A 49,664-nucleotide genomic window follows, 5' to 3' on the forward strand; every position below is an offset into this window, starting at 1 on the left:
CAATGGTCGAGCAGCGCGCGCGCGGGGCAGCGTTGTCCTGCCACACCACCGTGGGGTCCTCACATCGATATGGTTCCGGGTCGCGGCATAGCGAGCCCTGGAACTCCCATTCGCCGGAGATACCCACCATCTCGTACTGCACCTTATAGCGGATGGCGTTCGGACGCACGGAGGTGTCGATCTCCGCACCGGTGAGCGCCGTCAGGGTCGGCGCGACGGGAGCGGCCGAGAATTTTGCGATATCGTCGCCGTACCGGAACGGGGTCACGCTGTAGTAGGTCTCGCCCAGCGGATCGACGTTGGGCGCGCCGCCCAGTCCGCCAATCGTCGGGCTTTCGATGCCCACCGCGTGGAGCACCTTGTTGACCCCGCGCAGGACGGTGGAGGCGGCGACCTTCAGACCCTCGACCTTGTCGGTGGTGCCCGCGAGCAGCTTGAGGCTACCCAGGAACTTCTCGGCATTCGGGGCCTGGAACACCTTGCCGTTGACCATGATGAAGTTCTGGGTCGTGCCCTCGGCGTCGGGAAGGCGCTCGCCCTCCACGTCCAGGACCTTGATGGCCAGGCCCCGGGGCAGCGAGATCGCGTCGGGCAGGATGTCGCCGGCGTTCGTGGACATGCGCATGTAGACCCGATGCTCGCTAGGCGTCGCGAACAGGCCCTGGGCGAGCTCGGGCGGCAGGTCGGCCTCGACCGTGAAGGTGCCCTCCAGAATGCCGTGCGCCTTGGCGTGCACCGAGCGCACCGCGTGCCCGGAGTTGTCGGCCACCGTGGTCAGGATCTTGTCGAAGGTCTCGTTCAGACCCTCAATGGTCTTGCCTTCGTCGGCGGCGATCTTCTCGACGTCGGGGGAATAGCGAACGGGCGCTGCCGGCATGCACGATCTCCAGAACTCACTTGCGCACAACCGATTAAGCCGGGACCCGTTCCGGTCATCTCCCTGATCGACCACTCTTACTGACCTCACGTGATCGGGAACTGATCGCGTCGGCTTGGAGGTGGACGTCAGCGTTCCCGGTCCGGTTTGAAACTTTCCCCTCCATGCCTCCGTACAGGTCGGCGTACGCCCGACCTGGGCGCGGCGCGAGGCCCTGCCTCGACGTCCGATTTGTTGCGCCCAAACGCTCTCGGGCCACTATTTTTATTCAATAAATCAGGAACTTGGTGGTCGCGCCTTCTCTTCTCTCACTGTGCGAAAGGGGATTCCTTCCCCGTACAGGAGACGTCGAATGAAGATCACCACCCTTGCACTCGCCGCTTCGGTCCTCGGCAGCCTCGCGCTCGGGGCCGGCGCCGCCTCCGCCGCGCCGATGGGCCCGAACGGTCTCCAGGCCGGCTCCTCCGCGGTCACCCAGGTCCGCATGGACCGCAGCGAGCGGATGATGATGAAGAAGCGCATGATGCGGAAGCAGATGATGAAGCGCCGCATGATGAAGAAGCGGATGATGATGAATCGCGGCATGTGATTTCGAGGCGCCGTGCGCTTCCGGAGGCCCCGATCCCGGGGCCTCCGCCCTGGCCGTCCTGAGTGCGGGAAAGACCGTTTGGCTCGAACCTACCTCACCCGATCAGCCCCCGAGACCGGCGAGGTCGAGCGTCGCCGCTGGATGTTTCGCCACCCCCTCGTCATCCGTGTCACCCACTGGGTGAACGCGGTCTGCCTGCTGGTCCTGCTGATGAGCGGCCTGCAGATCTTTAACGCCCACCCGGCGCTGTACTGGGGCAAGGTCTCGACCTTCGATGCGCCGCTGCTGGCGATGTCCTCGACCGAGGACGACCCGCCCAAAGGCGTCACAACGGTCCTGGGGCGAGCTTTCGACACCACCGGTGTCCTGGGCTCCTCGGTGGGCTCCGACGGCGAGGCGGCCGACCGCGGCTTTCCGGCCTGGGCGACCTTGCCGAGCGACCAGGACCTCACCGGCGGCCGTTCCTGGCACTTCTTCTTCGCGTGGGCCTTCGTCCTGAACGGCCTCGCCTACCTCCTCTACGGCCTGGCCAGCGGGCAGCTTCGGTTCCGCGTGATCCCGTCCCGCGACCAGATCCGGCATTTCGGCGTGTCCATCCGGGAGCACCTGACGCTGCGCTTCCCGCAAGGCGACGAGGCCAAGCGGTACAACGTCATCCAGAAGCTGACCTACGCGGTCGTCCTGTTCGTGCTGCTGCCGGTGCAGGTGCTGGCCGGGCTCGCGATGTCGCCGGCGATGGACGCGGCCTTCCCCTTCCTGCTGACGCTGTTCGACGGACGCCAGTCGGCCCGCACGGTCCACTTCGTCGTGGCGGCCCTGCTCGTCCTGTTCGTGGTCGTGCACGTCGCCCTGGTCCTGCTCTCGGGATTCCGGAACAACATGCGCGGCATGCTCACCGGCTGGTTCGTGATCGAGCGCAAGGTCGAGCCGGCACCCGCCACCGGGGAGACCCGGGCATGAGCCGCCTTCCCAGCCGACGCGCCCTCCTGACAGGAGCATCCGCCGCGGCCGCGGCGGCCATGCTCGGCGGCTGCGACCGCCTCGGCAACGCGGATTGGTTCCGCCGCACCCTCAAGACCGGCGAGGACGCAAACATGTTCGTCCAGCGCCTGCTCCTGGGCGAGGCGACGCTGGCCCCGGAATACGCAGAGGCCGACATCTCGCCGTGGTTCAAGCCCAACGGGACCGAGGACCCGCCGGACAGGGACTACAAGGCCCTGGCGAAGGGCAGGTTCGCCAAGTACCACCTTGAGGTCGGCGGCCTCGTCGAGGCGCCCTTCAAGCTTTCCCTGGCGGACCTCCGCAAGCTTCCCGCCCGCACCCAGATCACCCGGCACGATTGCGTCGAGGGGTGGAGCGCCATCGGCAAGTGGACCGGGGTGCCCCTCTCCGAACTGCTCCATCGCGCCAAGCTCAAGCCGCAGGCGCGCTACGTGGTGTTCCACTGCGCCGACACCATGGACCAGGGCAGTCCGCTCGAAGGCGGGGGAGACGACGAGGGGGCCGACGAAGTCCCCGCCGGCAACGCCAACCCGAGCATGACGAAGCAGTCGGGCGGCGGCGAGAGCAGGAACGACTCCGGTGGCCAACAGGCGACGGAGGACGATGCGGCCAGCGGCGGAACGCCGGTTCGGTTCTACGAGAGCATCGACCTGGTCGACGCGTTCCACCCGCAGACCATCCTCGCCTACGACATGAACGGGCAGGTGCTTCCCGTTTCGAACGGCGCTCCCTTGCGCCTGCGGGTCGAGCGCAACCTCGGCTACAAGCAGGCGAAGTACGTGATGCGCATCGAGGTGGTCGAGAGCTTCGCCCACATCGGCGACGGCAAGGGTGGCTACTGGGAGGACCAGGGCTACGCCTGGTACGCCGGCATCTGAGTTGGCGCGGACGTGACGTCCACGTCACTGCGAGCATCGAAGGCACATCCGCTCCCGATACCGCGGAGTGTGGTCGGACCCGCGCCGCGCCGCTGGCTATCGGACCGGCGACGCCGCCTGGGAGCGTCCGATAGGAGCGGCAGGCGGACCTGACCGAGACGCCCGGCCCGACGAAATCCGCGGCGGACCACTGTTCGGACTGCAGCGCAAATATTGAAGGACAATGCCGTCATGTCCCTACATTTCGAACGCGTCGGCACGGGCCGGCCGCTGCTTATGGTCCATGGGCTCGGGTCCAATCTCCGCACCTGGGACCCACTCCTGCCGGCATTGCGCGACTCGCGCGAACTGATCTTGGTTGACCTGCCGGGACATGGCAGGTCGGCCCCGCTCGTAGGTCGGCAGACCATGGAAGCCCATGCGGACGCCCTCGCCGGCTTCGTGCAGGCGCAAGGCTTGACGACGGCGGACCTCGTCGGCAGTTCGGTGGGAGGCCGGCTGGTGCTGGAGCTGGCGCGGCGGGGCATCGGTCGGCACTGCGTGGCGCTTGATCCCGGCGGCTTCTGGCGTGGGTGGGAAACGCGCTGGCTCCACTGGACGCTCGCGGCATCGATACGCCTGGTGCGGTTGCTGCGGCCCTTCCACCCCCTCCTGTCGCGCCACGCCGCCACCCGTACGCTGCTGCTCGCCCAACTGTCCGCCCGCCCCTGGGCGCTGCCACCGCAGCTCGTCGTAGGGGAGCTGCGGAGCCTGGCGGCCACACCGGTGTTCGATGCGATGCTGCGTGAGCTGGCACGCGGGCCGTTGCAGCAGGGTTCGACAACGACCCCCGGCCTCGTCACCATTGGCTGGGGTCGCCAGGACCACCTGCTGCTGCCGCGCCAAGCCGCACGCGCCCAGTCGGCATTCCCGTCTGCCCGTCTGCACTGGTTCGAGCGCTGCGGCCACTTCCCGCATTTGGATCAACCTGCCGAGACGGCGCGCGTGATCCTCGAAACGGTTGGGAAGGACGCGCCTTGAACTGGCTTGTCGCACACCCGAGCCCGCGGCCCCCTCGATATTCGGAACGGCATCCCGTTCCCGACTCGATACGCCGAATCCCAAGTCCGCTGCGTTCTCTCCTGCCGCGGTCCGCCTCAGTTCCCCGGTCACCGTGAGGAAGATCATGACCTACCTTCGATACGCCCCCGACATCGAGAAGCCTGCTGCGGACGAGCAGGAGACGATTGACGGCATCATCGCCGGCATGACGCAGCAATCCGAGACGGTGGAGAAGCGCGAGCACCATGCCGTGCGTGCCAGCCATGCCAAAAGCTCGGCCTGCGTGACGGGCGAGTTGGCAATTTCCGCCGGTCTGCCGCCCGAACTGGCGCAGGGGCTGTTCGCCACGCCCGGAACGCATCCCGTCGCGGTCCGCTTCGCCCAAGGGCCGGGCGAGACCCTGGGCGACCGGGTGTCGACCCACCGCGGCATGTCGATCAAGGTTTTCGACGTCCCCGGGGAGAAGCTCCCCGGCCATTCCGTCGACACCCAGGATTTCGTGCTCGCCACCGGGACGACCTTCCCGTCCGGCACGGCGGCGGGCTTCCTGCGCGATGGCACGGTCATCGGTAAGTCGACCGGCCTGCCGGAGGGCGTGAAAAGCGCGGTGTCGTCGACCATGCGCAACCTCAACAAGGCGCTCCATGCCTTCGGTACCGAGAGCGCCTTCGCCGACTTCTTCGGGCACCCCTACAGCCACCCGCTGGCCGACAGCTACTTCAGCCAGGCGCCGGTCCGCTTCGGCGATTACGTGGCCAAGCTCGGGGCCGTGCCGACGGGCGAAGCGCAGCGCGCGCTGTCGGAGTGGCGGCTCGACCCGAACCAGGACGAGGACGGCTTCCGGCACGCCACGGTCGCCTTCCTCAGGGACAACGAGGTGGTGTTCGAGCTGAAGGCCCAGCTCTGGGCCGATGCCGAGCGGCAGCCCATCGAGGATGCCTCGGTCGACTGGCCGGTCTCGGTCAGCCCGTACCGCACGGTGGCGACGCTCCGCCTGCCGCGCCAGGACGCCTACTCGCCCGAGCGGGTGCGCTACTTCGACGAGGTGATGACCTTCCGCCCGGCGCACAGCCTCGCCGCGCACCGCCCGCTCGGTTCGGTGATGCGGGCGCGCCTCCAGGTCTACCAGGCGCTGAGCGACTTCCGCCACCGCGAGAACGGCGTGGCGGCCGAGGACACCGCCGGCATCGACCGCATCCCGACGTGAGGAACGGCGCGAACGGCGCCTCCGTTGAACGACGACATCCAAAAGGACGATGACATGAGCTTGCAGGGCAAGAAAATCGCGATCCTGATCGCACCGCGCGGCACCGAGGAGCCTGAGTTCGCCGAGCCGCACGAGGCGGTGAAGCAGGCCGGCGCGACCGTGACTGTCATCGGCCTGGAGGCCGGCGAGGCCGAGACGGTCAACAACGACCTCGATCCCGCCGGCCGGTACAAGGTGGACAGGACCATCGATGGGGCGTCGGCCGCGGACTACGACGGGCTCGTCATCCCCGGCGGCTGCGTCGGCGCCGACAAGCTCCGGGCGAGCAAGGACGTCGTGGCGTTCGTCCGGGACTTCTTCGCCGCGGGCAAGCCGGTCGGGGTCATCTGCCACGGGCCGTGGACCCTGATCGAGGCCGACGTCGTGAAGGGCCGGACGCTGACCTCCTACCCCACGGTCCGGCGGGACATCGAGAACGCCGGGGGCACCTGGGTCGACGAGGAGGTCGTCTGCGACAAGGGTCTCGTCACCAGCCGCACGCCCAAGGACCTGCCGGCGTTCTGCGCCAAGATCGTCGAGGAGTTCGCGGAGGGCCGCCATCCCGACCAGGCCAGGAGCGCGTAAGGGATCGGGTAGCTATCGGTTCTTGAGCCTCCGGGGCGGTCCATGGGCCGCCCCGGGCCAAGCCTTGACGACGTCCCGTGGCCGGGACGCCCTCGCGGAAGCCTCCGTCAGCCCTCGATGGCGCCGATTTGCCTGAGGATGCCGAGCTCGTCGGACGAGCCCCACCGCTCGACCATCTTGCCGTCGACGAAGCGGCCGATCTGCATGCCGCGGACCTTGATGGCCTTCCCGGTCGGCTTGTGGCCGTTGAAGTCGCCCTGGTGCGTGCCGGTGAGCGTGTAGGCGAAGGCGACGCTGTCCCCGTCGGCGACGAGCTTCTTCACCTCGACCTGCATGTCGGGAAAGGCGGTGCGGAGCTGTGTGAAGAAGGCCTTGTACCCCTCGGGACCCATGTGCTGGCCCGGCGCCGGATCGTGGTCTTGGCAATCCGGGGCTACGACCTCGGGGAAGGCATCGAACCGACCGCCGTTGACGAGTTCGCCGAACTTCTCGGTCGCCTGGATGCTGGACTCTTGGGACATCGTGTTCCTTGGGGCTCGGGGCTGAAAAGGCGCGCCCGGCGCCTCGACGCACGGGAAACGCCCACCATGGTCGGACGTTGCGGACGCCACGCACGACGGGGTCGGGATGACCGACACGCATGACGTCGGACCGTGACGCGGTGCTTGGTCTACCGCTGGCGGGGACGCCGTCCACAAGGGCAGAGATAGCCGGTGTGCCAAGTCGCCCGTCCCTTGCGGTCACAATCTGAAGCTCGGTACCTATCAACGCGGTGCGTTAAGGCTCGGAATCGGAACGCCGCCTTGGGTGGAACACAGCCGGTTCGCTTCAAGGCAGCACTGCTGGGAAGCGGACCTCGTCCTGGGTGAGGCGTTCGCGCGCCACGACGCGCCGCCGCTAGGAGGGCACGTCCGCGTTCGTCCTGGGCTCCGCCGCTGAGACGCCGTTCACCTCGAACCGATAGCGCTGCGTGGCTCGGTAGGCTCGAACACGCGCCCGCATGATCGAACCAAGTGGACGGTGAGCCGCTAGGGCATGACCGGGATGGTAGGCCAAGTGGTCGTCGTAGGCCGCCCGCGCCGGTGTCCATGGTCGCTGTGGCGGCAGGGTCAGGCGTGCCACCGGGCGATAAGGGCTTGCCTCCTCTGACCAGACCGCCGAGGCGTCTTCCACCGGCATGGACGCGAGGTCGGTGCACAACTGCACCTTGACATCGTAGACCACCTCCTGCCGCGTCAGAAACGTAGTCGCCGCCTCGCGGAAGGCATCGTCGCCGGTTCCGAGGGGTTCGTCAGCCAGTGCGACCAACGTCTCGGCGGCGGGGAACACTCCGAGCTTCGCGATATGGTCGCCGTAGCGCACGGGGGCTTGCGTGTAGAATGCCTCGGTGAAGGGATGAGCCGGGGGGCGGCCGAAGAACTTCAGGTTCGGGGCTTCCGTACCCACGGTTTCCAGTGCCGCCTCGATCCCGCGTGCCGCACGCGAGAGCGCGAGTATGGCCGCTTCCGGGAGGCGGGGAGACTGCGCGCCGGTCAGCCGGAACGTTCGCGCGAAGGCCCGCGCGTCCGGGGCGGTGAAGGCCGGATCCAGGCCAAGCACCCAATCCTGCGTCGCCTGCTCGTCGTCGTCCGGCAGCCGCTCGCCCGTGACACCCAAGACCTTGATCGAGAGGCCGCGCTGACCCGAAGCCTTGTCGGTGATCGGTTCGGGCGCTCCAGGCGCGTAGCGCACCACGGCATCGTAGACGTGCGGGGCCGCGAACAGTCCCTGGGCGAGTTCCGGAGCGAGGTCGGGCAGCACGGCGAACGACCCGGTCATAAGCCCCGTGAGCTTGGCGTGCGTGCCGTTGAAGGCATGCCCGTGCTTGGCTTGAACGCGCTTGGCCAGGTCGACCATCAGTGTTTCGAGGTCCGCCATCAGTTCGGTCTCATCGGCCAACGGCGTCTCGGCCTCGGGGGCGTAGCGCACGTAGCTCATGGGGTCCCTCCGGCTTTAACTTGGCGGTCGAGTTCGCAGGCGAAGGCGGTCAGCGCTTCGGTGGCCTGCACCACCTGGGCGGGGGTCAGGCGGGCGAGCGTGTGTTTGATGGACGTGAGTTCGCGCGTGTGGATGGCGGCAAGCGCCGTCTTCCCCTGATCGGTCAGGGCCACGAGCGGGGCGCGTTTGTGCGCAGGGTTGTGTGTACCGGCGGCGAGGCCCGACTCCGTAAGGCGGTCCACCGAGCGCTGTACGGACTGCCGCGTCAGACCCATCATGCGGGCAATCGCGGCGACCGTAGATTTTCCCTCAGCCCGTTCGAGGGCGTCGAGCACCTGCCAGAGAGATGCCGTCAGACCGAGGTCGGCAACCAGACGATCTCCGTTGGCGATAACCGCGCCGTTGGCACGAAAGACCGCAACGACAAGGTCGCGGACCCGAGACTGATCGATGGGAGACGCATCCCGCATCCTCGACATATGCCATGTTTGACAGCCGACTGTCTAAATACGGCGCGCACACATCCATCACCGTCGTTGAAGGAAGGTACGCTCCGAGGACGTTCATATGATCGATGGTTGAACATCCGTTTCCGGGCATCGGACGGGCCGTCCGCAACGGCAAGGTTGGGTCGGAAGCAGACCCTCACGGCGGGTACCAGGCGTCAAATTTCGACCACTAGGTGACGTTCACCCGCACCCGATGCCAGCAGGCGCATAGGTAGCCCTTGTGGTTCCAGGTGTCGTCCGGCAGGGCCGGCTGCGTCTGGCCAGCTTCGTCCCAGGCGCGCACAGAGAGCTCATGCTCGCCCGCAGGCAGGTCGAGGCTGGTGCTCCAGAACGTCCAGGCGAACGGAGCGTCGGCCTCGTGTTCGAGCTCGGCCTGCACCCAGGACCGCCCGCCGTTCCCGGAGACGTCGACGCGCACGACGGCCCGGTCGCCGCTCACCGCGTAGCCGCGGACCCTGTTGCTCCCCGACATGAGGACGGCCCCGGACCCGGGCTCGCAGATCGCCGCGTTCAACGGCATCGTATCGATGGTGTGGCCCTTGGCCGGATCGGCGGTCTCGGCGGTCACGTCGGCTGGGTACAGCTTGTAATCGCCGGCCTGGATCGGGTTGTCCGAGGGGTGGTCCTGGACGGTCAGTCGCCGGAGCCATTTGGGGCTGCGCACGCCGGCGAAGCCCGGCACCACCGCGCGGACGGGAAACCCATGCTCCGGAAGCAAGGCTTCGCCGTTCATGGCGTAGGCCAGCAGGGTCTCGGGCGCCATCGCCTTCGCGAGCGGGATAGAGGCGCCGTAGGGATGCCCGTCCATCGTGTCGTGGCTCTCGAAGGCGACATGGAGACCTTCGTCTTCCGCGACTCCCGCCGCGCGCAGGACGTCGCCAAGCCGCACCCCGGTCCAATCGGCGGTGCCGATGGCTCCCGCGTCCCACGGGTCCCCCGAGACCGGGGCGACCGCCCGCATGTCGGCGCGGCGATTGCCGGCGCACTGCATCGTGGCCGTGACCGTGGCTTCCGGAAAGCGGGTCCGCAGTTCGGACAGCGACAACTCAAGCGCGGGGCCGGTTCCGCCATCGACGCTGAGGCGCCAGGTTGCCTCGTCGAGGTCCGGCAGGTCGCCGTGCGAGCGGACATAGAAGTCCTCCGCCGGCGTCCGGAAGGAGGCCCGCAACCGGTCGAGGGGCGGTTCGGCGTTGTAGGGCCGATCGCCGTGGACGATCAGGCGTGCCTTGCGCTCGGTCAGGCTCGACATCGGGGCTCCCGATCCAGTGGGTTACGGGAGTGAACGCGTCGGCGACGGCAAGGCTCAACCGGCGATGCAGGGACCAGGGCAGCGGCGGCACGGCATCGTCGCTCGGTTTGGTCGAGCCTGCGCCAAGCGTCGCAAACACCCGCCAGAACCGACCTTTTTCGGGCCGTTTCTCGTGCCCTGCCGGAAAAAAGCCGAGTCCCGTCCAGGGGATCGATGGTTTGGACGGACCGTTATGAGCGGTCTGGTCTATCCCTTCGTGTTTGTCTTTTGCCTCGCTCACGATTTAACGAAGATAGTGGTGCTTGCGCCATATTCGCGTGCCCGGAATGAGTATTTCCACGAGTAAGTTGGGCGCATTGCTCTTGTTGCGATTTCGTCCTTTTTCTTCAGAACATAAATGCAAAAGGGCCCAGCTCGTTTGCACGAGCTGGGCCCTTTTATTCCGCGCGCAAGCACGGTGCTGCCTTAATGATCGCCTTGAGGGCGAGCAGTGGATAATCCGCGCTTACACACGGTGGACCGATCTCGAGAGATGGCCTTGCAGCGGTTTTATATTACCTCAAATCGTCAGATCGTCAAATTGCTGTTAAATCTATGCTTAATATAACGATAATGATGCACAATCGCGGTGTCACTACCAACTAGTGCAGTGACGCGGACGGAGGATTCACGCATACGGTGAGACGTGCGAGTCTGGGCGATGGCTCAGACGGTATGCGTACTCCTCAATGCGACTGACGCGGCACGGCTGGTTAGATCGCCAGCGACCGCTCCCGTCCGCTCAAGCACATCCAGCGCGCCCGCATCGTCCTGTTCTCAGCCGAGCGCCTGAGTGTCCAGGACGTCGCTCGGCGGGCGGGCGTCAGCCGCCCGGCCGTGTGGCGCTGGCAGCGGCGCTACGCCGAGGCGGGTGTCGAAGGTCTGCTGCGCGACAAGACGCGTCCGCCCGGCACGCCGCCCCATTCGACCGAGACAGTGGCCGAGGTGCTGGCGCTGACCTGCTCGGAACCACCGGGCGAGGTCACGCACTGGACCGGCCGGGCCGTGGCCCGCGCGGTCGGGATCTTGTTGCGGGCCGTGCAGCGGATCTGGGATGCTCACCGCCTCCAGCCGCATCGGCTGCGCACGTTCAAGCGCTCGCGCGACCCCGCCTTCGCCGCCAAGGTCGAGGATGTGGTCGGCCTCTACATGGCCCCACCCGCCCACGCGGTGGTGCTGTCTATCGACGATCCTTCGACAAGCTCAGGATGAGGAGAGCCAGATCCAGGCCCTGGAGCGCACCCGCCCCCACCAGCCTCTCGGACCCGGCCATCCCGCCGCCCAAACCCACGACTATACCCGTCACGGCACCACGACGCTGTTTGCCGCCCTCGACGTCCTGGCCGGCACCGTGCTCGGCCGCTGCATGCAGCGCCACCGGAACGGCGAGTTCATCCGCTTCCTCAACGCCGTCGAGGCCACCGTCCCGCCCGGCAAGGCGATCCACGCGATCCTCGACAACGTCGCCACCCACAAGCATCCGAAGGTGCGCGCCAGGCTCGCCCGGCATCCGCGCTGGACGTTCCACTTCACCCCGACCTCGGCCTCGTGGCTCAACGCGGTCGAGGGCTTCTTCTCGGCGCTGACCCGTCGTCGTTTGCGGCGAGGCTCCTTCACCGGCGTCGTCGACCTGCAGGCGGCGATCAAACGCTACATCGTTGAGCACAACCGGCGCGCCAGACCCTTCGTCTGGACCAAGCCGGCTACCGACATCCTCGCAGCCGTCAGCCGGTCGCCTGAACCATCCGTCTGAGTCAGTGCACTAGGACGTTTTCGGTTGGTGCTGTATCGGATGGCTGGGGCTCACGCAGGGCTGTTGGGCTGTTTCATCGAGCGCTCCAGATAAGGAGCATGGCATGGGCCGACCCTACAGCCAGGATCTGCTTGAGTGGATAGTGGACGTGGCAGGCGTGACTTCACGCCGGCAAGCGGCCAAGCGCTTCGGGGTGGAGGCTGCGACAGCGGTCCGCTGGATGACGGCACTGGCCACGACCGGCATAGTGGCGGCCCGGCCCCAAGAGCGCGCATGCCGCTCCAAGCTCGATCCGCACGAGGCGTTTCTGCGCGGCCTGATTGCCGCGCGGGACGACATCACCCTGGGGGAGATGCGGGTCCGCCTGCGGGAGGAACACGCGCTCACGGTCGGGCTGGGGACCCAGTGGACTTTCCTCGACGCACGCGACCTGACGTACAAAAAGACAGCCCACGCGACCGAGCAAGATCCCCCGGATGTGAAGGCCGCCCGCGAGGCGTGGTTTGAGGGCCAGCCCGACCTTGATCCGAGCCGTCTCGTGTTCTTCGACGAGACCTGGAAGGCCACCAACATGGCCCGCACCCGCGGGCGCTCACTGCGCGGGGAGCAGGGTCGCACAGTCGGTGGTCAGGGCATGGGCATGGCCACGGGCATGCCCATGACCGGCCTCACGGGGACGTGCGCGATGGGCTGCCACAATCCAGGGTGACCCCCTTGGGTCTACCGCAATCTGCAGTACATTGAGGTTGTCGCCCGGGACGATCCGGGACCGAAGATGGAGAATGACGATGACCACCACCACCGGCCAGAAGATCGACCGCTCCGCCCTCCTGCGCAGGGCTTGGCAGATAGCCCGCGAGGCCGCCACGGCTGCTTGCGCCGCGGTCCGCACGGCCCTGGGCGACGCCCTCCAGCGAGCCTGGGTCGAGGCCCGGATGGTCCCGCAGATGTCCCAGCAGCAGCAGGCTAACGGCGCGACGGTCGAGCCGGTCGCCGCCGAGCCCGTCCGCATCGAGTTTGGGCGGGGCGTCGTCATCCGGGACGCCGAGGGTATCGTGTTCAGGGGACAGGTGACGGGCGGTGGCGCGAACGGGCCAGGCACGGTCAACGAGGTCACCGGTTTCGCGACGACGGAGCGCCTCCGGTGGTCGCAGGACAACCGGTCCGGCTCGGGGCGCTCGGGTTCGGTTGAGTGGCGCCTGGAGGCCGACCGCCTCTACGGACTGGCGCGGGTCGCCTACAACTCCCAGCGCACGTCCGACTACTACGTCTCGACCTTTGACGGCGACGTGGTCGAACTCACCCTGGCCGAGTACCGCGCGGAACTGCGCCGTCTCTACCCCCTCGGCGCCCAGGTGGCCGACGAGCTCCAGGCCCGGCGGGCGGCGGCCGAGGCGGCCCGCATCGTGGCGGAGCGTGCCGAGGTGGAGCGCAGGAAGGCCGAGGCCGAGGCGCTGAAGGCCGCGAACGCCGCGGAGGCCGAGCGCCTCGAACGCGAGGGCCAGACCGCGGTCGAGGGCCTGCCTGCCCTCACGGGCTCCATGAAGCAGATCTCGTACGCAATGAAGATCCGGGCGGCGGTGCAGGTCCACCAGCCCAAGCTGACCGCCCTGAAGACCGCGACGACGGCCAAGTATTGGATCGAGGCCCACCGTGCGGCCCTGTACCGGTGAAGGTGGGGATGGGATGACCTGGACAGTTCGAGTGCGTGCCCACGGGGACGGGAAGATCGTCGAGAACGCGACGTTCAAGACACCGGAGGCGGCGATGGCCGCTTACCGGCTTCTCCTCGATCGCGAGGACCTCGTGGGGCAGCCGATGGCGGCGGTGTTCAAGCCGCCCCGAGATGTAATTGAGGCCGGGAACAGGGCGACCTGGTTCAGCCGGTACGACCGGGACCTCGGGCAGGGCCGCATTGCCGGCGACGACCCGAGGCTGGACCCGTTGGCGAGGGGCTACGACGCCGACTCCGCCCTGAACTCGCCGGGGCTGCGGCGTGCGTGGCCGGTGGACTGGGAGGCGGACGAGCGCCCTCTGGCCGAGTGCTTGAAGGCGTGGGCGAAGGTGCGGGGCGGCCGGGACACCGCGGCGGCCGCGCTGCGGGTCTCGCGCAAGACCTTCGACGGCTGGTGCGACGGTCGCGGCGCGGGTCAGGAGGCGATGGTCAGGCGCCTGATGACTCTCACGGATGCGAATACTTAAGATCAGGCGATGTATTTGTTATTAACACTATTGTACTCTGGATGAACTGGGTTCATATTCAGTCCAACAGCGGGGAGGCCAAGATGTTCGCCACCAAAACCACCCGCACCTCGAAGACTCCGAAGACCAAATCCGAGTTCTTCAAGGGGGCCTGTGAGAAGGCCCGGGCCGCCGCCGCCAGGAAGGGCACCTCCTCCAAGGCCGAGTTCGCCTCCTCCCTCAATGCGGTCTACGCGGTGGTCGCAGCCACCAAGGTCCGCCGCCAGGGCCTCGGAGCCCTCCTCTACCAGGCGGCCTGAAACCCGGACACAACAGGGCACAACGATGACCGACCATCAGGGCAGCGCCTGGTACCTCGGCACGCGGGCAGCTTCGACGCCTTCGAGCCGGACCATGGCGCGTACCGCGGGTTCTGGTTCTCCTCCCACCGCGGCGATGCCCGGGCGTTCGGGCTCGACAGGTCACGGTTGCCCCAACACAACCCGGGCAACGCACCCATCTGGGTCTACGAGGTTCGGGTCGACGGTCGGGTGAAGACAATCGACATTATGGCCGAGGCCGCGCGGTACGCGGACGACGCCGGCATCGATGCGCCCGGGTCGTGGGACGAGGCGGCCGCGGTGCTGCAGTGGGCCGCCTGTCAGGGCTACCTCGACGAGGCGGCGGCAGAGGGCTACGCCGCGGTGGCGTTCACAGGCATGGCCGACAACCCGGCCGGCATCGAGACCACCCAACTTGGCGTCGTCGACGCGTCCGCCGTCCGCATCGTGGGCGTCACCACGACCCGCTGACGGGCGTGGCCGTCATCGGAACGCTGTCCGTTACCGCGGACAGCCCTCGGGTCAGTGCAGCCCGGCCTTGCGCTGCATCTTGTCGGCGAGCTTCGTCAGCAGGAAATCGCCATTCGACTCGGCCAACTTGGTCAGGCTGGACTCCCAGGAGGGCGTCAGCGTCGGGCGCTGTGGCGTCCGGCTGCGTCCGGAACAGAAGCCGGGGTCTGTCCTCGTTGACCAACCGTGGCACGGTGACCTGCGTGCCGTCCCGCCTGGCGAACGTCGTCATAGGCACCTGCGCCTTGCCGTTCCGCACCTTGTGCTTCAGGCGTTCCCGGGACTGCATCGCCAGGTCCCGCGGGGGACGGGCGTGGACGCCGACGCCCAGGCGCGTCGGGTCGCGGGCACCGACCTTGATCTCGAACACCTCCAGCGCCCGCCGTACTCCGTGTTGCGCTGGTTGCCGTCGCCCAAGGCCTTGCCGAGCATCCGCATGTCCGAGGCCTTGAACGACCCGGAGGCGTTCGGGCGGATACCCTGCGTCGCCAGGCCGGACACGTTCGCAGGTACACCTGGTTGCGGTTCGGGAAGAAGCCCTCGATGCCGACGTCGCCGCCGGGCCTGCGTTCCTCGCCGAACGCGTACTTCAGCCACACAGACTAGTCGCGCCGGATGTAGGCGGCGGACTTCATGTCATCCAGCCTGTCCACGGTCGCCAGGCGTTGGCGGTCGAGCTCGTAGCCGACCGCCTTGAGGGTGTATTCGTTGTGGTGCCGGAGGGCGATGGGGAGTGCCTTCCGGAACTTGTTGACGCCATCCAGCACGACCCGGTTGAGGCTGAACTGCACGGTCTGGGGGAAGGCGGACGACGCCAGGTACGTGAACCGTCCCCGGGCGGCCTCGACCGCGTCAGCGACCTTGATGTCGACTTGGAAGCCGGCCACGACGGGGGTTCCTGAAGGTGGGGTCCGACGCTGTGCGCAGGTGCCCGAGGTGGGTGGGATCAACCAACCCGGGCACCGTATCACGCGCGACCGATTCGCCGCCTGAGGGCCTGGACTTGGCGGCGTGCGTGAGGCGGGCGATGACCCGGTCCATGGCCTCGCGCGTCTCCAGGTCGCCGGAGATCTTTAGGCAGGCCATGGCGCCCACGATGGCGCTGTGGAGGTCCACGGCATCGACCCGCGCCTTCATGCGGCCATCGGCGGTGACATACCCGGAGACGGCCTCCACGAGGCCCTGCACGATGGCGGCGTCCGTCAGGGCGTCAGCCTTGCGCTGGTCACGCCAGCGTTTCGTCCTCGTGGCGGCGACGAGGCGGGCCTTGGACTGCTGGGATGGGGTGACGGGGATGATCATGCCGGGCATGATGCCAGGGCGCGATGCAAGGGACACGAGGGTCCTGAAACGAGTGGACCCCGCCCCCCGGTGAGAACCGAGTGACGGGGTCCGAGATGTGCTGCATCCCGCGTCTCACCGCAGGAAGGTCATACCCATCCAAGGGCCATTCTTCAAGGCGCGACAGGCAGTTGCGAGGTCCACCGGACACCCGTGAGGTCGGCGAGGAACGCCGGGAGTTCGAGGTCGTCAGGACCCCCGGGGCCGTGCCCAGGGGAGACCCGTGAAGGGGGTTCGGCGAGGTGGGAGCTATGGTCACCTGCCCGGGATGCGGAGGGGCTGTAGGAGGCTCCCTGGCCAATGGGCGCGGTGAGGGCGTTCCGGATGATCCCGTTCACGGTTGCGACAGGGCCCCTGCGAGGGTCAGGGAGGGCCGTCAGGAGGGGTGTGACACAAGGGCCGATGTCGATGCCCGCCGGGTCCGGAGAGGGGCTGTACGGGGCTGCCGGTGGTTCGGTCGATGCGAGGGGCCTGTCCGGGGCGATGGCGATGGCCGGGACGGGGTCAGACGAGGCGGTCGAAAGGGGGGCGGCGAGAGGGGTCGCCTCCGGCTCCGGCTCCGCCACTATAGTATCGGTCGAATCGTGAACCACTGGGACGGACCCCTCCTCCACGGCTTCCGAGACCGTTTCGACGACCGGCCTCGGACCCGCCGCCTCGGCCTCGCGCATCGCACGGTACAGGGACGTCCTCGCCCGGCGACCCCCGAACGCCGCGACGATCTCGGTCGGGCTCATCCCCGCGTCCCGCATCGCCAGGGCCTCGTAGCCATCCGCCAGTCGGGCCTCAACGGTCAGGGGACGGGCCTCGGCCCCCGCGACCTGCCGGCGTTCCGCGGACCGCTGCCGCTCGTCCTTCCGAACCCCGCCTCCCTCCAACAAGGCCTCTGCACCCGGGATCTCGGCGACCATCTCCGGGGTCAGCCCCAGGAGGTCGATCATGCGGCCCTTCGAGTACGAGTAGACCGTGGTGCGCTCGACCCCGTCCCTCACCGAGACCTCGCCCGCCTCGTGGCGACGCAAGCTGGCATCCAGCGCCCCTAGGGCCTCGCGCATCTCGTCCTCGGGCAGGCCCGCGGGACCGTGCAGCCGGGCCGCCCAGGACGCGGCGGTCCCGCCTTCGTGCTGCGCGAGGGCGCAGGCGCTCAGGAATCCCCACAGGTCCCTCATCCCCTCCGGGGGGCTGCCGCCCCACCAAACCCGCACGGCGTCGAGGGCCTCGGCAATCTCGTGCCAGTACGACCCCTTGCAACGCCGCCGGGCTGGGGTCTCGGTCTCGTCGTCGCCGGTCACGCCGCGGGCCTGACGGTTGGCCTCACGCAGGGACCATTCGGCATGCCGCTCGTCTCGCAGGGCCTGTAGCTGCGCCCGCGTCCACGGCAGGAACGCGTCGGCCAGGTCCTCGAATCGGTGCCTCTCGACGTCGGTCCACGATGCCGGCCATACCAGCCGGGCGGTGCTCCTCGACTTTGGGTTCCAGGTGCCGGCGAGGCGCAGTACGCGGGCCGTGTCGCAAACCTTGCGGTCGAGATCCGTGCCCCGCCAGATGCCCGCCATCTTGGTCTCGTGGGCGATGACCTCGGCGTCCGCCATCCGGGTGCCGATGGACGTGCGGACGGTCAGCATGGGCTTGCCGTGCGTCGGGCCGTGGAATCCACGCATCACCGCATACCACCGGCGCATGAATCCGTCCGTCGCCTTGCGGGCCTCGTGCAGGAACACGATGTGCAGGCCGCGACCGCTGCAGAGGATGTAGGACGGGCGCGGCAGACCGGCGGCGTCTAGGCGCGCCAGCATCACGCCCGCCATCTCCTCGTGATCCATGCCTCGGAACATCGCGGTCTGGCACTCGATGTCCGCGATGAGCGCCTGAACCTGGGCGACGGCGGACCGCCCGCGGGCGCCGCGATGCCTCTGCATCGAGAGGTGGGTTGCCCACAACAAGTCGTCGCTGTCGGCGAGGCAGGAGACGGGGACGACGCGGGTCTCCCACCTGAACGTCCCGTCGGGCATCTGCGTAGCCCGCATCAAGCTGACCATCCCCTCGGAGTCGGCCCCGTTCGGATGGACGATGTTCGCGTGAGCGATGCGCTGGGCGCCGTTGACCCGGTGGGCGGCGGTGCGCCGTTCCCGCTCGATGGCGTCCAGGCGCGCGGCCTCGGCCTCGGGCAGGAGGATTTCCGCGAAAGGGTCGAGGCGGGCGGGTGATACGTGGAGCACGCGGGAGGTCGGTGAGAGAGGGGCCAAATCCGTCGCTAGGGGCAGCACTCCCTGGCGCGAATCTGACTATGCTCAGCCTCGGGCATGCTGGCGACAAGGGGGAAGCCACCCCCCGGGGGGCCTTACCCACCGCCGCGAAGGTCGGCGGTTAACGCGGGTGCCGTGCCCCACGGAACGGCGATCCGGGCCCTGAGAACCGGGTGGGTTCGGTCCGGGGATAGTCCGCAGACCCTCTGGCACCCAAAACCCCTGTAGGTGGCCTCCCTGACCGATCTCGGCGGTCATCTGTTTTCCTGTGGGCAAAATACCGAGAAGGGCGCTGACGAGCGATCCCATGGGAAAACGCATAGCTCCCATGACAGCCCATGGGGCGCCCATGGCTGGACGCATGGCTTGCGTGGGAAACGATTCGGATCGACTCCGAATTCGGTCGCCGGCCTCGCTCCTGGTCCCTCCGAACCGCGCACCGCCTGACGAAGTCCAGGCATAACGTCAGCAGAGGCCGTTAGCGCGTTGGATTCGCTTGTCGAATCTCAGGCGTGGCGCTTCCATCCGCCTCGATGGAACTCACCCCGCACCCACGCGCTGCCATGGCCCCCCGAGGCCATGCCGACAGCCCCCGTCAAGGCGGGCCGCGGCGCCGGCGCGTATGGCTCCTCTCCCCAGACGGCCGTCCTCGGCGCCGTCGTCATGCGCGGCCTAGCGGCGGTCACCCGCGACCGCCGGCTGACTTCGCCCCAGATGCGGGCGCTGCTGCGGCAGCCGGATACCGCCGACGGGCACCTGCGCGCCGAACTGGCCACGATCCGCCGCTGGGACGGTGACGCCGTCTCCTGGCGCCGGCTGATGGTGTTCTGCGACGACCTCGGGTGCGACGCCGGCGAGATCATCGCCTCGCACTACGCCTCGACCCGGAACGTGCACTGATGCACCTCGGCGTCGACCCCGGAAAGAACGGTGCCTGGGCCCTCCTCGACAGGGACGGGCGGCTCGTGGACGCCGACCACTTCCCCCTCGACGGGGAGGGCGACGAGCGCGGCGAGGCTGGGCAGCGTGATGAACAGGGTCGGCGCGACCACGAATCCTCCGGGTCGCCGACACCTTCACCGACCCGGTCCTCCAAGGCCATGGCTGCGCCGGCTCAATCCCCTGTGCTGAGATCCCCGCGTCCCCCGGGGCACGGTGCCGGCCCGCGGACGGCGACGTCGGGACGGAGCGGCTCGCTCAGGGACGTCCAGACCCAGCCGCTCTTGTCGGTCGCCCCGGCCGGGCTGTCGTAGACCGCCACCATCCGCCCGTCCGGTCCCCGAAGCGCCGCGCCGCGGCCCCGGTACAGATTGGTCTCACGGCCCGTGCGGACGTCGACGACCCCGCATGAAACGACTAGGTCCCACGTAGCCCCCTGCGCGGGCGTCGCGTCCCACCGCCCGAACGCGGCCGCGGTTCCGTGCGTCTGCCCGCGGACGTCGAGGACCCAACGGTCTCCCTTTTCCGGGAATGGGGCAGCCAGCGCCGCCGTGGCCCATGCCAATACTGCGATTACTAGAATTCGGCCAAGCATGTCCCATCCTCCAGGAAGTAGACGGCGATTGCGGTGGTGATGATCTCGTTCGTGTCCCGGCGTCGGAATCCGGGCTCTTGGATGCGGTAGCCGACGGGGATGGCCCCCGGCGGCGGCAGGGCGTCGGTGGGTGTCCCCGTGACGTGGGCGTGAACCTCACGGCGGCCCCGGAGGGCACGCAGGCGGCCGGACTCGCTGACGCGGAACCAGCAGTCCCGGAGCGCCAGGGCGGGCGCGTGGCCCGTGACGCGTCCGTTCTCGCGGACGGACCACATGGCCTTCGGGCGGTGGCGGTACACGTCAGTCATCGGGCGTGCCGAGCGCGGACCGGAGGGCGTCCATCGGCTAAAGGTCGGCCTGGGCGGCCATGCACGCCACGATGGCCTCGCCGACCGGTCGAGGCAGACGCCCCGAATCGATCAGGCGCTGGATGTGGAGGCACAGCTCCAGCAGGGCGATGTCGCGGTCACGGGCGACGGGATCACAGGGACGCGCGGTCATGGGGGATCTCCAGGCGTTAGACGTGGGCTACGGAATGGGCGGCATCCCCGGCGGCCAGGGCCACCTTGAGGGCGTCGTCGGCGGTCATCGTCCCCGCCGCGACGTGGTCGGCGAGGCGACGGCAGGTGAGGTCGGCGGCGATGCACAGCAGGCCATTGGCCGTGCGGGACCGTGCCGCGTCGGCGAGGCGCCGGCGGATGGTGTCGAGGGCTTCCATGGAGGCCCCCGCTAGTGGCAGTGCCGGCGGGACGGGGAGGCCTCGGCGACGAGCCGGGCCACCTGCGCGCCGTCGAGGCGGCGCTGTTCCACGAGGGCGTCCGCGATCCGTCTGACGGCCCCGGCGTGCCGGCGCACGGTCTCCCGGGTTCCGGCGTACAGGCGGTCGAGCGTCTCCTGGACCTCCCTGCGCAACAGGGGGGCGGTCGTCAGGGCCGTCGCCGGGTCGAGGGACACGGCCACCAGGCCGCGGGACCCCAGGCCCCATTCCCCCACCATTTCGACCACCATCTTGGTGGCCTGCGCCAGATCGTGCGACGCCCCGGAGCTCACGGAGTCGAGGAGCATGTCCTCCGCCGCGCGCCCGGCCAGCAGCAGCCGGATGCGCGTCTCGGCCTGGGTCCGCGTCCAGACGCCCCGCGCGGCGGCACCCAGCTTGACCCAGCCTGCCATTCCGTCGCCGGCCTGGATGGCGACGACGAGGTCGTCGCAGGGCTCCTCCAGGGTCGCCAGCAGGGCGTGTCCGGCCTCGTGGACGGCGTAGCGGTCGAGCGCCTCGGCGGGCACGCCCTCGTCCCCGGCGCCGGCGACCGTCAGCAGGTCGTCGAGCGTCAGCGAACGGTCGGCGTGGCGGGCCCGGCGCCGGGCGTCCTCCACGAGGGCCTCGATCATGGCCCCCGTGTACCGCTCGGTGCGCCAGGCGACGGGCAGCAGGTCGGCCCCCGGCAGGTCCCCGGCGAGGCGCACGCGGATCATCTCGACGCGCTCCTCGACGTCCGGCAGGCCGATCTCGATGTGCACGCCGAGACGGCCCGGGCGCAGAATGGCGGGGTCGATGCGACCGAGGTCGTTCGTCGTGCCGATGACGATGACGCCCTCGCGGCCGCCGGCGCCGTCGAGGCATTCGAGGAACGAGTTCGTGACCTGGATGACGTAATCGGAATGGTCGTGCCGCACCGTGCGCCTATCGACGAATGTCTCGCACTCGTCGACCAGGAGGATGGCCCCCCGGCGCCCGGCCGCCTTGACCCGGGCCTCGTCGAAGGAGCCCCTCATGCCCCTGAGGGTCGTCCCGAGGTGGCCGGCGTCCAGCGACTGCCATAGCGGGAGAGAGGCGATGACGAGCGGGATGCCCGCGCTCGCGGCGAATGCCTGGACTCCTAGCGTCTTGCCCGTGCCCGGGGGGCCGTGGAACACCGCGCCGTTCGAGACGGTCGACCAGGGCGCGCCGGCCCGCCATCCCTCCAGGTCCCTCATGGTCGAGCGGCACCACTCGACCGCCTTCCGGGCCCCGTGTAGGTCGTCGAGCGTCAGGTCCCGCCCGCGGCCGCTGGCCTTTGGGGGAGCCGTCAGCCGGGCGAGGTCGGCGATGATGGCCTTCGGCAGCCGCCCGGGACGCACGGCGATGGCGAGGTGCTCTGCGGTGACCGACAGGCCCGCGACCGCAGCGCGCTCGGACGCCGACAACGGCTGTCCCGTCTCCGCACGGATGACGGTCGACAGGTCCCCGGCGTCGATGGGGGACAGCGTCAGGCGGTGCACGGCGGCCTGGAGCGCGGCCGGCGGCAGGCACGTGCCCGCGTCCGGGGTCAGGCACACGAGCGCGGCCGGGGCCCGCAGGGCGGATAGGAACTCCTTCGGGCGCCTCTCCTTGTCCGAGTTCCCCTTCGGCGGGTCGGTGTGGATGATCCGCCTAACGTTGTGCAGGCCGAGCGAGTGGAATGAAATCGAGTCGAGGGCGGCCAGGGTTAGCCTGTCGGGCACGTCGACGAGCACGACGATGCCGCCCACGTCGATGTCCTGGCGCAGGCCGGCGACGCCGTTGAGCGTCCGGAGGAGCTGCCTCCCGGCTGCGGTGACGACGGGGGAGCCGGGGATGACATCGCCCTCGTCCACGTCCTCGGGGACGGAGCCCGTGTCGTCGTGGACGGGACCGCGCGGGGCGATGCTGGAGATGGCCGGGGAACGGCGTGTGCCGGCGGGGGCCGCGGGTTGGGCGCCGCCGTTGGCGAGCGCCTCCGCGAGGACGCCGATGGCGCCCTGGCCCGCCAGCCGCATGGGCATCGGGAATGCGCTCAGTCCGAGGACGGCGGCGTCGAACCGGTGGCCATCGGGGCGCATCCGCCTGAGCTCGGCGGCACGGGTGGCGACGTAGTCGAGATGCGGCTGGCTCCCGCACTCCATGAGGGCCATCGCTGTCGCATCGGCGATTGCCTCCCACTCGGCGGCGTCAGCCTGGCTGCACGCGAAGTCGAGGATGTCGCCCCCATCGCCCCCGTCGATCTCGGTGAGGCGACGGATGGCGTTGTCGAACGCGGTCGACGTCTGTTCGTACGCGATGCGAGCCAGGATCGGGTCGCGATACAGTTCGTCCCGGACGCCCAGGCAGGTCGTCTGGATACCCGTCCAGGCGATGTGCACCTCGGAATCGGTGTCGCCGTACCATGCGGCGAGCCGGTGAACCGTGAGGGCGAACATCTCGATGAACGGCGAGTCGCCAATTCGGATCGGGGTCAGGTCACCGGAGAGGGAGGCGTGCAGGCACAGGCGCTGCCACGCCGGGTCTGGCGTAGGGGACATGGTTGGCTCCATCAGCAGCGAGTGTCATGAGACAACCCGCGCAGGAGGCCAGGCTTATTCTACGTTTCCTAAAAATGGGTTAGCCGATCCGGGTCCGAGCATCTTTTTGAGCATTTTGTTACGCCTGACCTTGCCCAAGAGGAACGCGGCGTACTCGGCGGCCTGCAGGGCCTCGCGCATCCGGTCGACTTCGTCGGGCTCGGTGGCACCCTCGGTGGCGAACCGGCCGATGGCCGTCAGCATACACCCCATGAGTTCGGGCTGGCGGCCCTCCGCGGCGGCCCCGAGGGCGGACAGCACCATCGGCGGCAGGCCGTTCCGCTCAATGCGGTCCCGGGCCATCGTCCTGCGGGCTATGCCGAAGGCCTGCGGCAGGGCGTAGGTGTGCCCGCCCGGCCAGAGCGCCAGACCGGCCTCATCGACGGCGGCCACGAGGGCGTGGTTGACCTCCGCGGGGTCCACGGGGCGCGGCTCCCGCCCGGGCACGATGGCGTGCGGGCGGCGCTCCGGGTCGTACGCCAGGACCGTTCGGGGCGGCCCTTCGGACACGAGGTAACCCACGCCCAGCCAGCCTTCGGGTACCGGTTCGTCGTCGGGGTCCGGGGTGGCGAGGCGGATGCGCATGCCCCGGGATAACCCGCACCCGCCTAGGGCGGCTAGCCGAATCGTTGCCCGCGGGTACCCTCGGCGCCGAGCCCCGGCAGCGCTGCGCAGGCTTGAGAGGAATCGTGCTCACGATACGCAGACTCGCCATTCTGGAGCCGCAGGTCGTCGACGTCCCGCTGAGGTCGGAGGACCAGTTCCCCGTCGGGCCCAGCGAGGTTCATTCGGGCCCACTCATGCGCGCCGACGTCACCCCGGTCGATAGGCCGTCACCCGGGGTCTACCTCTCGCTGACCATCTACGCCCATGAGAGCGACCTGCCTTTCATGGACTTGTCGTTCCTGCGCTTCAAAGGGGGTCCCTGCGAGGTCGGTCCCTGGTCGCGGAAGAACCGTGAGGAGGGCATCACCGGGCCGATACTCAGACCGTGCTTCCAGCTTGTCCCTGGGCTGAACAGCTGCGACGTCGAACTCTCAAAGGCCATGCCGAGAGTGGTCAATCGGACCGTCACCACCTGGAACGCGGCATGACCGAGGAAGACACCCCCGTCATCGTCATGGGCATCGACGAGGCACAGGGCAGCGACGACCCAGCGCGGCCGCTTGGGCAGGCCCTGGTGCGGTGGGTCCCCACCGACCGGGAGCAAACCTACGAGGAGGCGGTCGCCGAGATGGAGATGGCCGCGCGCAGGTGGACGCTGGCCCAGTACAAGGCGTGGAAGGAATCCCAGGTATGACTGAGGTCGAGAAGCTCGAACAGCGACGGCGCTACGAGGCGCGGACCGCCGAGTGGCATGCCGTGAAGGACTCAACCCTGACGGGCAATGCTTAACGCCGTTCGTCAGATTGTGGGTTTCAGGGCCTCCGGACACACTGGGAATGCCTCCGATAACGTATCTCTGAGGCAATTTAGCCCCAAAAGTACGTTGTGAGAGGCATCGTCCGGCCGTGTCCCATTTAGATTTGTTCGAGATCGGCAAGCTCATCCGGCAGCACCGTCGGTGGCGTCGGCTGACCCAGCAGGAGGTCGCCGCCAAGTGCGGTGTCCGGAAACAGCTCATCCTCCTGCTGGAGGACGGGCGGGCGCCGACGGTGTCGTTCCGTGTGGTCCTGGCCGCGATGAACGCCGTGGGCCTGGACCTGCGGGTGGTCCGCTACCAATACCGGCCGCCCACCCTGGAGGAGGTCCAGGCCCAGAACGAACTCGACGACGCGCCGGAACAGGAGGCCGTCTGGGGCAGCCCGGGGGCATTCCGGTAGCCCGAACGCGAAAGGGCCCCGGCATCGCTGCCAGGGCCCCTCGGGGACGTTCAACCCGGCACCTGCCGCACCTCCAGGAGGGCCGCAACTGCCTCGTCGAGCGTGTCCAGCCACTCCAGGACCTCGCCACCCTCGTCAGACTTCACCCAGGCCTCCGACATCTTCTCGACCGACTCCCGCTCCTTCTGGACGAAGTCGCGGAGCGCGGTCTCGGCGCGGTCGACAGCCTCGATAACCTGCTTGGGTAGTTCCCACGTGACGGGCATTGCTGGGTCTCCTTCGCTTGATCCGTCACCCGACACCGGGCTCTAGAATGGCGTCGTCGGAGCGATAGGCAGCGTGCTTGAGGGCACCCTCGCACGGAGCGGGTTGCGGGCCGGTTAAGCTGGACCGTAGGAATCGCGGCATCGTTCGACCGCCTCGGCCTCGATGCCGGCCTCGTCGCGCGGGCCGTCCGTGGGTATGTGCGACCGCCCTGCATCAAGGGCGGCCTCGCGCGCCTTGAGGGCCTCCCGGCGGGCGTGCCAGTCGGCCGCTTCGCCTTCGGCGTTCACGACGACCTCCCGCGACCACCCGTGACATCCCGGTGGCATCCCGCATTTTCGGGATGTCACCGCCGGGGGCTAAGTCGTTGAGAAATATGGAGCGGGCGATCGGGATCGAACCGACGACATTCAGCTTGGGAAGCTGACGTTCTACCACTGAACTACGCCCGCGCGGTTATGGGAATTAGGCCCTCGGCCGGGGCCTGTCCAGCCAAAAATGAGGCGGCCTCACTCCACCGGCAGCAGCGTCGTCACCAGCGTCGCAACGAGGCTCGCGGCGAGGACGCGCAACAGCGCGTAGCCGGGATGGTCGGGCGAGATCACCAGCCACTCGAAGAGGCCGGCGCCCACGATGATCGCCATCCCAAAGACGATGATCGCCTCGGCCGCGACGGATTGCTCGTCGGGCTTTTGCGTCATGGCGAGCGCTCCCCCCAGCGGTACACCCAAGAGGAGCGAACCACAGCGCGTGACATCACGAACTAAGCTAGCCCAGACTCGCCGAGCAACTTGCCTGACGCTCTAAAACAGCCTGGGAGGAAACGGAAGCCGGCTTCATGCGTCCGATGACGCGGGAAAATACGGCGCTCGTTCAGCGTCCGATCTGGGCCGCCTCCACCTGCGAGGCGGGGGACCAGCGCAGGATCTGGATGTAGCCGTTGCGCGCCGCCACCACGAGATGCCGGCGATGGCGGTGGACGACGGTCCCCGGGAGGTGGCCGTGCGCCTCCACCCAGCCGTCGGCCTGGGCGATGAAGACGCGCATGTCGCCGATTCGGGCGATGGTCTCGACGGTGCCGAAGGCGCGCACCCGCCGGAGAATCGCCTCGACATCCTGGCGGAAGTCGAGGGTGCGGTCGGCATCCGTCGCCCGCGCCCAGTAGGAGCCGTCGCCCTGCGGCTCGGCGCGTTTCCACCGGTTCGGCAGATCGCGCGCGAGGGGGCCGGCGGCGAGGCGGCGGGCCGCCATCTGGCACTTCGCCAGGAGGGTCTCGTGCGATTCGCCCGCGCCGATCGCGAAGATTTCCTGGGCGAGGATATCGCCGGTGTCGAAGCCGTTCTCGGCCAGGACATGGGCCGTCACGCCCCAGGTCTCGTAGCCGTCGAGAACCGCGCGAAACAAAGGATAGGGACCGCGTCCGGTGGGGAGCGGCGACGGGTGAAGGTTGAGGGCGTAGGTCGCCCGGCCGCGCCAACCGCGCACCAGCCACGGGTAGCCAGCCACCACCAGCGCCCAATCGCGTCCATGCGCGGCATGCAGCGCGTCGAGGTCGGCCTGCTGGATCTTCGACAGCTGGATCGGGATCCGCGCGGCGCGGGCACGGGCCACGACCACCTCGTTATGGTCGTAGATGCCGTCGCAGGGTCGGGTGAACAGCTTCAGCGGCGTCCAGTTGGCCTCGATCAGGGCCTCGAACACGCCACCGAGGAAATCGATGCCCGCAAAGGCGAACTTCATGGAAAGCCTGCGACGTCGTGGTGCCGGGAAGGCCGGGCGCTGCCGGTACCGGAGGTCATAGGCCGGCTTTATCCTGGGCGCGACCCCTGTGGGAACATCGGCGTCGCCCTGGCGACCGGGAGGATATGTGGCCAGCCGTCCAGCGCACGAGAAGCCCCGAGAGGGCCGGGTCCTGCGCCTCGTCCTCGGCGACCAGCTGAACCGCCGGGTCTCCAGCCTCACCGACCTCGACACGGACGGCGGCGTCGTCCTGCTCGTCGAGGTGCGGGGCGAGGCGACCTATGTCCGCCACCACAAGCAGAAGATCGCCTTCCTGTTCGCCGCCATGCGCCACTTCGCCGAGGAGTTGCGCGAGGAGGGCGCGGAGGTCGATTACGTCCGCCTCACCGATGCCGGGAACACCGGCAGCTTCACCGGGGAGCTGGAGCGGGCGCTTACTCGCCACCGCATCGCGCGAATCGTGGTGACGGAGCCCGGCGAGTGGCGGGTGTGGGAGATGATGCAGGGCTGGCGCGACAGCCTGCCGGTGCCGGTCGAGATTCGCGCGGACAACCGCTTCCTCTGCCCCCGCGAGGATTTCGCCCGCTGGGCCGAGGGCCGCCATCACCTGCGGATGGAGACGTTCTACCGGGGGATGCGCAAGCGCACGGGCTTGTTAATGGAGGGGGGCGAGCCGCTGGGCGGCCGCTGGAACTTCGATGCGGAGAACCGCAAGCGCCTGCCCAAGGGCCACCGCCTGCCCGACCGGATCGGCTTTCAGCCCGACGCGATCACCCGCGAGGCCATCGCCCTGGTCGAGCAGGAGTTTCCCGACCATTTCGGCGACTGCGCCGCCTTCTCCTGGCCGGTGACGCGGGCTGATGCGCTCGCCTCGCTCAAGCACTTCCTCGCCGAATGCCTGCCGACCTTCGGCGACTACCAGGACGCAATGAAGGGCAACGAGCCGTTCCTCTATCACGCGCTGATCTCGCCGGCCCTCAATGCCGGCCTGCTCACCGCCGAGGAGGTGTGTCGCGCCGCCGAGCGCGCGCATCGCGAGGGTGCGGTGCCGCTGCATTGCGCGGAGGGCTTCATCCGCCAAATCCTCGGCTGGCGGGAATATGTGCGCGGGCTCTACTGGGCGCGGATGCCGGCCTACGCCGAGACCAATGCCCTAGCCGCGAGCCGCCCGCTGCCGTGGTTCTACTGGTCGGGCGAGACGGACCTGCACTGCATCCGGCAGGTCGTGGACCAGACCCGCGCCCATGCCTACGCCCACCACATCCAGCGGCTGATGGTGACGGGCAACTTCGCCCTTATCGCCGGGCTCGATCCCGCGCAGGTGGAGGAATGGTACCTCATCGTCTTTGCCGACGCCTACGAATGGGTCGAGTTGCCGAACGTCCACGGCATGGTGCTCTGGGCCGATGGCGGCGTCATGGGCTCGAAGCCCTATGCCGCCTCCGGCGCCTATATCGACCGCATGTCGGATTATTGCCGGGACTGCGCCTATGACGTGAAGGCCAAGACCGGCCCGACGGCCTGCCCGTTCAACTACCTGTACTGGAACTTCCTCATCGAGAACGAGGAGCGGCTGGCCGGCAACCAGCGGATGGCGATGCCCTATCGCACACTGGCCGGCATGGACGACGGGCGCCGCAAGCAGATCCGCACGGATGCCGCCCGCTTCCTCGATTCGCTCTCGGCGGATCAGAACGAGGCCCAGGTCGCCAGCGTGAAATAGGGGGCGGGCCGCGTCCGTTGCGATTCCCACTGCATCCCCGTCGAGAGGCGGATGTGGGTGTTCATCAGCACGAAGTCCGTGGCGTGGAGGCCGAGGGCGACCTTCCCGTAGCCGGTCGCGTCGAGAGAGGCGCTGCCCTCCGGCCCGAGATACGTGTCCCAGAGGCGGTAGCCCCAGGCGATTCGGGTCCAGACGCTGCCGCGCGCAGTGCCGGCGACCGTCACCGCGTGGACGAGTGTGTCCTCGTCCGGCCGCAGCCATGCCTCGGCCTGCAGACGCATTCCGTCGCGGATGCCGCGCACCCCGTCGATCCGGGTCTCGAATCCCAGGAAGGCGGCGACGGCGCCCTGCGGCAGGACCCATTGATAGCCGAGTTGCGCCGAGGCTTCGGCCGAGAGCGACAGACTCGTGGCGGGCGCGCCGCAGCCGCACCGCTTCCGTTCGACGCGCACCCCGTCGCCGATGGCGACCAGGGCCACCGGCCCGTCCCTGTCGCGGGCGCCGAGCCCGATCTTCGCCCCGCTGGTGGAGAAGGTCGACCGGCCGGCATCCAGGCTCTCGAACAGGAGCACATCGAGATCGCTCGCCTCGACGGCGCTTTCCGCGAGGCCGAGCAGCGCAAGGCCCGAGACCCATCGCCTGTGGAGGAGACTTACGCACACACGCCGCCTGACGCAGACCCTGTTGGGGCGCCGTGACGAGGCGGCCCGGCGTGATTGGTAAAAGCCTGGTTAACGCCCGCAAATGGACAGGAACGGTTGCAGCTTCCACCAGTAGAACGGCGCGGTTGCGGAATGAGACTCTAGGTGAGACTGCGCCGTCCCCGACGGCACGTCAGGTTCGTAAAGGGGGTGCAAAAAAGCCGGGGGACGCCGCGCGGCTTGGCGCAGGCGGCGATCTCGGATAGAGCCCGCCGCAAGTCAGTGAAGGTTGGACCGGACGTGTCTTACGGTGCTCGCACCTCGGACGTTCTCACCGTGCTCGCGAGCCAGGAAGGCGAGCGTCTCACGGTAGCGGACATCGTGGCGGTCCTGCGCGACCGGGCTTTCGCCCTGCTCGTCGTGCTGCTGGGCCTGCCCAATTGCCTCCCGATGCCGCCGCCGATCCCGCTCGTCTGCGGTCTGCTGCTGCTGCTCGTGGCCATTCAGATCGCGGCAGGCATGTCGGCGCCGTGGCTGCCCCGGCGGCTGCTCGGCCAGTCGATCAAGCAGTCGGACGTGAAGCGCGCGGTCAAGCGGGCCGTGCCGGTCCTGCGGCGGCTGGAGCGCTGGTCGCGCCCGCGCCTCAGCGTGTTCGAGACGGCCATCGGCATGCGCGGAATGGGCGTCGCGCTTTTGGCGCTCGCCCTCGCGCTGATCGTGGCGGCGCCGCTCATCGGGCAGATCCCCCTCGGGCTGGCGGTCTGCCTCGTCGGCCTCGGCCTTGTGGAGCGCGACGGGATCGTCGTGCTGGCGGGGCTGGCCGTCGGCCTGTTCGGCGTGGCGATCAATGCGGGATTCGCCTACGCCGTGGTGTCCGGCATCGCCGGCCTGCTCCACCTTTAGAGGCGGTAGCGGATCTGGTCCGTCCAGAACCGCTCCAGGCGGCTGAGGGCGCGGTTCAGACGGTCGAAGTCGTCGTCCGAGATGCCGCCGATCGGGGCGATCGTGCGCGAGTGCTTGTCGTAGAGCTGCTGCACGATGTCGTGGATCTGGCGACCCTTGTCGGTCAGGCTGATCCGCACGGAGCGCCGGTCCGTCTTGGAGCGGGCGTGGTGCAGGTAGCCGGCCTCCACGAGCTTCTTGACGTTGTAGGACACGTTGGAGCCGAGATAGTAGCCCCGCGTCCGCAGTTCGCTGGCGGCCAGCTCGCTGTCGCCAATGTTGTAGAGCAGCAGGGCTTGGACGCTGTTGACGTCCTCGCGGCCGCGCCGCTCGAACTCGTCCTTGATCACGTCGAGGAGGCGGCGGTGCAGCCGCTCCACGAGGTGCAGCGCCTCGAGGTAGGCGTTGTGCGGGGCGGCCGGCTCCTCGGAGGCGGCGGGCTGGGTGCGGGCGGACTGGCTCTTCATCGGTCAAATCCCTGACGGATCCTGCGGTGATCGTGTGGTCCGTCACCGCTTATGTTGGCAAAGCTATCCGCTGGGAATGAAAGACGATTTAAGCGGCAAGATGAATTCGCGATTTACCTGTGTCAGTAAAGACAAACTGAATGGATTAAAGGAAGATTTCGTTCACTCTCGTGCCGCGAGCTTGCGAAGGTTGCGATAAGCTTCCGTCAATCCTGTGCGGGTGCCTCAATGCCCCTCCCTGGCGGCGAGCCAGGAGAGCAGGAAATAGATGAGCATGACGAGGACGCCGAAGATCAGGAACGGCGTCGAAATCGGCACGAGTTGCGGCGTGAGGATGGCGAGCGTCAGCCCGGAGGTCACGGCGAGCAGCCAGATCACCCCGCCCCAGGCGCTGGTGAGCCACAGGCCGCTCGCGGCCACGGCATCGACCACCGCGAAATAGACGATGGCGGCCTGCCGGCCGAACGGCTCGGCCTCGAAAGGCGGGGCGCCGGGGCGCACGTCGAGGATGGTCGCCCAGGCGAAGACCGCCTTGGCGAGCCATGCCAGCGCGGTGAGCCGCATGAACCAGACGAGGGCCGTATCCCAGGTGCTGGGCGGGGGCGCCGCATCGCGCTCGATGCGGTCTCCGAGAAGGCCCCCCGGCCGGATCGGCTTGCTGCGCAGCGGGATCAGGCCGCGCATGGACGAACCCTCGCGCGCAGGCTCCGCTCGATCTTCACGTTGCGTCGTCTCCCGATGCGACCGCCCACCCCCGGCCGGGTTGAACCCATCGGGGCCGTGCCGTCAACGTGCGGCACCCCTGCCCTGCGCGTGGCCCTTGGGTCGGTCCCGCCCGGCGTGCTAGGCCGACGCAGCGGCAGGCGAGTGCCTCCGCTTGCCTGTCGCGGCCGTCCCGCGGGAGCCTCCCGCGCAGCCGCCTCTTCGAGCCCGGACACCCGCGCGCATGTCGGACAGAATCCCGGAACCCCGCCCCCTCGCCTATGCCGCCGTCCTAGAGGACAAGAGCAGCGGGAGCCTCGGCCTCACCCAGCGTCCGCGCCGGAACCGCAAGGCGGAATGGTCGCGGCGTCTCGTCCGCGAGAATACGCTCACCGTCGATGACCTGATCTGGCCGATGTTCGTCATCGAGGGCGAGGGCAAGCGCGAGCCGGTCGCCTCCATGCCGGGCGTCGAGCGCCTGACGGTGGACGAGATCGTCCGCGACGCCGAGCGCGCGGTGCACCTGGGCATCCCGGCCATCGCCTTCTTCCCCTTCACGGAGGTGAGCCTGCGCGATCCCGTTGGGTCGGAGGCGCTGAACGCCAAGAACCTCGTCTGCCGCGCGGTGCGGGCGGTGAAGCGCGAATTCCCCGAGATCGGCATCGTGACCGACGTCGCCCTCGACCCCTACACCAGCCACGGCCATGACGGGCTGATGAAGGACGGCGCCATCCTCAACGACGAGACCGTGGCGGTCCTCGTGGAGCAGAGCCTGATCCAGGCCGAGGCCGGCACCGACATCATCGCCCCCTCCGACATGATGGACGGCCGCGTGGGCGCCATCCGCCGCGCCCTCGACAAGGCGGGCTTCCTCGACGTCCAGATCATGGCCTACGCCGCGAAATACGCGAGCGCGTTCTACGGCCCGTTCCGCGACGCGATCGGCACCAAGGCTGCGCTGGTGGGCGACAAGCGCACCTACCAGATGGACCCCGGCAACTCGGCCGAGGCGTTGCGCGAGGTCGCCCTCGACCTCGAAGAAGGGGCCGACTCGGTGATGGTGAAGCCGGGGATGCCGTATCTCGACATCATCCGCCGGGTCCGTGATACGTTCGGCGTGCCGACCTTCGCCTATCAGGTGTCCGGCGAGTACGCGATGATCGAGGCCGCCGCCCGCAACGGCTGGCTCGATGGCGACCGGGCGATGGTCGAGGCGCTGCTGTCCTTCAAGCGCGCGGGCGCCGACGGCGTGCTGACCTATCACGCGCCGCGCGTGGCCGAGAAGCTGCGCGCCCTTTGACGGAAGGGCGTCGGGCTCCCATTCGGTGAAGGTCCTGCATCGCTGGTTCGTGGCCGGGGGCATCGCCGCGGGGTTCCTCGGCGGGCTCGCGGCCTGCCAGGACACCCTGCGACGGGACAGGGTGGCGACCTGCCGCCGGGCCCTGCCTGCGGTGGCTCAGGGCGCCGGCATCCGCTACCTGGGGGCCGGGTCCGGTCCCGCCCCCGGAACGGTGCGCGTGGACTACGCCGAAGGCACGCGCCAGCACCGGATGGTCTGCCGCTTCGACAACGCGGCAAAGCTCACCGAGGTGGCGACGGACGGCAACGCCCTCACCGGCGCGGCCCTCCACATGCTGCAACGCTACTATCTCAACACGCCTGACGCGGCGCGGGCCGATCCCGGCCAGCCGTGAGCCTGCTCTTGCGGCGGGCGGCGGCGGCGACCACCTAACAGTCGCTGCACCGCTTGCAGGGTCTTCCCATGTACGAATCCCGCGCCGACTACGCTGCCCGTCCGGCCGCTGCTCCCTTCACCGGGGGATTGCCCATTCCCTACGTGCGGGCGAGCCTCGGTGCGCGCACCATCGCGTACCTGCTGGACATCCTGTTCATCCTCGGCTTCACGGCCCTGCTGACCCTGGCGATCACGGTGATCGGGATCGTGACCTTCGGTCTCGGCTGGACGCTCTTTGCCGTGCTGCCCGCGAGCGGGATCATCTACAGCGCGATCACCGTGGGCGGACGGCGGCAGAGCACCATCGGCCAACGGTTGATGGGCCTGCGCGTGGTGGCGCCGGAGAGCGGTGCGCCGGTCGACATCGTGTCGGCGGCGGTTCACGCCCTCCTGTTCTACGTGGCGGTCTCGACCTTCCTTCTCTGGTGCGTGGACGTGGCCTTCGGGCTCGTTCGCTCCGACCGGCGCCTTGGGCATGACCTACTCCTCGGCCTCGCCGTGGTCCACGCGCGGTAGCTGACGAAAAACGCGCGGGCCAAGCGTCGCGGCATTTTACGGCGTGCTTGGCCTTCTGGCCCATTGAGCCCGGCCGCGACCCTTGTAGATTGGTGAGAAGCGCGGCGAGAACAGCCGTGGCCGAGGTTCCGACGAAGCGTGACGAGCCATCCGCGCGACACACCGCAATTCTATCTCACGGCGCCCTCGCCGTGCCCGTACCTGACGGGCCAGGAGGAGCGGAAAGTCTTCACGCACCTCGTCGGGCGGCGCGCCCGCGACCTGAACGAGATCCTGACCCAGGGCGGCTTCCGCCGCTCGCAGACCATCGCCTACCGCCCGGCCTGCGAGACCTGCCGCGCCTGCGTGTCGGTGCGGGTGGTGGTGGACGATTTCGTCCCGAGCGCCAGCCAGAAACGGGTGATGGCCCGCAACGCCGACCTGATCGGCGCGCCGGAGCAGAACCGCCCGGCCTCGGACCAATACGCCCTGTTCCGGCGCTACCTGAACGCCCGGCACGACGACGGTGGCATGATCGACATGACCATGCTCGACTACGCCATGATGATCGAGGACAGCCACGTCGACACGCATCTCGTCGTGTACCGTCGCCACGGGCCGGATACGGCGATCACCGGGCGGGGCATGGGCGGCCCGATGGCGGTGTGCCTGACCGACGTCCTCTCGGACGGGTTGTCGATGGTCTATTCGTTCTTCGAGCCGACGGAGGCCGGGCGCTCCCCCGGCACCTTCATGATCCTCGACCATATCCGCCGGGCCAAGCAACTCGGCCTGCCGTATCTCTATCTCGGCTATTGGGTCGATGGCTCGCGCAAGATGGACTACAAGGCCAAGTTCAAGCCGCAGGAGCGGCTGATGGGCCCCGGCTGGGTGCGGGTCGAGTAGCGCTCCCCTGCCCCGTCACGGGTGCGCATTGAGCTAAACGCCCGGCGGTGCTACCCGCCGACCGTTCTCCGACGGTCGAGTCAGCATCGATGATCCCCCGCTACAGCCGCCCCGCGATGACCGCGATCTGGTCGCCCGAGTCGCGTTTCCGGATCTGGTTCGAGATCGAGGCCCACGCGACCTCCGCTCTGGCCGAGATCGGCGTGGTGCCGAAGGACGCGGCCGAGAAGGTCTGGGCGATGGGCCGCGACGCGACCTTCGACGTCGCGCGCATCGACGCCATCGAGGCCGTAACGAAGCACGACGTCATCGCCTTCCTCACCCATCTCGCCGAGATCGTCGGGCCTGAGGCGCGCTTCGTCCACCAGGGGATGACCTCCTCGGACGTGCTCGACACCTGCCTGAACGTGCAGCTCGTGCGTGCGGCCGACATCCTGATCGCCGACGTGGACGCCCTCCTCGACGCCCTCAAGCACCGGGCGCAGGAGCACAAGATGACGCCGACCATCGGCCGCTCGCACGGCATCCATGCCGAGCCGGTGACGTTCGGCCTGAAGCTCGCGCAGGCCTATGCCGAGTTCGCCCGCAACCGCGCCCGGCTCGTCGCGGCGCGCGAGGAGATCGCCACCTGCGCCATCTCCGGGGCGGTGGGCACCTTCGCCAACATCGACCCGCGCGTCGAGGAATACGTCTCGCGCAAGATGGGGCTCTCGCCGGAGCCGGTCTCGACGCAGGTCATCCCGCGCGACCGCCACGCGATGTTCTTCGCGGTGCTGGGCGTCGTCGCCTCGTCGCTGGAGCGGCTGGCCATCGAGATCCGCCACCTGCAGCGCACCGAAGTTCTGGAAGCGGAGGAGTATTTCTCCGAGGGTCAGAAGGGCTCCTCGGCCATGCCGCACAAGCGCAACCCGGTGCTCACCGAGAACATCACCGGCCTCGCCCGCATGGTGCGCAGCTACGTGAACCCGGCCATGGAGAACGTCGCCCTCTGGCACGAGCGCGACATCTCCCACTCCTCCGTCGAGCGGATGATCGGCCCGGACGCCACCGTCACCCTCGATTTCGCCCTGGCGCGGATGACCGGCGTCATCGAGAAGCTGCTCGTCTACCCAGCGAACATGCAGCGGAACCTCGACCGCCTCGGCGGCCTCGTCCATTCGCAGCGGGTGCTTCTGGCTCTCACCCAGGCCGGCGTCTCCCGCGAGGATTCGTATCGGCTGGTCCAGCGCAACGCGATGCCGGTCTGGCGCGGCGAGGGCGACTTCCTCACGCTGCTCAAGAACGACGCCGACGTGACCAAGGCTTTGACGCCGGAGCAGATCGAGGAATGCTTCGATCTCGGCTATCACTTCAAGCACGTCGACACGATCTTCGAGCGGGTCTTCGGCAAGGCTTGATCGGCCGGCACGAATCCCGCACCACCCGTACCATCGTCCGAGTTTGAGGAAACCGCCGTGAGCGCGTCCCGCATCGTCTACCTGAACGGCGAGTTCCTGCCCTTCGAACAGGCGAAGGTGCCGATCATGGATCGCGGCTTCCTCTTCGCGGACGGCATCTACGAGGTATCCGCCATCCTGGACGGGCGCCTCGTGGACAATGCAGCGCATCTGGCCCGACTCGACCGGTCCCTCGGCGAGATCGGCATCCGCAACCCGCACGATTCTGCGGAATGGGAGCGCTTGCAGACCGAACTCGTGCAGCGCAACGGCGTCACCGAAGGGCTGGTCTACATGCAGGTCACACGCGGCGTGGCCGAGCGCGACTTCGCCTACCCCTCGGCCGACACGCCGCCCACGGTGATGATGTTCACGCAAGCAAAGACGGTCGCCGCCAACCCGCTGGCCGAGAAGGGCGCGCGGGTCATCACGGTCGAAGATCTTCGCTGGAAGCGCCGGGACATCAAGTCGGTGGCCCTCCTCGCGCAGGTGCTGGCCAAGCAGCAGGCCGTCGAGGCCGGCGTCTCCGAGGCCTGGATGGTCGAGGACGGGGCGATCACGGAGGGGTCCTCCTCCACCGCCTTCATCGTCAGCCGCGACCGCAAGCTGGTGACGCGCCCGCTCTCCACCGCGCTGCTGCCGGGCATCACCCGCGCCAGCGTGCTGAAGCTCGCCGCCGAGGCCGACCTGACCATCGAGGAGCGGCTGATCCCCGTCGCGGAGGCCCTGGACGCCGCCGAGGCGTTCTACACGAGCGCGTCCGCCTTCGTGATGCCGGTGGTCGAGATCGACGGCCGCGCCATCGGCGAGGGCAAGCCCGGCCCGCTGACCAAGCGCCTGCGCGAGCTTTACCTGGACTTGGCCCGCGCCGGCTAAGGCGTTTCGGGCCGGATATCGGAACGGTTTGGGCTGCCACCTGTTTCGTCGGGACCTCGTACTCGACCATGGAGGCCGCGTTGCCGAGCCTGTTTCGTCTCTCCAAAGTGCCTGCCGCCGCCCTTGCGGTGATGCTGACCGGCGGGGTGGCGCTGGCCCAGAACCCGGACGCTCCCCTGCGCAAGCAGGACAGCGATCCCGCCCTCCCCCCGGCGACCCAAACGCCGCCGGACCGGGTTCGTCCGAGCGCCGACGCCCCGCCGAAAGATCAGTCCCTCTCGGACAAGCTTCAGAAGAACGACGGGGTCATCAAGCCGCCGGGCGACGCCACCGGAACGGTGGTGAAGCCCGATCAAACCGGATCGATGCCGGTGATCAAGCCCGGTGATTTGCCTGGCCGGACTCCCGGCACCGAGGCGAAATAGCGTCGGACAGACGGGGTTACGGACACCGCCTGCATCCTGCTTGCTTGATTTCCACTGCTGGATCGCGAAAACGGGCTCTGAGCCCGCCTTTGGATTGCGTCCGATGGCGTGGACATCACTGACACGGGTTCAGGGCAGGCATGGCCAACGTCGTCGTAGTCGGCGCCCAATGGGGCGACGAGGGCAAGGGCAAGATCGTCGATTGGCTCTCCGAGCAGGCCGACGTCGTGGTCCGCTTCCAGGGCGGCCATAACGCCGGCCACACGCTGGTGATCGACGGCGTGACCTACAAGCTGTCGCTGCTGCCCTCGGGCGTCGTGCGCGGCGGAACGCTGTCGGTGATCGGCAACGGCGTCGTGGTCGATCCGTGGCACCTCGTGGAAGAGATCGCCAAGATCGGGCAGCAGGGCGTGTCGATCACGCCGGAGAACCTGCGCGTCGCCGACAACGCCACGCTGATTTTGCCCCTTCACCGCGAACTCGATCATTACCGCGAGACCTCGAACGCGGTCCTGAAGATCGGCACCACCAAGCGCGGCATCGGCCCCGCCTACGAGGACAAGGTCGGGCGCCGGGCCATCCGCGTCGTGGATCTGGCCGACGCCGACATGCTCGACGCGAAGATCGCCCGTCTGCTCGCGCACCACAACGCCCTGCGCCGGGGCCTTGGCATCGACGAGATCGACGGCGCCGCCTTGAAGGCCGAGCTTCTGGCCATCGCCCCCAAGATCCTGCCCTTCGCCGACACGGTGTGGTCGCTGCTGGATGAGGCCCGCCGCGCCGGCAAGCGCATCCTGTTCGAGGGCGCCCAGGGCGCGCTCCTCGATGTCGATCACGGCACCTACCCCTACGTCACCTCGTCGAACATCGTGGCGGCGCAGGCCGCGACCGGCTCCGGCCTCGGCCCCTCGGCCATCGGCTACGTGCTCGGCATCGTGAAGGCCTACACGACCCGCGTCGGCGAAGGCCCCTTCCCCACCGAGCTGACCGACGCCACCGGCGAGCGGATCGGCGAGCGCGGCCGCGAGTTCGGCGTCGTCACCGGCCGCAAGCGCCGCTGCGGCTGGTTCGACGCGGCCCTGGTGCGGCAGACGGTGCGCACCTCCGGCATCAACGGCATCGCGCTGACCAAGCTCGACATCCTCGACGGGTTCGAGACCATCCAGATCTGCACGGGCTATCGCCTCGACGGCAAGGAGATCGACCATCTCCCCGCGAGTCAGGCCGCCCAAGCCCGCGTCGAGCCAATCTACGAGGCGTTCGAGGGCTGGTCCGAGATGACCGCCGGCGGCCGCTCCTGGGCCGACCTGCCGGCGCAGGCGATCAAATACGTGCGCCGGATCGAAGAGTTGATTGGGGCGCCCGTGGCGCTGCTCTCGACCTCGCCAGAGCGCGACGACACGATCCTGATGCACAACCCCTTCGAGGATTGAGCAGCGCTGTCGCATCTATCGTTGATGGCGCCTCGCAAACGCCGTCGATGGTAGTGAATGGCGGCCGTTTTGGTTAAAAGAGCGTAGCAGGAACGCGGCTGCGGCTTCGGCCGCGGCCGGCAGGGCGCCAAGCGGGCGAACCGGAGCAGTATGGCCGATTATTACCCGCTTCTGGCTAGGGCCCTCGACGCTCTTCCCGACCGCTCGCCCGGCCTCCGGCGTGCCGTCTACGACAGGGCGCGCAATGCGCTGATCAGCCAGCTCCGCTCCCTCGAGCCGCCGCTGTCCGAGGACGACATCGACCTCGAACGCCGTGCCCTCGACACGGCCATCGAGCGCTTGGAAGTCGAGCACGGCGGCATCCCCGCACCGGCCAACGACGCCGCCAAGGACAAGGAGACCGCGAAGCCGGAGCCAGCCCAGGCTCCGCCGCCTCCCCCGCCACCGCCGCCGCCCGAACCGAAGCCCGCGCCCGAGCCTCCGGGCGAGCCCGTCGCGGAGCGCATGGCGACGGCCGCGGCGGATCCCTTGCCCGAGGCCGGCCCGCCCGAACAGGCCCAGCCGCAGGCGCCAGAGCCCGCCCTCCCGGCCGCGCCCTCCCCGCGCTTCGTCTTGTCGCCCGAGCCGACTGCCGAGAAGCCCCGCGAGGCGGCCATCGCCATCGCGGCGCGCAAACCCGCAACAGGCCCGGAAACCGAGTTCGCGCCCGTGACCACGTCGCCGGCCACGGAGCCCGCCTCCCTGGACGAGCCGGATGCCGTCGGCGACGCCGCTCAGGGTCGCCAGCGCCCCCGGATCGCCGTCGTCGCCCCGCGCGGCAGTCGCTCGAAGGTGCTGCGCAACCTCGTCATCGGCATCGTGCTGGTGGCGGTGATCGGCGCCATCGCCGTCGCGGCTTTCCTGCTGCGCGACAAACCGCAACTCGTCGCTCGCTCGACCCCGGAGACGTCCCAGCCCATCGGCGAGAACCCGGACGCGAAGTTCAACGACCGTGTCGGCGGCGAGACCGCCCCGGCCGAGCGGCCGAAGCCCAAGCAGGATGGCGCCGCCCCCAAGACGGCCGCGCCCGTCGTCCCGGCCCAGCCCGGCGTCGCCGTGGCCCAGCGCGCCTTCCTGATCGAGGAATCGACCTCGACCGAGAGTTCGCAGCCGGTCACGACCCAGGGCCGCGTGACGTGGCGGATCGATACCGCCAACGGCGACCAGGGCCAGCCGCTGCAGACCTCGGCCACGGCCATCGTGACCTATCCCGAGAGCGGCCTGACGCTCACCATGACGATCCAGAAGAACCTCGACACGACCCTTCCGGCCTCGCACACGGTGAGCCTGTCGTTCAGCCAGTCCGGCAGCGATCCCTCCGCGCGGGTCGTGCAGGATGTCGGGCTGCTGCAGGCCAAGGATGACGAGAACGCCCGCGGCTCACCCGTCTCGGGCCTGCCGGTGCGGGTGCGCGACAACCTCTTCCTGATCGGGCTGTCGTCCCTGCCTGCCGATGTCGAGCGCAACACCGATCTCCTCCTGCACCGGGCGTGGTTCGACGTGGCCGTGCGCTACACGTCGGGACGCCGCGCGGTCCTGACCTTCGAGAAGGGCTCCTCCGGCGAGCAGGTCTTGCAACAGGCCTTCGACGCCTGGAAGTGACCACCCCACACGAACGAAGCCGGCGGATCGCTCCGCCGGCTTCGTTCGTCATGAGCCTTGAATAGTCTAGTGGTGGGCGGCGAGCGCGCGGGGCGCCTCGCGGGTGGCAACGTTGCGCTTCACCGCCTCCTGCACCTTCTCGAAGGCGCGGACCTCGATCTGGCGTACCCGCTCGCGCGAGACACCGAACTCGCCCGACAGGTCCTCAAGGGTGATCGGATCCTCGGCCAAGCGGCGCGCCTCGAAGATCCGCCGCTCGCGGGCGTTCAGCACGCTCAGGGCGTCGCGCAGGGCCGAGAGCCGGTTCTGGCCTTCCTGCTCGCGCACCAGCACCGTCTCCTGGCTCGGCGTGTTGTCCACGAGCCAATCCTGCCACTCGCCCTCGCCTTCCTCGCGCAGGGGCGCGTTGAGGGACGTGTCACCCGAGAGGCGGCGGTTCATGTCCACCACGTCCTGCTCCGGCACGCCGAGGCGGGTCGCGATCTGCGACACCTGATCGGGTCGCAGGTCGCCTTCCTCCAGCGCAGAGATCTTGCCTTTGGCCTTGCGCAGGTTGAAGAACAGCTTCTTCTGGTTGGCGGTGGTGCCCATCTTCACAAGGGACCACGAGCGCAGGATGTATTCCTGGATCGCCGCCTTGATCCACCACATTGCATAGGTGGCCAGCCGGAAGCCCTTGTCCGGGTCGAAGCGCTTGACGGCCTGCATCAGGCCGACGTTCCCCTCGGACACGACCTCGGCAATCGGCAGGCCGTAGCCGCGATAGCCCATGGCGATCTTCGCCACGAGGCGCAGGTGCGAGGTGACGAGCCGGTGGGCCGACTCGCGATCTCCACCGTCGCGCCAGGATTTCGCCAGGGTGAACTCTTCCGCCGGCTCCAGCATCGGGAACTTGCGGATCTCGTCGAGGTAGCGCGAAAGGCCACCTTCGTTGGCGAGCACGGGCAGCGTACCGGCCATGGCATAACTCCTCAAACAGGTCCCCCAGACGGGCGAACGCGGTGATCGACGGGGTCGCCCTTGAGCCAACCCCTCCGAGCGCCCATCTGAATGGGGCCGCTCGACCAATCCCGTCGCGTCTGGGACACGTTACGTCGCCACCAACGCACGACCGGATCGTTGGGTTGAAGGATGGCACGAAGTGCCGCGGCCTGTCGTGCCCTTTCGCACGATCATCGCTGAAAATTACGCGACCAGCGCAGCCTTTAGCGCGGCCATGTCCGGCGGCAGCGGGCTCTCGAACCGCAGGGTTTCGCCCGTTCGCGGGTGGGCGAATCCGAGCAGTTCCGCATGCAGGGCCTGCCGGTCCAGGGCGATCAGCGCGGCGCGTGCCGCCTCGCCGAGCTTGGCCGCCTTCGTGCTGAACGCGGCCCCGTAGACAGCATCCCCGAGAAGCGGATGGCCGCGATGGGCGAGGTGGACACGGATCTGGTGCGTGCGCCCGGTCTCAAGCTGGCAGCGCACGAGGCTCGCCTCCGCATAGCGTTCCGCTACTGCGTAATGCGTGATCGCGTGGCGGCCGGTCTCGTCCGAGACGACGGCGATCTTCTCGCGGTTGTGGCGAGAGCGGGCGAGGCTCGCTTCGATCGTCCCCGCCGCCGGGTTGGGCTCCCCCCAGACGAAGGCGAGGTAGGCGCGCTCCAACGGCCCGGTGCGGCCATGGTCGGCGAACTGGGCGGCGAGGCCATGGTGGGCGAAGTCGTTCTTGGCGACGACGATGAGGCCGCTCGTGTCCTTGTCAAGCCGGTGGACGATCCCCGGCCGCCGCACGCCGCCGACGCCGGAGAGGCTGGCACCGCAATGGGCGATGAGGGCGTTGACGAGGGTCCCGCCGGCATGGCCCGGCGCCGGATGGACGACGAGGCCGGCGGGTTTGTCGATGACGATGAGGTCGTCGTCCTCGTAGGCGACGACGAGATCCACGGCTTCCGCTTCCGGCACCGGATCGGCGGGCGGCGGCATGTCGAGGACGAGCCGCGTCCCGGCGGCAACCTTGGCGGAGGGATCGCGCAGCACGCCGCTGTCGCGGCTGACATGGCCTTCTCGGACGAGGTCCTGCAACCGCGCGCGCGACAGGTCGGGGAAAAGCCCGACGAGGGCCCGATCAAGGCGCTGGCCGCCCTCGTCCACGATGCCGACACGTTCCTGTCCGTGCTCTTCCACCCGCGCTCACCCGTTCGTTGAAATATCTACCGGGCGGCACTTGTGCCCCGATCCCAGCGTCGCTATAGCAACGCGGCGCCGCCGGAAAGCTCCCATCGTCTAGCGGTCTAGGACGTCGCCCTCTCACGGCGAAAACAGGGGTTCGATTCCCCTTGGGAGCGCCATCACACCTGGCGCTGACTTCCGAAGACTTCGGTGTTGCTTCTAGCGCCCTTCGTCTATCGGTCAGGACGTCAGCCTTTCACGCTGAAAAGGCGGGTTCGATTCCCGCAGGGCGCGCCAGCGCTTTTCTAAGTAACGGCGCACGCTCAGCTTTCTCGGACATTGGTCCCACCTGACCGGAAACGGACTCTTCCGGCGGGACCTTCTGTGTGGCGCTTCTCCACTCCGGAAGCAGCGCCATTGCGCTGTCGGCGAGCCCTGCCCTCCCCGCCGCTTGCGTGTCTCGCTTGCCGTCGCGCAGCCGGCGAACGTGGCGGGCCTGCAGCATCGAGGCACGCTTGCTGCCGTGCTCGTTGCAGATTTGGAGGAGCGCGCGGAGCTGCCATCCCTGGGTCGAGGCGTCGGGCACCTTGAGGTCTCCCGAGGCAAGATAGGCGTTTGTTAGCGTGGCGAACGTGCCGGCCTCTGCGAGGCGCGGCTGCGGAGCTTTCGCTTTCGGCGCCTCGCGCTTCAGGCAGCGGTCGTACTCAGCCATGAAGGCCTTCGACCCTGGTTGCCCTCAAGCCGTACCTTCGGGTCCGGTCGGCGCCGGAAGTAGTACCGGACGTTGCCCTGCCGGTCGGTGTCCGTCACGACGTACTTGAGATTCAGCACGGCCAGCGGGCTCAATCCGCTTTGGCTTCGGCATGCGGCCGTCGCGCACGAGCTCGTCGAACTTCGACGCGCCGACGCCGACGTAGCGAGCGGCCTCTTCACGACGCAGGCCGCGTCGCGGACCGACCTCGAGCCGATGTGCCGGTATCTAAACCGAGCTGTGCGCATTAGGCGACATTACCGCCCCCCCCTCGGTTGTAGCAGCCCATCAGAATTCCCCGGAGCAACCTGACAGCAGACGATCCCGCGTGAGCGCCTCGGAACGAGCCATTCAGTCAGCCACTTCGACAAACAAGTGCTGAACGGCATCCATGTCGCGACGACAGAACATCCAGGGAGACGGCCATGACTCGCGACGAGAGCGGCGGTACGACGCTGACCTCTGAGGAAATCGCAGCAGCGAAGCGTGCCGGCCGCAAGCAACTCGCTGAGGACGGCTGTCCGGAAGATCGCATTCCGGGGGCACAAAACGCGGGCGAGAAGGCCAAGCCTCGCGCTGTGCCTGAAAGCGAAAAGCCCGGTCTCATCGACTCGATGAAGGGTATGTAGGTCGCCACGCGGCGAGCGAGATCGTTAAACGATTCGGACTGGTTCCGCTGCTTGGCACGTGGCGCTCACCCGTGCTGATACAGGGTGACTTATCTCTGGTAGACAAAAATCTCGATGCGCAGTTTGCGCGTCGGACCGGGGATCGCAGTCTTGCCGAGCTTCCAAGCGTGCGTCGGCATCTTGCTCCTCGCCATGGGCCTGGAGTTCGATCACCTGGCGTGTCGGCGCTGGCGTATCGGCCAGCACTACGGGTCGCTCTGTATCCGCACGATATGCGCGTTTGCGTTCACGATCGCCGGGGTGTTGCTGATGCTCGCCACCTGCTGACTCCGCGCGGAGCACGGCATCCCGACCGGTCTCTTTGCAAGCGATCGCGCTGTGAAAGATAATCTCGGCCATGGTGCTACTCCGCCGGGAGCGGGAGATCCGCACCAGCGCCGGGTCGTGCGGCTTTCCCTTGCGGGCGAGCTCGATCTCACGCGTGAGCGTGAGGTGCGCGAAGATCACCTCATCCACGACGAAGCCGTTCTTTATGTCCACCCTAAAGAAGCGGTTGCGGCGGTGATGAGGGTTTTGGCGCTCATTCGGTGACCCTCATTGAACCCGAGCCGGCGCGGGATGCGCGCCAGCCGCCGCCGGGGCCGTCGTTTCTTTGATCTCAGCCGCCACCCTGTGAAAGCGGTCGACCTTGTGGGCCGTGTCAACGCTGAGTACGGCGTTTACCGGGTCGTTGATCCGCCGCCAGTCGCTCGGGTCGATCTGCTCGCCCGCCGCCGGCAACAGCGCGTCTAGCATTGCCAGCGACCAAGCCATGGCCTTGCCGCTCTCGGCCTCGCCCAGGAACAGCGAGAGGATCGGGTGCTCAGCCATGGGCCTGCCCCCGTGCGATCTCAGCAGCGCTGCCAGTCTCAACCCCACTGCAACGAACGGTTAACAATGCGCTCCCTACTCTGGCCTGCGTTCGACCGGAGATCTGAGCAGCATGGCCAACAAGCAATTCGCCCAAGCGCCGACACTTCAGAAGGCGACGCTCCGGATGGGCAGCTACGACGTGCCATGCTCGGTGCTGATGTCCAACGGCTCGACCGCGCACGTGCGGGTCATGACTGCGGGTGGCCACTTCGGCGAGGTCGCATTCGTTCAAGGTGGCGAGGTCCGGCAGGTCCGCATCACGCTTCGTAAGCAGGGTCCGCTGGGCTTGGACCTCTGGCTGGATCTGGAGACGGCGCACACGGCGCAGGCGGCCTGAGACACCCTCGTGCTCCGCTTGCATGAGGGGAGCCATCAAGCGGCGCTCCTCTGCTGCTGCCACCGCGCGTGGTCAGCGGCGACCGCCGCGTAGGACTCGGGCGTCATCCGCCAGCCGCGCCCCAAGACCGTCTTGATGCGGATCTGCGCCTGCGCCTCCATGAGCTTGCGGCGGATCTTGCAGATCATAACGTCGAGGATCTTCTGCTCCGGCATGTCCTTCAATTTGCCGTAAAGCGTCAGCATCGCGCGCTGGTGGTGGAGGATGTTCGGGCCGACCGCTCGGAGGGCCCGGAGAAGGTGCTCTTCCTTGGCGGTCAGCCGCCATGCACGGGGCAGCAGTGTACGCGGGGCCATGGCCTCTTCGTACTGGAGGACCTGCGCGCGCAGGGTCTCGATCTCGTCGCGCTGGGCGCGGATGATGTGCTCGGGCGTCTGCAATAGGCGATGCTATCACGATCACGCTCGGCCTTGGCCTCGGCCTCCCACGCGGCCCGACGGCGCTGCATCTCGTGACGCACCGTGAACAGCACGTCCTCGTCGAAATCGCGGTCGGGGATCCACTGAAGGAAGCTGAAGTCGACCTCGGACTAGTGCAGGCCCCGGTTTTTGCCGATGTGACAGCGGACCTGCAGCGGAGGCTCGCTCGATCACAGGATGAGATTCTCCATCGACGCAAGGGCGGAGGAGGTCGCGCAGGTGGTGGGCGGTGACGTAGGCGTACGGCCAGGATCTTCTGCTGGATCGTCTCCTCGGCGTAGACGCGGATCGAGGAGCGGCAGAACTCTCTCGTCGCCGCCGGGCAAGCCGTACAGGCGACGGCCGAGGCGCGGCACACCAACGTCATGCAGGCCATTGCGACCTTCGTCCCCCGGTCGGAGATCGAGAAGGACAACCGAGCGCTGCACGAGCGCGCCGACGCCGTCGAGGAGCGCCTGGGCACGATGGAAAAGCGGGTCTGGGGAGCGCTGGTCAGCGCCGTCGGGGCGTTCGGAATCGTGATCCTGACGAAGGTCGGCCTGATGCACTGACCTTCGCTTCACGCTCTACTTCGCGTCACGCAGGCGCCCCTGACTTCGGCCGGGGGCGCTCTTTTCGCGTTTCTGCCGTGCACTTCGGGAAGTGGTTGCGGCCCATCGCTCCCCGTACAGGTTCGGCTCCTCCCTAAGAGACTTCTTGCCCGCCCGGCAGCCGCCGCGGTGGGCTTTTTTGTGCCGGGTCACGGCGCGGGACGGTGGGGAATTGCCTCCGAGATGACCCAATAACCCGCCTCCCTCATCCTGCTTCTGTGCCGCAACACGTAGCCGGCCCCGCTGGTGAGATCGGACGCTCCCCCGCCCCGTGATCAGATCGGGGCGGGGCCGAGCGCGAGGTTGAAAGTGGAAGCCCTACTCGGCTTTACGGTGTCCGCGCCCGTGTTGCTCCTTCTTGGCGCCGACTGCAGCTGCAGCTTCCTTCTCAGCCTTCCCGGCCGTCGCCGAGCTGGTGGCCTCGTCGCTGGTGGCACCCTGCGGTGCGTTCGACGCCGCTGACTTAGGATGCCCCTTACCTTCGGTCGGCGCCTCGGCCTTGCCGCCCTCGTGAACATCCGGGTGCCCGGCGCCCGCCTTGGCGCTTCCGGCTTCTTGGACCTCGGCAGCCTTCTGCTCTTGAGCGCTCATCGTGCTGTGACGCTGACCGTCGCCGTGCTGCCCCTTGGCTGGGTTCGACATCGTAAACTTCTCCCTCTTGGTCACGCAGCAACTGCTTGAGCCGCTGACGGTTCGGAGGAGACGGTCTTGTGCGACGAAAGGCCGAGCGCGCTTCTGCGAAGTGCAGTGAGTTCGCACACGGAAGCGTTACCCTGGGGAATGAAGCAGCCTAACGAGGCGCTAACCGTGCGATTTGATCGTGGGATCGAGCCGACTTGCATGGCGGTTTACCCGGCTGGACACCGGTAGCCCCTCCGCCAGACCTCGGATCGGATTAGGTGGTGGGGCAACGGTGGCGGGCAGCGAACAGGGGGACCTGATGGCCGATTTTGGCGAGGCGAAGCTTTCCGACGAAGAGCTTGACCGTCGGGCCAGAGAGCTGTTTGCAGAGGTTCGCGCGGAGCAGCCCGAGGCTAAGGCAGAGAGGGCCCTAGCGACGGCTGGCGAAGTAGCCGGAGAGGTCATTCCGGGGCTGCCTGACTGGCTGCAGGATGCCGATATTGCATCCGAGGATGCTGGCAACGCGTGACTGCTGTTGAACCCTCGTGCTCGCCGAACACGAAGTCGTCACGGCCAATGTGCGAACCTCATTCGCAGCGCGAACGATCTCGGCACGTGTCGGTCTTGATAACTATCCCTACCTGCTCGGCTTTTCCGGCGCCATCCACACCGCTCCACCGCGATCTCGACAGGCTATCCCCACGGGGGTTGAGCCGTCGCCCCTAGGCTGGCTGTTCTGCCTCCGTTCCATTGCGGAGGGATCACGGTGGACCGGCTGGGCGACTACGCTCGCGGACAGGTGCGGGTCGAATGCCAGACCTGCCGGCGGCTCGGCTGCTACGACGTGCGCAACCTGCACACCCGGTTCGGCCTAGAGGTCGAGGTGCTGGACCTGCTGCGGATCCTGAGCGCGTCCTGCCGGCATCAGCAGGCGCCGGGTGCGCCGAAGCCGCGCAAGTACGTCGCCGTCTGCCAAGCAAAGATCACGATGCCACGGCAGCCGACGACGAGCCTGCCGACGCCGGGCGGCCTGCCCTATACCGTCGAGACGTGGAACACCGAAGGCGGCGGGATCGAGCTTCAACTCGCCGAGCTCTACCGGCTCGACATGGCCGAAGCGGCGTTCGAGGTGGTGTGCAAGCTGTGGCCGGACACGGAGACGACTATACGGCAGCGGGCGCGGGTGGTTCGGCGGCGGGATCGGCCTAAACGGTGAGCGAGCAGGTCCAGCGTGGGTGCTGCGGTGGCGCGGGACGGGATCGCCAGATGAGTAGGCTTGGCCGATAAGCGGGGGCGGTGGTGCATCAAATCTTTATTGAACCAATTATCTGATCCAGCGCACAATTGATTGCCCACCATAGACCCATCGCGAACACGAACATTGATAATGAGAAGGTATAAACAGAAATTTACTGGTTTGAAGCAAAGTCTCAACGAATTCCTGAGCTCTGGCATGAATCTCTATTGCAACAACTCCGGCTAGAAATTTCGAGAAATAGAACAGCATAGAAACCACACTATTACCAGCCGCAGTCATAAAATTTGCGACTGCGAGAATATCGTTTGTAAGATCGAATATAAACTTTGATACTCTCGAAAATATTCGTGCATTCTTGACTGCAATCTCAACTGGATCGTTAGAAGCAGCATATTTTTCGATTTCGGCGTCGGTAGCGCCAAAGCGTCGAAGTAACCACTCCATTTCGCACGCACCAGTCCTCACAGCTCTCAGAACAGTAAATTACACATTACGGTTCATCAGCGCCATAAGCCCGCACGGTCTCTTGCCCTTCGACAGTGAGGAACTACGCCAGCCCATCGCGGTGCGCAATGCGTGAGGCGGTGCGCTCCTCGACCAGCCCTATCTGCACCAGCAGCGGCATTGCGCTCGGATTGGCAGTGATCCGCAGCCCGCTAGGCGTCGCCGCAATGGCGCGCGGGGCCGCGAACTGCTTCCCGAGAAGCCGACTCCACGCCTAGAAAGGCTCACAGTTCAGCAGGCAGGCGAGACGAGAATTTCTGGACAGCTGGCTCGAGCCGTACAATTGGACCAAAGAGAATCCCAGCCTTTTGAGCGATCCGAGGCCCATTGAGGCTTTCAGCTGAGGTGCCAGCCCTGTTCGATCTGGGCCAAGTGCAGGTTCTGAGACTCGGGCGACTGCGAAAGGGACACCGCAAGGTCTGCCCGCGACACGCCGTGGTCGAGTTGATCGGTCCAGTAGCTCAGGCCACTGGCATCAGCGTGGCGGCCCAGCGCGTTTACGTACAGGGCGTCGACGTAGGCACTGTTGGACAGCTTGCCGTAGGTCGCTTGGCTCTCCGGCGAGTTCAGGAAGACCTGGGCGATGCTGGTCGTTGTTCCGCCGTGGTCGAGCTGGTCCGTGTAGTACGCCAGACCACCTGCGTCCGGCGCCCGGCCGAGCATGGTGTAGTACACCCGTGCAACCTGGGCCGCCTGCGCGTCGGGCACGAACAGGCCGGCGTTGAGGGTCGGCTGCAGGGTGGCCAAATGCTCGGGTGAGAACACAAAGCTTTGAGCGACATCGACACGGGTAACGCCGCGGGCGAGTTCGTCGACATAATACTGCAGACCGCTCGCATCGGCGGCACGGTGTAGGGTGTTGTGATAGAGTTGCTGAATGAAGGCCGTGTTATCGGCGGCATTGAAGCGGGCTTGACCCTCCGGCGACGCCAGGAAATTAGCGGCCAGAGAC

59 protein-coding genes, 3 tRNA genes and 3 pseudogenes are annotated in these 49,664 nt (G+C 67.9%); 36 read left to right on the forward strand and 29 right to left on the reverse strand.

Annotation, left to right across the window (positions count from 1 at the left end):
- The coding region (locus MKK52_RS03155; RefSeq protein ID WP_243952295.1) for a catalase family protein at window positions 1-877 on the reverse strand (877 nt) is incomplete at its 3' end.
- A gap of 352 nt (window positions 878-1,229) precedes the next feature.
- On the opposite strand from MKK52_RS03155, the gene MKK52_RS03160 reads away from it, so the two are divergent.
- The 6 genes from MKK52_RS03160 (at window position 1,230) to MKK52_RS03185 (ending at window position 6,218) form a co-directional block, all read left to right on the forward strand.
- Window positions 1,230-1,466, forward strand: coding sequence for a hypothetical protein (locus tag MKK52_RS03160; RefSeq protein WP_243926718.1), 237 nt, complete (start codon window positions 1,230-1,232; stop codon window positions 1,464-1,466).
- A gap of 78 nt (window positions 1,467-1,544) precedes the next feature.
- Window positions 1,545-2,426, forward strand: coding sequence for a cytochrome b/b6 domain-containing protein (locus tag MKK52_RS03165; RefSeq protein WP_409564613.1), 882 nt, complete (start codon window positions 1,545-1,547; stop codon window positions 2,424-2,426).
- Complete coding sequence (locus tag MKK52_RS03170; protein ID WP_243952296.1) at window positions 2,423-3,346, forward strand: molybdopterin-dependent oxidoreductase; 924 nt, start codon at window positions 2,423-2,425, stop codon at window positions 3,344-3,346. Before MKK52_RS03165 ends, MKK52_RS03170 begins: the two co-directional genes overlap by 4 nt.
- Window positions 3,347-3,577: 231 nt before the next feature.
- Window positions 3,578-4,366 carry an alpha/beta fold hydrolase gene (locus MKK52_RS03175; RefSeq protein WP_243952297.1) on the forward strand — a complete coding sequence of 263 codons (789 nt, stop codon included), beginning with the start codon at window positions 3,578-3,580 and terminating at the stop codon, window positions 4,364-4,366.
- Between the two features lie 145 nt (window positions 4,367-4,511).
- Window positions 4,512-5,594: a catalase family protein gene (locus MKK52_RS03180; protein ID WP_243952298.1), complete on the forward strand. Its 1,083-nt coding sequence runs from the start codon at window positions 4,512-4,514 to the stop codon at window positions 5,592-5,594.
- Window positions 5,595-5,648: 54 nt separating this feature from the next.
- Complete coding sequence (locus MKK52_RS03185; protein ID WP_243952299.1) at window positions 5,649-6,218, forward strand: type 1 glutamine amidotransferase domain-containing protein; 570 nt, start codon at window positions 5,649-5,651, stop codon at window positions 6,216-6,218.
- A 107-nt stretch (window positions 6,219-6,325) separates the two neighbouring features.
- Here MKK52_RS03185 and MKK52_RS03190 read toward each other — a convergent pair whose 3' ends face one another.
- The 4 genes from MKK52_RS03190 to MKK52_RS03205 form a co-directional block, all read right to left on the reverse strand.
- Entirely contained in the window at window positions 6,326-6,739 is a 414-nt protein-coding gene (locus MKK52_RS03190) for an ester cyclase (protein ID WP_243952300.1), read from the reverse strand.
- 376 nt (window positions 6,740-7,115) lie between these two features.
- Window positions 7,116-8,195, reverse strand: coding sequence for a catalase family protein (locus MKK52_RS03195; protein ID WP_243952301.1), 1,080 nt, complete (start codon window positions 8,193-8,195; stop codon window positions 7,116-7,118).
- Complete coding sequence (locus MKK52_RS03200) at window positions 8,192-8,665, reverse strand: MarR family winged helix-turn-helix transcriptional regulator (protein ID WP_243952302.1); 474 nt, start codon at window positions 8,663-8,665, stop codon at window positions 8,192-8,194. The genes MKK52_RS03195 and MKK52_RS03200 overlap by 4 nt, the downstream gene beginning before the upstream one ends.
- Before the next feature lie 208 nt (window positions 8,666-8,873).
- A complete protein-coding gene (locus tag MKK52_RS03205; RefSeq protein WP_243952303.1) occupies window positions 8,874-9,953 on the reverse strand; it encodes a molybdopterin-dependent oxidoreductase in 1,080 nt (359 codons plus the stop codon).
- Between the two features lie 700 nt (window positions 9,954-10,653).
- Between MKK52_RS03205 and MKK52_RS03210 the strand changes: the two are divergent.
- The 6 genes and pseudogenes from MKK52_RS03210 (at window position 10,654) to MKK52_RS03235 (ending at window position 14,738) form a co-directional block, all read left to right on the forward strand.
- Window positions 10,654-11,745: pseudogene (locus tag MKK52_RS03210) on the forward strand (IS630 family transposase).
- Window positions 11,746-11,848: 103 nt separating this feature from the next.
- Window positions 11,849-12,350 (forward strand): annotated as a pseudogene (locus MKK52_RS03215) (IS630 family transposase); the annotation flags it as partial.
- 183 nt (window positions 12,351-12,533) lie between these two features.
- Window positions 12,534-13,418 carry a hypothetical protein gene (locus tag MKK52_RS03220; RefSeq protein WP_243952304.1) on the forward strand — a complete coding sequence of 295 codons (885 nt, stop codon included), beginning with the start codon at window positions 12,534-12,536 and terminating at the stop codon, window positions 13,416-13,418.
- A gap of 31 nt (window positions 13,419-13,449) precedes the next feature.
- On the forward strand, window positions 13,450-13,947 hold the full coding sequence (locus tag MKK52_RS03225; protein WP_243952305.1) for a hypothetical protein: 498 nt from the start codon (window positions 13,450-13,452) through the stop codon (window positions 13,945-13,947).
- An 83-nt stretch (window positions 13,948-14,030) separates the two neighbouring features.
- Window positions 14,031-14,246 carry a hypothetical protein gene (locus MKK52_RS03230; protein ID WP_243952306.1) on the forward strand — a complete coding sequence of 72 codons (216 nt, stop codon included), beginning with the start codon at window positions 14,031-14,033 and terminating at the stop codon, window positions 14,244-14,246.
- 231 nt (window positions 14,247-14,477) lie between these two features.
- Window positions 14,478-14,738, forward strand: coding sequence for a hypothetical protein (locus MKK52_RS03235; protein ID WP_243952307.1), 261 nt, complete (start codon window positions 14,478-14,480; stop codon window positions 14,736-14,738).
- A gap of 641 nt (window positions 14,739-15,379) precedes the next feature.
- Here the strand turns inward: MKK52_RS03235 and MKK52_RS03240 are convergent.
- The 3 genes from MKK52_RS03240 to MKK52_RS03250 all read right to left on the reverse strand — a co-directional run bounded on the left by MKK52_RS03240 (window position 15,380) and on the right by MKK52_RS03250 (window position 18,337).
- The gene (locus MKK52_RS03240) at window positions 15,380-15,664 is read right to left on the reverse strand and encodes a hypothetical protein (RefSeq protein WP_243952308.1); all 285 of its coding nucleotides are present in this window, start codon (window positions 15,662-15,664) and stop codon (window positions 15,380-15,382) included.
- On the reverse strand, window positions 15,630-16,079 hold the full coding sequence (locus tag MKK52_RS03245; protein WP_243952309.1) for a hypothetical protein: 450 nt from the start codon (window positions 16,077-16,079) through the stop codon (window positions 15,630-15,632). Before MKK52_RS03245 ends, MKK52_RS03240 begins: the two co-directional genes overlap by 35 nt.
- Window positions 16,080-16,231: 152 nt before the next feature.
- On the reverse strand, window positions 16,232-18,337 hold the full coding sequence (locus MKK52_RS03250) for a hypothetical protein (protein WP_243952310.1): 2,106 nt from the start codon (window positions 18,335-18,337) through the stop codon (window positions 16,232-16,234).
- Between the two features lie 606 nt (window positions 18,338-18,943).
- Between MKK52_RS03250 and MKK52_RS03255 the strand changes: the two genes are divergently transcribed.
- Entirely contained in the window at window positions 18,944-19,264 is a 321-nt protein-coding gene (locus tag MKK52_RS03255) for a hypothetical protein (protein ID WP_243952311.1), read from the forward strand.
- Here the strand turns inward: MKK52_RS03255 and MKK52_RS03260 are convergent.
- The 6 genes from MKK52_RS03260 to MKK52_RS03285 all read right to left on the reverse strand — a co-directional run bounded on the left by MKK52_RS03260 (window position 19,237) and on the right by MKK52_RS03285 (window position 23,819).
- Window positions 19,237-19,416 carry a hypothetical protein gene (locus MKK52_RS03260; protein ID WP_243952312.1) on the reverse strand — a complete coding sequence of 60 codons (180 nt, stop codon included), beginning with the start codon at window positions 19,414-19,416 and terminating at the stop codon, window positions 19,237-19,239. The genes MKK52_RS03255 and MKK52_RS03260 overlap by 28 nt on opposite strands.
- Window positions 19,417-19,879: 463 nt before the next feature.
- Window positions 19,880-20,206: a hypothetical protein gene (locus MKK52_RS03265; protein ID WP_243952313.1), complete on the reverse strand. Its 327-nt coding sequence runs from the start codon at window positions 20,204-20,206 to the stop codon at window positions 19,880-19,882.
- A 37-nt stretch (window positions 20,207-20,243) separates the two neighbouring features.
- A complete protein-coding gene (locus tag MKK52_RS03270; RefSeq protein WP_243952314.1) occupies window positions 20,244-20,399 on the reverse strand; it encodes a hypothetical protein in 156 nt (51 codons plus the stop codon).
- A gap of 16 nt (window positions 20,400-20,415) precedes the next feature.
- Window positions 20,416-20,616 carry a hypothetical protein gene (locus tag MKK52_RS03275; protein ID WP_243952315.1) on the reverse strand — a complete coding sequence of 67 codons (201 nt, stop codon included), beginning with the start codon at window positions 20,614-20,616 and terminating at the stop codon, window positions 20,416-20,418.
- A gap of 11 nt (window positions 20,617-20,627) precedes the next feature.
- Complete coding sequence (locus tag MKK52_RS03280; RefSeq protein ID WP_243952316.1) at window positions 20,628-23,195, reverse strand: AAA family ATPase; 2,568 nt, start codon at window positions 23,193-23,195, stop codon at window positions 20,628-20,630.
- Window positions 23,196-23,249: 54 nt separating this feature from the next.
- The gene (locus MKK52_RS03285) at window positions 23,250-23,819 is read right to left on the reverse strand and encodes a hypothetical protein (protein WP_243952317.1); all 570 of its coding nucleotides are present in this window, start codon (window positions 23,817-23,819) and stop codon (window positions 23,250-23,252) included.
- 104 nt (window positions 23,820-23,923) lie between these two features.
- Between MKK52_RS03285 and MKK52_RS03290 the strand changes: the two genes are divergently transcribed.
- From MKK52_RS03290 to MKK52_RS03300, 3 genes are all read left to right on the forward strand, one after another.
- Window positions 23,924-24,328 carry a hypothetical protein gene (locus tag MKK52_RS03290; protein ID WP_243952318.1) on the forward strand — a complete coding sequence of 135 codons (405 nt, stop codon included), beginning with the start codon at window positions 23,924-23,926 and terminating at the stop codon, window positions 24,326-24,328.
- Window positions 24,325-24,534 carry a hypothetical protein gene (locus tag MKK52_RS03295; protein WP_243952319.1) on the forward strand — a complete coding sequence of 70 codons (210 nt, stop codon included), beginning with the start codon at window positions 24,325-24,327 and terminating at the stop codon, window positions 24,532-24,534. The genes MKK52_RS03290 and MKK52_RS03295 overlap by 4 nt, the downstream gene beginning before the upstream one ends.
- A 211-nt stretch (window positions 24,535-24,745) precedes the next feature.
- Window positions 24,746-25,057: a helix-turn-helix domain-containing protein gene (locus tag MKK52_RS03300; RefSeq protein WP_243952320.1), complete on the forward strand. Its 312-nt coding sequence runs from the start codon at window positions 24,746-24,748 to the stop codon at window positions 25,055-25,057.
- Between the two features lie 50 nt (window positions 25,058-25,107).
- Here the strand turns inward: MKK52_RS03300 and MKK52_RS03305 are convergent, their stop codons facing one another.
- From MKK52_RS03305 to MKK52_RS03325, 5 genes are all read right to left on the reverse strand, one after another.
- Window positions 25,108-25,323 carry a hypothetical protein gene (locus tag MKK52_RS03305; RefSeq protein WP_243952321.1) on the reverse strand — a complete coding sequence of 72 codons (216 nt, stop codon included), beginning with the start codon at window positions 25,321-25,323 and terminating at the stop codon, window positions 25,108-25,110.
- Window positions 25,324-25,437: 114 nt separating this feature from the next.
- Window positions 25,438-25,611 carry a hypothetical protein gene (locus MKK52_RS03310; protein ID WP_243952322.1) on the reverse strand — a complete coding sequence of 58 codons (174 nt, stop codon included), beginning with the start codon at window positions 25,609-25,611 and terminating at the stop codon, window positions 25,438-25,440.
- An 87-nt stretch (window positions 25,612-25,698) separates the two neighbouring features.
- Window positions 25,699-25,773 (reverse strand) — tRNA-Gly (locus MKK52_RS03315).
- Between the two features lie 57 nt (window positions 25,774-25,830).
- Window positions 25,831-26,022, reverse strand: a complete 192-nt coding sequence (locus tag MKK52_RS03320) for a hypothetical protein (protein ID WP_243952323.1) — start codon at window positions 26,020-26,022, stop codon at window positions 25,831-25,833.
- Window positions 26,023-26,194: 172 nt separating this feature from the next.
- Window positions 26,195-27,061 carry a formyltransferase family protein gene (locus MKK52_RS03325; protein ID WP_243952324.1) on the reverse strand — a complete coding sequence of 289 codons (867 nt, stop codon included), beginning with the start codon at window positions 27,059-27,061 and terminating at the stop codon, window positions 26,195-26,197.
- Between the two features lie 127 nt (window positions 27,062-27,188).
- Between MKK52_RS03325 and MKK52_RS03330 the strand changes: the two genes are divergently transcribed.
- Window positions 27,189-28,784, forward strand: coding sequence for a cryptochrome/photolyase family protein (locus MKK52_RS03330; RefSeq protein WP_243952325.1), 1,596 nt, complete (start codon window positions 27,189-27,191; stop codon window positions 28,782-28,784).
- On the opposite strand, the gene bcsS is transcribed toward MKK52_RS03330, so the two are convergent.
- Window positions 28,751-29,446, reverse strand: coding sequence for a cellulose biosynthesis protein BcsS (bcsS, locus tag MKK52_RS03335; RefSeq protein WP_243952326.1), 696 nt, complete (start codon window positions 29,444-29,446; stop codon window positions 28,751-28,753). The two genes, MKK52_RS03330 and bcsS, sit on opposite strands and share 34 nt — an antisense overlap.
- Window positions 29,447-29,725: 279 nt before the next feature.
- Between bcsS and MKK52_RS03340 the strand changes: the two genes are divergently transcribed.
- A complete protein-coding gene (locus MKK52_RS03340) occupies window positions 29,726-30,328 on the forward strand; it encodes an exopolysaccharide biosynthesis protein (protein WP_313898722.1) in 603 nt (200 codons plus the stop codon).
- Here MKK52_RS03340 and ldtR read toward each other — a convergent pair.
- The gene (gene ldtR, locus MKK52_RS03345) at window positions 30,325-30,834 is read right to left on the reverse strand and encodes a transcriptional regulator LdtR (protein WP_243952327.1); all 510 of its coding nucleotides are present in this window, start codon (window positions 30,832-30,834) and stop codon (window positions 30,325-30,327) included. The two genes, MKK52_RS03340 and ldtR, sit on opposite strands and share 4 nt — an antisense overlap.
- A 225-nt stretch (window positions 30,835-31,059) precedes the next feature.
- Window positions 31,060-31,518 (reverse strand): DUF6163 family protein, encoded by a 459-nt coding sequence (locus tag MKK52_RS03350; protein ID WP_243952328.1) that lies wholly within the window; start codon window positions 31,516-31,518, stop codon window positions 31,060-31,062.
- A gap of 262 nt (window positions 31,519-31,780) precedes the next feature.
- On the opposite strand from MKK52_RS03350, the gene hemB reads away from it, so the two are divergent.
- From hemB to MKK52_RS03395, 9 genes are all read left to right on the forward strand, one after another.
- Window positions 31,781-32,836, forward strand: coding sequence for a porphobilinogen synthase (hemB, locus tag MKK52_RS03355; RefSeq protein ID WP_243952329.1), 1,056 nt, complete (start codon window positions 31,781-31,783; stop codon window positions 32,834-32,836).
- A 25-nt stretch (window positions 32,837-32,861) separates the two neighbouring features.
- Window positions 32,862-33,230, forward strand: coding sequence for a hypothetical protein (locus MKK52_RS03360; protein WP_243952330.1), 369 nt, complete (start codon window positions 32,862-32,864; stop codon window positions 33,228-33,230).
- A 68-nt stretch (window positions 33,231-33,298) separates the two neighbouring features.
- Window positions 33,299-33,787: an RDD family protein gene (locus tag MKK52_RS03365; protein ID WP_243952331.1), complete on the forward strand. Its 489-nt coding sequence runs from the start codon at window positions 33,299-33,301 to the stop codon at window positions 33,785-33,787.
- Between the two features lie 138 nt (window positions 33,788-33,925).
- Window positions 33,926-34,672, forward strand: coding sequence for an arginyltransferase (locus MKK52_RS03370; RefSeq protein WP_243952332.1), 747 nt, complete (start codon window positions 33,926-33,928; stop codon window positions 34,670-34,672).
- Between the two features lie 89 nt (window positions 34,673-34,761).
- Window positions 34,762-36,069, forward strand: a complete 1,308-nt coding sequence (gene purB / locus MKK52_RS03375) for an adenylosuccinate lyase (protein WP_243952333.1) — start codon at window positions 34,762-34,764, stop codon at window positions 36,067-36,069.
- A 57-nt stretch (window positions 36,070-36,126) separates the two neighbouring features.
- A complete protein-coding gene (locus MKK52_RS03380) occupies window positions 36,127-36,984 on the forward strand; it encodes a D-amino-acid transaminase (protein WP_243952334.1) in 858 nt (285 codons plus the stop codon).
- 68 nt (window positions 36,985-37,052) lie between these two features.
- Window positions 37,053-37,409, forward strand: a complete 357-nt coding sequence (locus tag MKK52_RS03385; protein WP_313898723.1) for a hypothetical protein — start codon at window positions 37,053-37,055, stop codon at window positions 37,407-37,409.
- Between the two features lie 140 nt (window positions 37,410-37,549).
- Window positions 37,550-38,842 (forward strand): adenylosuccinate synthase, encoded by a 1,293-nt coding sequence (locus MKK52_RS03390; protein ID WP_243952335.1) that lies wholly within the window; start codon window positions 37,550-37,552, stop codon window positions 38,840-38,842.
- 150 nt (window positions 38,843-38,992) lie between these two features.
- On the forward strand, window positions 38,993-40,483 hold the full coding sequence (locus tag MKK52_RS03395) for a histidine kinase (RefSeq protein ID WP_243952336.1): 1,491 nt from the start codon (window positions 38,993-38,995) through the stop codon (window positions 40,481-40,483).
- Window positions 40,484-40,549: 66 nt separating this feature from the next.
- Here MKK52_RS03395 and rpoH read toward each other — a convergent pair whose 3' ends face one another.
- Window positions 40,550-41,443: an RNA polymerase sigma factor RpoH gene (gene rpoH / locus MKK52_RS03400; RefSeq protein ID WP_243952337.1), complete on the reverse strand. Its 894-nt coding sequence runs from the start codon at window positions 41,441-41,443 to the stop codon at window positions 40,550-40,552.
- A gap of 225 nt (window positions 41,444-41,668) precedes the next feature.
- The gene (locus MKK52_RS03405) at window positions 41,669-42,646 is read right to left on the reverse strand and encodes an RluA family pseudouridine synthase (protein ID WP_243952338.1); all 978 of its coding nucleotides are present in this window, start codon (window positions 42,644-42,646) and stop codon (window positions 41,669-41,671) included.
- An 88-nt stretch (window positions 42,647-42,734) separates the two neighbouring features.
- Here MKK52_RS03405 and MKK52_RS03410 point away from each other — a divergent pair.
- A tRNA-Glu gene (locus MKK52_RS03410) sits at window positions 42,735-42,810 on the forward strand.
- 43 nt (window positions 42,811-42,853) lie between these two features.
- Window positions 42,854-42,928 (forward strand) — tRNA-Glu (locus MKK52_RS03415).
- A 544-nt stretch (window positions 42,929-43,472) separates the two neighbouring features.
- Here the strand turns inward: MKK52_RS03415 and MKK52_RS03420 are convergent.
- A pseudogene (locus MKK52_RS03420) lies at window positions 43,473-43,610 on the reverse strand (XRE family transcriptional regulator); the annotation flags it as partial.
- 197 nt (window positions 43,611-43,807) lie between these two features.
- Between MKK52_RS03420 and MKK52_RS03425 the strand changes: the two are divergent.
- The 3 genes from MKK52_RS03425 (at window position 43,808) to MKK52_RS03435 (ending at window position 44,602) form a co-directional block, all read left to right on the forward strand.
- Complete coding sequence (locus tag MKK52_RS03425) at window positions 43,808-44,011, forward strand: hypothetical protein (protein ID WP_243952339.1); 204 nt, start codon at window positions 43,808-43,810, stop codon at window positions 44,009-44,011.
- Between the two features lie 150 nt (window positions 44,012-44,161).
- Window positions 44,162-44,338, forward strand: coding sequence for a hypothetical protein (locus MKK52_RS03430; RefSeq protein ID WP_243952340.1), 177 nt, complete (start codon window positions 44,162-44,164; stop codon window positions 44,336-44,338).
- A gap of 51 nt (window positions 44,339-44,389) precedes the next feature.
- Window positions 44,390-44,602 carry a hypothetical protein gene (locus MKK52_RS03435; RefSeq protein ID WP_243952341.1) on the forward strand — a complete coding sequence of 71 codons (213 nt, stop codon included), beginning with the start codon at window positions 44,390-44,392 and terminating at the stop codon, window positions 44,600-44,602.
- Window positions 44,603-44,605: 3 nt separating this feature from the next.
- Here the strand turns inward: MKK52_RS03435 and MKK52_RS03440 are convergent, their stop codons facing one another.
- Window positions 44,606-44,881: a hypothetical protein gene (locus MKK52_RS03440; protein ID WP_243952342.1), complete on the reverse strand. Its 276-nt coding sequence runs from the start codon at window positions 44,879-44,881 to the stop codon at window positions 44,606-44,608.
- Window positions 44,882-44,993: 112 nt separating this feature from the next.
- Between MKK52_RS03440 and MKK52_RS03445 the strand changes: the two genes are divergently transcribed.
- A complete protein-coding gene (locus tag MKK52_RS03445; RefSeq protein ID WP_243952343.1) occupies window positions 44,994-45,260 on the forward strand; it encodes a hypothetical protein in 267 nt (88 codons plus the stop codon).
- A 35-nt stretch (window positions 45,261-45,295) separates the two neighbouring features.
- Here the strand turns inward: MKK52_RS03445 and MKK52_RS03450 are convergent, their stop codons facing one another.
- Entirely contained in the window at window positions 45,296-45,700 is a 405-nt protein-coding gene (locus MKK52_RS03450) for a helix-turn-helix domain-containing protein (RefSeq protein ID WP_243952344.1), read from the reverse strand.
- Window positions 45,701-46,104: 404 nt separating this feature from the next.
- Between MKK52_RS03450 and MKK52_RS03455 the strand changes: the two genes are divergently transcribed.
- Complete coding sequence (locus MKK52_RS03455; protein ID WP_243952345.1) at window positions 46,105-46,290, forward strand: hypothetical protein; 186 nt, start codon at window positions 46,105-46,107, stop codon at window positions 46,288-46,290.
- A 357-nt stretch (window positions 46,291-46,647) separates the two neighbouring features.
- On the opposite strand, the gene MKK52_RS03460 is transcribed toward MKK52_RS03455, so the two are convergent.
- A complete protein-coding gene (locus MKK52_RS03460; protein WP_243952346.1) occupies window positions 46,648-46,995 on the reverse strand; it encodes a hypothetical protein in 348 nt (115 codons plus the stop codon).
- A 274-nt stretch (window positions 46,996-47,269) separates the two neighbouring features.
- On the opposite strand from MKK52_RS03460, the gene MKK52_RS03465 reads away from it, so the two are divergent.
- Entirely contained in the window at window positions 47,270-47,479 is a 210-nt protein-coding gene (locus MKK52_RS03465) for a hypothetical protein (RefSeq protein ID WP_243952347.1), read from the forward strand.
- A 237-nt stretch (window positions 47,480-47,716) separates the two neighbouring features.
- Window positions 47,717-48,166 carry a hypothetical protein gene (locus MKK52_RS03470; RefSeq protein WP_243952348.1) on the forward strand — a complete coding sequence of 150 codons (450 nt, stop codon included), beginning with the start codon at window positions 47,717-47,719 and terminating at the stop codon, window positions 48,164-48,166.
- Between the two features lie 882 nt (window positions 48,167-49,048).
- Here MKK52_RS03470 and MKK52_RS03475 read toward each other — a convergent pair.
- Window positions 49,049-49,664 (reverse strand): DUF4214 domain-containing protein (locus MKK52_RS03475; protein WP_243952349.1); only part of this gene is annotated, 616 nt, incomplete at its 5' end.

The sequence above is a fragment of the Methylobacterium sp. J-067 genome, assembly GCF_022829465.1.
In the GTDB taxonomy this organism is placed as follows: Bacteria; Pseudomonadota; Alphaproteobacteria; order Rhizobiales; family Beijerinckiaceae; genus Methylobacterium; species Methylobacterium litchii.

What these genes read in the sequence shown, in the direction of transcription:
- MKK52_RS03205 (WP_243952303.1), bottom strand. Translation starts at nt 9,953, where the DNA reads ATGTCGAGCCTGACCGAGCGCAAGGCACGCCTGATCGTCCACGGCGAT.
- MKK52_RS03320 (WP_243952323.1), bottom strand. Translation starts at nt 26,022, where the DNA reads ATGACGCAAAAGCCCGACGAGCAATCCGTCGCGGCCGAGGCGATCATC.
- MKK52_RS03390 (WP_243952335.1), top strand. Translation starts at nt 37,550, where the DNA reads ATGGCCAACGTCGTCGTAGTCGGCGCCCAATGGGGCGACGAGGGCAAG.
- MKK52_RS03275 (WP_243952315.1), bottom strand. Translation starts at nt 20,616, where the DNA reads ATGGAAGCCCTCGACACCATCCGCCGGCGCCTCGCCGACGCGGCACGG.
- rpoH (WP_243952337.1), bottom strand. Translation starts at nt 41,443, where the DNA reads ATGGCCGGTACGCTGCCCGTGCTCGCCAACGAAGGTGGCCTTTCGCGC.
- MKK52_RS03175 (WP_243952297.1), top strand. Translation starts at nt 3,578, where the DNA reads ATGTCCCTACATTTCGAACGCGTCGGCACGGGCCGGCCGCTGCTTATG.
- MKK52_RS03160 (WP_243926718.1), top strand. Translation starts at nt 1,230, where the DNA reads ATGAAGATCACCACCCTTGCACTCGCCGCTTCGGTCCTCGGCAGCCTC.
- MKK52_RS03180 (WP_243952298.1), top strand. Translation starts at nt 4,512, where the DNA reads ATGACCTACCTTCGATACGCCCCCGACATCGAGAAGCCTGCTGCGGAC.
- MKK52_RS03350 (WP_243952328.1), bottom strand. Translation starts at nt 31,518, where the DNA reads ATGCGCGGCCTGATCCCGCTGCGCAGCAAGCCGATCCGGCCGGGGGGC.
- MKK52_RS03185 (WP_243952299.1), top strand. Translation starts at nt 5,649, where the DNA reads ATGAGCTTGCAGGGCAAGAAAATCGCGATCCTGATCGCACCGCGCGGC.
- MKK52_RS03385 (WP_313898723.1), top strand. Translation starts at nt 37,053, where the DNA reads ATGGAGGCCGCGTTGCCGAGCCTGTTTCGTCTCTCCAAAGTGCCTGCC.
- MKK52_RS03220 (WP_243952304.1), top strand. Translation starts at nt 12,534, where the DNA reads ATGACCACCACCACCGGCCAGAAGATCGACCGCTCCGCCCTCCTGCGC.
- MKK52_RS03285 (WP_243952317.1), bottom strand. Translation starts at nt 23,819, where the DNA reads ATGCGCATCCGCCTCGCCACCCCGGACCCCGACGACGAACCGGTACCC.
- MKK52_RS03365 (WP_243952331.1), top strand. Translation starts at nt 33,299, where the DNA reads ATGTACGAATCCCGCGCCGACTACGCTGCCCGTCCGGCCGCTGCTCCC.
- MKK52_RS03245 (WP_243952309.1), bottom strand. Translation starts at nt 16,079, where the DNA reads ATGATCATCCCCGTCACCCCATCCCAGCAGTCCAAGGCCCGCCTCGTC.
- MKK52_RS03395 (WP_243952336.1), top strand. Translation starts at nt 38,993, where the DNA reads ATGGCCGATTATTACCCGCTTCTGGCTAGGGCCCTCGACGCTCTTCCC.
- MKK52_RS03280 (WP_243952316.1), bottom strand. Translation starts at nt 23,195, where the DNA reads ATGTCCCCTACGCCAGACCCGGCGTGGCAGCGCCTGTGCCTGCACGCC.
- MKK52_RS03190 (WP_243952300.1), bottom strand. Translation starts at nt 6,739, where the DNA reads ATGTCCCAAGAGTCCAGCATCCAGGCGACCGAGAAGTTCGGCGAACTC.
- MKK52_RS03465 (WP_243952347.1), top strand. Translation starts at nt 47,270, where the DNA reads ATGGCCGATTTTGGCGAGGCGAAGCTTTCCGACGAAGAGCTTGACCGT.
- MKK52_RS03255 (WP_243952311.1), top strand. Translation starts at nt 18,944, where the DNA reads ATGCCGACAGCCCCCGTCAAGGCGGGCCGCGGCGCCGGCGCGTATGGC.
- MKK52_RS03455 (WP_243952345.1), top strand. Translation starts at nt 46,105, where the DNA reads ATGCAGGCCATTGCGACCTTCGTCCCCCGGTCGGAGATCGAGAAGGAC.
- MKK52_RS03265 (WP_243952313.1), bottom strand. Translation starts at nt 20,206, where the DNA reads ATGACTGACGTGTACCGCCACCGCCCGAAGGCCATGTGGTCCGTCCGC.
- MKK52_RS03325 (WP_243952324.1), bottom strand. Translation starts at nt 27,061, where the DNA reads ATGAAGTTCGCCTTTGCGGGCATCGATTTCCTCGGTGGCGTGTTCGAG.
- MKK52_RS03445 (WP_243952343.1), top strand. Translation starts at nt 44,994, where the DNA reads ATGGCCAACAAGCAATTCGCCCAAGCGCCGACACTTCAGAAGGCGACG.
- hemB (WP_243952329.1), top strand. Translation starts at nt 31,781, where the DNA reads ATGTCGGACAGAATCCCGGAACCCCGCCCCCTCGCCTATGCCGCCGTC.
- MKK52_RS03270 (WP_243952314.1), bottom strand. Translation starts at nt 20,399, where the DNA reads ATGACCGCGCGTCCCTGTGATCCCGTCGCCCGTGACCGCGACATCGCC.
- MKK52_RS03305 (WP_243952321.1), bottom strand. Translation starts at nt 25,323, where the DNA reads ATGCCCGTCACGTGGGAACTACCCAAGCAGGTTATCGAGGCTGTCGAC.
- MKK52_RS03440 (WP_243952342.1), bottom strand. Translation starts at nt 44,881, where the DNA reads ATGGCTGAGCACCCGATCCTCTCGCTGTTCCTGGGCGAGGCCGAGAGC.
- MKK52_RS03170 (WP_243952296.1), top strand. Translation starts at nt 2,423, where the DNA reads ATGAGCCGCCTTCCCAGCCGACGCGCCCTCCTGACAGGAGCATCCGCC.
- MKK52_RS03200 (WP_243952302.1), bottom strand. Translation starts at nt 8,665, where the DNA reads ATGCGGGATGCGTCTCCCATCGATCAGTCTCGGGTCCGCGACCTTGTC.
- MKK52_RS03425 (WP_243952339.1), top strand. Translation starts at nt 43,808, where the DNA reads ATGACTCGCGACGAGAGCGGCGGTACGACGCTGACCTCTGAGGAAATC.
- MKK52_RS03295 (WP_243952319.1), top strand. Translation starts at nt 24,325, where the DNA reads ATGACCGAGGAAGACACCCCCGTCATCGTCATGGGCATCGACGAGGCA.
- ldtR (WP_243952327.1), bottom strand. Translation starts at nt 30,834, where the DNA reads ATGAAGAGCCAGTCCGCCCGCACCCAGCCCGCCGCCTCCGAGGAGCCG.
- purB (WP_243952333.1), top strand. Translation starts at nt 34,762, where the DNA reads ATGATCCCCCGCTACAGCCGCCCCGCGATGACCGCGATCTGGTCGCCC.
- MKK52_RS03195 (WP_243952301.1), bottom strand. Translation starts at nt 8,195, where the DNA reads ATGAGCTACGTGCGCTACGCCCCCGAGGCCGAGACGCCGTTGGCCGAT.
- MKK52_RS03230 (WP_243952306.1), top strand. Translation starts at nt 14,031, where the DNA reads ATGTTCGCCACCAAAACCACCCGCACCTCGAAGACTCCGAAGACCAAA.